Source organism: Nonomuraea sp. NPDC047897, assembly GCF_043204415.1.
In the GTDB taxonomy this organism is placed as follows: Bacteria; Actinomycetota; Actinomycetes; order Streptosporangiales; family Streptosporangiaceae; genus Nonomuraea.
The window spans coordinates 278,648-331,000 of record NZ_JBIDCC010000003.1 but is presented as its reverse complement, the minus strand read 5'-3'; the positions used below and the strand labels follow the sequence as shown (position 1 = coordinate 331,000).

Here is a 52,353-nt window from a genome sequence, read left to right as displayed (position 1 = left end):
GGTAGGCGCTGTTGCCCAGCCCTTCGTCGACCAGCGTTGTCAGATGGTCGTCGGCGAATCCCACGGCGCTCTCCAAAGATCGGTGCTACGGGGCGGCACGTGCCGGCGCGCCCCCACATGGACTACAATATTCCATGGAACTATGGAGGATGTTATGGCGGGTACTCCCACACAGGCCAAAGCGCAGCTCTACGACGCGTTCGCGGCCAGCGGCAAGGCGTTGGCCAGCGGCAAACGGCTGGAACTGCTCGACCTGCTCGCCCAGGGCGAACGCACCGTCGAGGCCCTGGCCAAAGCCGCCGGGCTGAACCTGACCACCGCCTCGTCCCACCTGCAGACGCTCAAGCAGGCCGGGTTCGTCACCACCCGCCGCGAGGGAGTGCGCATCCACTACCGGCTCGCCGGCGAAGACGTCGCCCGGCTGTTCGCGCTGCTGCGCAAGGTCGCCGAGAACCACCAGGCCGCCGTCCCCCCGGCGCGGGACGCCTACCTCGGCCAGGACGGCGCGGTGGAAGTCACCCGCGAGCAGTTGCGCGCCCGCGTCGAGGCGGGAGACGTCGTGGTGCTCGACGTCCGCCCGGTGGAGGAATACCTGGCCGGCCACATCCCCGGGGCCGTCTCCATCCCCGTCGCCGAACTGGCCGACCGGATCGACGAGCTGCCCGCCGACGCCGAGATCGTCGTGTACTGCCGCGGCGAATACTGCGTGCTCGCCTACGACGCGGTCCGCGCCCTGACGGCGCGCGGCCGCCATGCCGTCCGGCTGGCCGACGGCATGCTCGAATGGCGGCTGGCCGACCTGCCCGTCGCCGCAGCGGCGACCGCGACATGACCGCCCCCCCAGCACCCGGCGGCCCGGCAGGAGGACGCGCCGGCTTGCCGGTCGTGCTGGACGGCGGCGAGCGCCGCTGCGTACACCTGTTGCTCGAGCTGAGCCGTCTGGTGGCCGGCCTGGCGCCCGGCAGCGTGGTGCATCTGATCGCCACCGACCCGGCCGCGCCGCTCGATCTGCCCGCCTGGTGCCACTTGACCGGCCACCCCTACCTTGGCCCGGTGCCCGGCCGCCACCAGCCCACCTACGCCCTGCAGGTCAGCGGCGAGGCCCGTCCCGTGGACCCGGACTCCCCCTGGCGACCCGGCTGAGGGCGCCGCTCCGGCGTCAGCTCCAGGTGAGCCGCCCGGCCAGCAGCGCCTGCTGGGCGGGATTGACGGTCAGCTCCAGCGCCCGCTTGTCACACGCCCGCGCCTGCTCGGCCTCGCCCAGCTCGCGCAGCAGCTCGGCGCGGGTGGCGTGCCAGAGCGCGTAGCCGGCCAGGTCGTGTCCGAGAGCGTCGACCTCGGCCAGCGCCGTCGCGGCGCCGTGTACGTGGCGCACGGCGACAGCCCGGTGCAGCCGGGTGACCGGTGAGGGGGCGACGTGCGCCAGCATGTCGTAGAGCACCAGGATCTGCACCCAGTCGGTCTGCTCGAACGAGGTCGCCTCAGCGTGGCAGGCCGCGATCGCCGCCTGCAACTGGTACGGCCCCGGCCGCCGATGCGCATGGGCCGTGCGGGTCAGCAGGGCGATCGCCTGCTCGATCGCGTGCTGGTCCCAGCGGGAGCGGTCCTGGTCGGGCAGGAGCACCAGCCGGCCCTCCTCGTCGAAGCGGGCGGCGCCGCGCGCCCGGTGCAGCCGGATCAACGCCAGCAGTCCGGCCACCTCCGGCTCTCGCGGCGCCAGACCAGCCAGCAGGGCGGCCAGCCATTCGGCGTCGTCGACCAGATCGCGCGCCTGGGCCCGTTCGGGTGTGCTGGACAGGTAGCCCTCGTTGAACAGCAGGTAGACGACTGCCAGCACCGAGCGCAGCCGCTCCGGCAACTCGTCGGCGGCGGGGACACGGTAGGGGATGCCGGCCTGGGCGATCTTCTTCTTCGCCCGGGTGATGCGCTGGGCCACCGTGCTCTCGGGCACCACGAACGCCGCGGCGATCTGCCCGGTCGACAGGCCGCACACCACCCGGAGCGTCAGCGCGATCCGCGCCGCCGGGGCCAGCGCCGGGTGGCAGCAGGTGAAGATCAGCCGTAGCCGGTCGTCGGCCACCTGCGGCTCAGGCCGGCGCAGCCGTGCCAGCTTGGCCCGGTGGTTCGACTCACGCCGCAGCACGTCCAGGCCCCGCCTGCGCGCCACGGTGTACAGCCACGCCTGCGGCCGCTCCGGGATGCCCTCGACCGGCCAGCGGCGCAGCGCGGTCTCCACCGCGTCCTGCACCAGGTCCTCGGCGGCGGAGAAGTCGCCCAGCAGCGTGATCAGGCTCGCCGCCAGCCGGCCCGCGTGCTCGCGCACCACCCGGGCCAGCACCCGCCCGCTGTCGCCGTCGAGGTCGTCGCCGGCGGCACGGCCGGGCCGCCCGCCGACGGGATCGGCGGCGGGCGGTTGCTGGTCCGCGGGCCGGCCTGCCGGGCTGGTCACGAGACGGGACGGATCTCCACGATCGGGCACGCCGGCCACGAGCGGGCCAGCTTCAGCGCCTCATCCAGATCGGTCACCTCGACCTCGGCGTACCCACTCACCACCTCCTTGCCCTCCACGAACGGGCCGTCGGTGACCACCGGTTCGGCGCCGTCGAGGCGCAACGTGGTGGCGGTGTGCACCGGCGCCAGATGCGTGTGGTGAGTGATCACCTCGGCGTTCTCGGCGAACCACCGGCCCACCGCCTCATAGGCCTGGCGCTGCTCCAGCTCGCCCATCGCCTTCAGCTCTTGCGCGAACTGCTCGGTCTCGATAAACATCAGCACATACTTCACGCTCTGCTTCCTCCCGTCAGCCGATGATGTACCCAGGCAGCCTTCACCAGCACGACGATCGGGGCAGGCCCTGATACGACACTCGCCGGCGTGGACTTTCAACCGCCTCCCCCACCCGTTGTCGAGGAGTCACGGCTCGGGGTCACCGAATCCGGTAGGCCCGGATGACCGTCTGCTCCACCGAGTTGCCCGCCCGGTCCACCGCCCGGGCGCGCAGCGACACGAACCCGTCGCCGGCCGGGTGGCGCAGAACGGCCGCCGCTCCGCGGATCTCGGCCCTGGTCCAGGTGGCGCCGTCGTCGTAGGAGGCGTCCACCGACAGGCGCCTGACGGGACGGGCGGCGCTGCCCGCCAGCGGTTGAACGGTCACCGGCACCGTGAAGCGCCGCCCGGACGGGGCGGAGTTCTCGGCGTCGAGGGCCGGGCTGAAGCGGACGACCGACACGGGCAGCCGCGCGGGCGTGTCACCCGCGACGTGCCCGGACCGGAACGTCCACACGCTGGACACCCGTGTGGACAGCGTCGCGGGTGCACCGCGTTCGCTGTCGACGACGAGACGGTAGGCGGCCTCCCCCGCGGGCACGGTGAAGCTCGTCCGGAGCTCCTGCTGCTCGCCCACGAGGGCGCCGTCACGGTAGAGGGCGGTTCGCTGCGTGGCCCGGGTGGAGGAGCCGAGCGACCCTCTGCCGTCGCCGTACATGAGCAGGTCGGTCGAGATGACGTCGCCGATGCGGCTGACGCCGTCGAAGTCCTTCTCGTGCGCCGGGGGCAGGGCGGGTGAGAAGACGCCGCGGTTCCACAGCTCCGTGTACGCCCGGCCGGGCCGGTAGGCCGTGCGGGGCGATTGGAACCGGTTGAGCCGGCCGTCGGAGCCGTACTCGAACAGGTGGCGCTGCCAGCGGATGCCGTCGTCGGTGTTGACGTACTCGACCTGCTCGAACGGCGTGCCGAACGTGGTGAGCCACAGGAAGGAGAAGCCGATGCCGTCGCGCGGCCAGGCGCCGCCGGCCGCGCGGGCCTCGGCCTCGGGCAGGTGGCGGGCGTAGTGGGTTCGGACGGCGGCCAGGTCGCGCTGCGCCACGCGCCGCTCGAATCCGTTGACCATGCCCCCGGAGCGGAACCAGGCCAGGCGGTAGGCGTACGGGCTGCCGTCCCGGGCGGCGGCCCACACCCCGGCGACCTTGGTGCGCACGCCCGGGTAGGTCCGGGCGGGGCCGAGCTGGGCGGTGAACGTCCCCTCATAGGAGCCGCCGAGCCAGCCCCAGAACCGTGGCGTCCCGCCGGCCGTCCGGTACTGGTAGACGATCTCGGCCTGCTCCTCCACCTGGGTGAGGCCCAAGCCAACGGGTTGCGCGGGTGGAGCCGCCAGCCGTCCACGTAACGGTCAGTCGCGCTCGCCTGGTGAGATTGATAGCAGCGCGCGACCCTTCTTGATGGACACCAGACTCACCTCCACCGGGGTGCGGGAGCGGAAGGCGAAACTGGAACTTCCCCCTTCGCCGAGGCTCTGCTGCGCCACCTTGAAAACATTTGAAGAAACTGGTTTTATGGAGTCATCGGTTGGAGCGCCTCCTGCTCCGCCTTTTTCCCGACGAGGAGCATCATGAAGCTGACCCAGGCCGCCGCCGCGACATTCGGTCTCAACGAGGAGTCGTGGAAGCGCCACGCGAACGCGTGGAGCGTGTGGACCCGCATGGCGGGCGTGCTGCCGATCCTGGCGCCGATCTACTTCCGCGAGGAGCTCGGCTGGTGGTCACTGGCCCCGATCGCCGCCGGGGTGATCTGGATGTGGATCAACCCGCACGCCTTCAAGCCCGTCTATGAGCCGCGCCGCTGGGCGGAGAAAGGCATCTACGGCGAGAAGATGTACGCCGCCGACCACTCCCTGGCCGCCGAGGCACACCGCCCGGCGATCCGCTGGCTGATCGCCCTGGCCGCCGTCGGGCTCGGGATCATGGTGTACGGCCTCGTCACGATCGAGGCCTGGCCGGCGGTGTTCGGCCTGACACTGATCTTCATCTCCCAGCTGTGGCAGATCGACCGCTTCGTCGCCATCTACGAAGAGGGCCTGCGCCGCGCCTCCCCCGACAGCAACTGACCCTGCCCGTGGCCGGCGACCGCGTCCCGGCCACGGGAGCCCTCGAACCCCTTGAAGGTGAGAAGACCCGTCATGCACACCCCCGGAACGGCGCATCCGCGCCGCTGGTGGATCCTGGGAGCGCTCTGCCTGAGCCTGCTCGTCCTGGTGATCGACAACACCATCCTCAACCTCGCCATCCCCTCCCTCATGCGCGAACTCGGCGCGTCCCCGCAGGACATCCAATGGATCATCAGCGCGTACACGCTGGCCTTCGCCGGGCTGCTGCTGACCGCCGGCGGGCTGTCGGACCGCTACGGCCGCAGGCGCATGCTGACCGCCGGCCTGACGGTGTTCGCGGCCGCCTTGCTGCTGGCCACCTACGCCGGGACGCCGGAGATCCTGATCGCCGGGCGGGCGCTGATGGGCGTCGGCGCCGCGCTGGTCATGCCCGCCACCATGTCCATCCTCATCACCGTGTTCGACGAGACCGAGCGGCGCAAGGCCATCGCCGCCTGGAGTACCGTGTCCCTGGCCGGTGTGCTGGCCGGGCCCTCGTTGGGCGGCTTCCTGCTGGATCACTTCTGGTGGGGGTCGGTGTTCCTGATCAACGTGCCCGTCGCCGTCGTCGCGATCGCCGCCGCGATGCTGCTGATGCCGGAGTCCACCGGCGCAGCCGGGCGCAGCGACGTTGTCGGCGCGCTGCTGTGCACCACCGGGATGGCCGCCGTGGTGTACGCCGTCACCGCCGCTCCCGAGCACGGCTGGGACAGCCCCGTCACCGCCGGAGTCCTGGCATTCGGGTTGGTGGTCATGGCCTGCTTCGTGGCCTGGGAGTTGCGCACGGCCACGCCGATGCTCCCGCTGCGAATCTTCCGCGACCGCACCTTCACCGGCGGCACGCTGGCGGTGATGCTGCTCGCGTTCGCCGCGGCCGGCATGATGCTCGCACTCACCCAGTACATCCAGCTCGTCGCCGGCTACGGCGTGCTTCAGGCCGGGATGGCGTTGCTGCCGTTCGCCGCCTCCTCCGCCGCGTTCAACCTGACCGGCGCCACGCTCGGCCGCCGCTTCAGCAACCGGGCCATGGTCACCACCGGCATGCTCGTCACCGCCGCAGGATTCCTCCTGCTAGCCACGCTGACCCCGGCCGACGGCTACCCGTTGCTGGCCGTCGCTCTGACAGTGCTGGGCATGGGCGCTGGGCTGGCCACCCCCGCGGCGGTCACCGCACTGATGAGCGCGATCCCGCCGAAGGACGCCGGCGCCGGGTCGGCAATGAACAGCACCATCTCCCAGGCCGGCAGCGCGCTGGGCATCGCCGTGCTGGGCAGCGCCCTGACCGCCGGCTACCAGTCCCGGCTCCCCGGCGGACTGCCCGCCGCCGTCCAGGAGTCCCTGGCCGGTGCCCTGGCCACCGGCCAGCAGGCGATCATGGGCGTGGCACGGCAGGCGTTCGCCGGTTCCATGTCGTTCGTCATGCTCGCCGGCGCCGTGCTCGCGGCCGCCGCCGCCGTGGTGGCCTTCTCCCTGCTCCGCCCCCGCCGCGCCACACCGGCCGAGCCCGCCACCGAGCCCGCCACCGTGCGCGCTGCCGAGGACCAGCGAACATCAGCGAACAACTAACTCTCGACGCCGCCGACGGCACCATCCCGCAGAAGCAGGGAGGGAGCGGGCTCGCCGTTCGGCCTCCGCTCCCGTGAAACCATATGCACCCGACGTTCAGATGAAAGAAGGCCTACCATGCCGCCCGCGTTCTCCGCCGAGGAAAAGGCCCGAATCACCGGCATCCTGCTGGAGACCGGGCAGCGCCTGTTCACCAGCCAGGGCCTGCGCAAGACCTCGCTCGAAGAACTGATGGCCCCCACCGGAGTGGCCAAGAGCAGCTTCTATGTGTTCTTCGATTCCAAGGAAGCCCTGTATCTGGAGCTGATGCTGCGCCAGACCGGCGAGGTGAAACGCCGGGTCATCGACGACGGACTGCTCAGCACCACGGACACCCGCGAAGGGCTGCGCCGCTTCCTGCGTGCCACGCTCGCTGAGTTGTCGGCCAACCCGCTGTGGCGGCGTCTGATGACCCATCCCGAGGAAATGCAGGCCGTGGCCCGCAAACTGGATCCCACCCGGGTCACCGTCATGACCGACAACCCGGTGACGGCGCTGAGCGAGTTCGTCGCGGTCAGGAAGGCCGAAGGAGAACTGATCGCCGCCGATCCGATCGTGATCATCGGTGTGCTGCAGTGCGTGCTGCTGGTGCCGATGTTCGCCGACCGGCTGGGCGAGCCCGCCGTGCGGGAGAAGGTTCTCGACCTGCTGATCGACATCGTCACCGCGGGCCTCACTCCCGCGAAGGAATGACCATCACATGATCACCGCATTGATCACCATGGCCATCGAGCGCGACGGGTGATCAAGCGGCCAACTCGACGTCGGCGAAGCCCACCTCCTTCAGCAGGGGATCGAACGGATCCGGCCGATGACGTAGCTCGTCGGTGGCGTACGCGCCGAAGCGGCTGATGTGGGCTCGCAGGTAGGGGGCGATCTGGCCGAGCTGGTCGGCGGTGATCTGCCGGCCCTCGGCAATCGGCCGCCGCGCGACGTCGGAAATGTCCAGGGCGTTATGGAAGACGACCAGGTTGGCCAGCAGGGTGTTGATTGATCAGCTTCTCTGGCTCTTCTGGGTCGTTGTCGGCCGGCACCCCGCCGAAGCCGAGCCACTTGGAGAACCCGTTGTAGAACTCGACCTTGTTGGTCGCTGCGGTGACCCGCGCCCGCAACGCCGGATCGGCCAGATACCGCAGCAGGGCGACGGTACGTACGCTGCGCCCCACCTCACGGAAGGCCTTGTAGATGCGGTTCTTGTGGGAGTTGGAGCGCAGCCGCCGGAGCGGCGCGGAGTCGAGCGGCTTGCCGTGGCTTTCCGTTCGAATGTGTCTCGCCGAAGGGTTTTCGCAGGTAACGGCGTATGCGGCCGGGTGGCTGCCCCGGACGCGGGTGATCAGTCAGGGAGTTGCGAAGCGCGCGGCGATCGTTCGGGCTGCTTCGTCGACCGCTCGCGACTGCTCTTCCTCGGTGATCGACCACGTACCGTGCGTGAGGCGCGGCCAGAAGATCGCGGACGCGATCATGCCGAGGAACTGTGCGGATGCCAGATCCGGATCATCGATGTCGGCGCTTCCTGCGGCGTGTGCCTCCCGGAGATAGCGCCCCAGCGCCTGCAGCACGGGCAGCGTGCCGAAGTCGAAGGTGCGCTCGCGCAGTTCGGGGAAGTGGTGCGATTCGGCGATCACGGTTCGCATCAGGGCGACCATGCGAGGACGAGTCAACAGTTCCGAATACGCGCGACCCAGCACCACCAAGCCCGCGTAGAGGTCGCCGGTCGGGATCTCGACCGGTTCCGGAGCCGGCGATCCGCCTGCCGCGAGCACCGTTGCCTCGAAGAGCTCGGCCTTGGTCGGAAACTGCTTGAAGAGCGTCGCCTTGGACACCCCTGCGCGCTCGGCGACACGTGCCAGTGGCGTGCGGTCGTACCCGTACTCCAGGAAGAGCTGCGCGGCGGCGCCGAGGATCGCCTCGCGATTGGTCGCGGCCACCGCACGGTGGTACGAGGAGCGTCCACGTGTCATCCGTTCAGTATCTCATCGAGGCGAGTTCCTTGACTCACCATCACGAACACGATTAGGTTAATAGAGGCGAGTCAATCGACTCACCTCTTGGAGCTAGGAACGGCTTATGGCTACCGTGATCGTTCACGCGACCATCACTCTTGACGGGTTCATGGCAAAGGAGGACGGCGGGGTCGACTGGATGTTCGGCCGACCCTCCGCTCCCGAGGATGACGCAGTCGTCGAGACGGTGATGAGCCGGATCGGCGCGGTGGTCGGCGCGGTGGTCGGCGGCGCGAACAAGACCCAGACCATCGAGGACGGCGAGATGCCGTATGGCGGCATGCTGAAGGTCCCGGTCTACCTGATGACCCACAGCGCCCATGAGCCGATCGAGCGCGACGGCACCACGTACAACTTCGTCGTCGACGACATCAACGAGGCCGTCAGGCTGGCCACGCAAGCGGCCGGGGACGGCTGGGTCAGCCTGCTCGGAGGAACCATCTCACGACAGTGCCTGCGGCTCGGTCTCGTCGACGAGCTCCACCTGGACGTTGCGCCGGTCCTGCTCGGCGACGGCATCTCGCTGTTCGCAGACCTCGGGCGGCACATCGAGCTTGAGCGCCTCGATACATCAGCCTTCGCGAGTGAGGCTCATCTTCGCTACCGAGTCCTCCCTTAATCAGGGTCGCGGGTCCTCCGAGCACTGAAGCCCAGCCGAGTCGCGCCCGTCTTGTTCCCCACCAGTTCCCCGCCGCCGTCCAGCAGCGTCCACGCCGCGATCATCAGCTTCGGCAGCGGAGGGCCCCTCGGGAGGGGGCCCGGCGAAGCGGTGCCGCCGAGTGCGGGATCGACGGACGTGCGCGTTTCTCCTAGGCCAGAAGGCATATCAACGGTTGATGGATATAGCCTATGCTGGCCAACATAGAAATGAGGAGGTTGCGCATGCGCTGGGTGACCTATGCGACAGACAGCGGGGACCGCGCCGGAGTGATCGACGGCGAGGACCGCATCCACCCCGCCGCACCGGGCGCCAGCCTGATCGAGCTCGTCGGCCGGGGCGCGGAAGGGCTGCGGGCGGCGGGAGAGGCGGCCCTGGCGTCGGCGGCGCGGACCGTTCCGCTGGCCGAGGCCAGGCTGCGCGCGCCGATCCCCCGCCCGCCCTCGATCCGCGACTGCCTGTGCTTCCTGGACCACATGCGCAACTGCCAGCAGGTGACCGGTCAGCCGCGCACGCTCAAGGACGCCTGGTACGAGATCCCGGCCTTCTACTTCGCCTGCCCCTCGACGATCGTCGGCCCGCACGACGAGGTGACGATCTCGCCCGGCAGCACCTGGTTCGACTTCGAGCTGGAGATCGCCGCGGTCATCGGCCGGGGCGGCCGGGATCTGACGCCGGAGCAGGCGGAGGAGCACATCGCCGGCTACACCGTCTACAACGACTGGTCGGCCCGGGACCTGCAGCTGCGCGAGACGCCGCTCGCGATCGGCCAGGGCAAGGGCAAGGACGGCGCCACCACGCTCGGCCCGTTCCTGGTCACCCCGGACGAGCTCGACCCCTACCGCCACGACGGTCGGCTCGCCCTGCGGGCCGAGGCCAAGGTCAACGGAACGACCATCGGCTCGGGCCGCACCGACGCCATGGACTGGACCTTCGGCGAGGTCATCTCCTACGCCTCGCGCGGCGTGGATCTGATGCCCGGCGACGTGTTCGGCTCGGGCACGGTGCCCGGCTGCTGCCTGATCGAGCACCTGTCGCCGGCCGATCCCGCCGCCTTCCCCGGCTGGTTGCGTGACGGCGACGTCGTCGAGCTGACGGTCGAGGGGCTGGGCCGTACCCGGCAGACCGTCCGCGCGTCCGCCGCGCCGTATCCGCTGGCACCCCGGCACAACCGTGACAGGCGGCCGCCACGCCCGCGCGTCAACCGCGCCCCGTCGAGGCTGCCCTACACGCGCGCGCTGCACGAGGTCGGCGCCGGCGTGTGGGCCTGGCTGCTGCCCGACGGCGGGTACGGCCGGAGCAACGCGGGACTGATCAGCGGCGAGGGCGCGTCCCTCCTGGTCGACACCCTGTTCGACCTGCCGCTGACGGCCGAGATGCTCGACGCCGTGCGCGGCATCACCGATCGGCACCCGCTGACCCACGCCGTCATCACCCACTCGGACGGCGACCACACCCATGGCAACCAACTGCTGGACGAGCGCGTCCAGCTCATCGCCGCCGAGGCCACCTGCACCGACATGCGGCACGAGATGCCGCCGGAGATGCTGACCGCCACCCAGGTGCTGGACCTCGGCCCGGCGACCCCCTACTTCCGCGAACGCTTCGGCGGCTTCGACTTCAGCGGCATCCGCCTGCGGTTGCCCGACCGCACCTACCGCGGGGAGCTGACCCTCGACATCGGCGGCCGCGAGGTGCGGGTGACGAACCTCGGCCCCGCGCACACCGGTGCCGACTCGGTCGTGCACGTGCCGGACGCGGGCGTGCTCTTCGCGGGCGACCTGCTGTTCGTCGGCTGCACGCCGATCGTGTGGAGCGGCCCGATCGGCAACTGGATCGCCGCCTGCGACCGGATGATCGCCACCGGCGCCGGCACGATCGTCCCCGGCCACGGCCCGGTCACCGACCCGGACGGGATCCGGGCGGTGCGCGGCTACCTCACCCACGTGGTCGAGCAGGCTGACGCCGCCCACGCCGCCGGCCTGCCCTTCGCCGAGGCGGTCAAGCGGGTCGAGCTCGGCGAGTACGCCACCTGGCTGGACGCCGAACGGGTCGTGGCCAACATCCACCGCCGCTACCGCGAGCTCGACCCCGTCAACACACCTGAGCTGAACCAACTCACCCTGCTGACCCTGATGGCCGAATGGGACGCAGGAAGGGACCACACGTGAGGCACCAGGACACCCACCCCCCACAGCCAAGGAGACGAACGTGAACCCGACCGGCGCCAGGCGCGCGACGCTGACCACGTGGGGCGGCTGGAGCTGCGTCGCGATCGGCCTCGGACACAGCGCCATCACCGCCACGATGACCTGGCAGTACTGGGCGGGCTGGCTCGCCGGGACGCTCCACGGAGGGCTGGGATCACCGGGGATGCTGGAGTCCAAGCTGGCCTTCTGGGCCATGCCCGGCAGCTTCACGATCCCGCTGATCCTGCTCGGCCTGCTGTCCGTGGGACGTGCCCGCGAGGGCCGCCCGCTCCCCTCCTACGTCGGGTGGGGTCTGCTGGCGTGGGCCGGCTTCGGCGCCTACGTGATCTTCCCGGCGTTCGGCTTCTTCCTGGCACTCGTCCCGGCGACGCTCTTCCTGCTCGACGGGCGCCGGGCCCGCCGGCCCGCCGCCTCAGCTCCCTGAGGACGCCCCGCGCCTGGTGCGGCCGGTCACCGACCCTGGGCGAGCCGGACCGGGTCACCGGTTTCCGTCCGGCTCGTCCGGTTCGCGGCGCGTGCGGTGAAGGTGCCGCCCGCGCAGATGACGCGAATTCGAACAGCACGTACCGCGCCGAGTCGAGCATCGACCCGCCGCCCAGGTCGACCAGAACCCCCGCCACCGCCGTGCCGAAGGCGATCGACAGGCTCGTCACGGTGGCGATCCCCGCCGCCGCCCGCCGTCCCCCCTCCGGATCGCGCGTGCTGGACATCGCGGCCACCGACAGGTGCGGGTAGGCCAGCCCGATGCCCGCACCCGCCACCACCAGCACCGGCACCCAACCGGCGACCAGCCAGCCCGGCGCGTCCTCCCGCTGCAGCAGTCCTTGGACGACGAGGCCGAGGGCGAGCAGCGCCGGGCCGAGCGTGCGCAGCCGGCGTACCGCACGTTCTCCCGACACCGACGAGGTGCCGATCTGGGTGACCGACCAGCCGAGTGAGGTGGCCGCGGCGAGGAACCCCGCCGCGAGCGGCGGCAGGCCGCCCAGCCGCTGGCCGAACAGCGGCAGGAACGACTCGACGGCGACACCGAAGGACAGCAGCCCGAGCGTCAGGTACCCACTTCAAGGACGAGCCGCTCCGGTAGGTCGTGCGCGGGAAGATCCGCAGCGGGCTCCGCCGCTCGTGGGCGGCGCAAGCGGCCAGCAGCAGCAACGCGACCGCGATGCCGGCGACCTTCGGCAGCGTGCCCGGCAGCACACCCGCCACGCTCACCGCCCCGGCGGCGGCCGTGACGAGCAGCAGGGACCTGGCCGGGACCGGCGGTCGGGTGCCGCCGCCGCGCTCACCCTGGTCACCGCGGTCACCGCCGTCATCGCGCGGAAGCATGCGCGGCACGATCGCCCCGCACACCGCCGAGATCACCGCCATCACCGCGAACGCCAGCCGCCACGAGCCCACCTGCGCGAACAGGCCGCCGACCGCCGGACCGGCGAAGTTGCCGACGCCGTACATCGCCGACATCAGCGCGGCGCCGCGCGTCCAGAACCGGGGCGGCAGCGCCGACCGGACGACGGCGAACCCCAGCCCCGACAGCAGTCCGGCGCCGAGCCCCTGGACGCCGCGGGCGGCCAGCAGCACCGCCATCGCCGGACTCACCGCGCAGAGCAGCGAGCCGGCCGTGAAGGTGGCGAAGCCGAGCAGGTAGGCGCCGACGTTCCCCCACCGGGCCAGGAGCCGGCCCGTGAGCGCCGTGGCGACCACCATGGCGACGAGGTAGACCGTCATGTTTCAGGCGTAGAAGCTGGCGCCGCCCAGGTCGGCAACCGCGGACGGCAGCAGGCTGGCTGCCAGGTAGATGTTGATCGCGCGGGCCCTGCCGGCCCGTACGCCCCCCGCTGACGGCGCGGGGGGCCGCGCTCATCGCGGCAGCCGGCGTTCGGCGCGCAGGCTGGTGAGTGTGACGGTGACCAGCACCGCGATGATCACGCCGAGCGAGGCGAGCGTGGGGATCTCCGGCACCCAGGCCCACAGCCCGTGCGCCCAGTGCAGGATCAGCTTGACGCCGATGAACGCCAGGATGACGGCCAGGCCGTGGTTGAGGTGCCGCATCCTGGCCAGCGCCCCCTTCAGCACGAAGTAGAGCGCGCGCAGCCCCAGCAGCGCGAAGGCGTTGGTGGCGAAGACGAGGAACGGGTCCTCGGTCACCCCGTACACGGCGGGCACCGAGTCGACGGCGAAGACGATGTCGGTGGCGAACACCGCCACGGTGGCCAGCGCCAGCGGCGTGACGGCCAACCGGCCGCCCTCCCGCACCACCAGCCGGAAACCCCGGTAGTCGGGGGTCACCGGGACGAAGCGGCGCAGCAGCCGGACGCTGCGCATGGAGTCGATGTCGACCTCCTGCTCGCCGCCCTTCACCGCCTCCCTCAGCACCTTGCCCGCCGTCACGATGAGGACGGCCCCGAACAGCAGGAAAGCCCACGTCCCGCTCTGCAGCGCCGCCGCCCCGAGCGCGATGAACACCACCCGGAGCACGAGCGCCCCGATGATCCCGTACAGCAGCACCCGCTGCGCCAGCTCGGCCGGCACCGCGAACGCCGCCAGCAGCAGCATGAACACGAAGAGGTTGTCCACCGACAGCGATTTCTCCACCACGTAACCGGTGAAGAACTCCACCGCCGCCGTGCCGCCGAACGCCCCCCACAGGTACGCGCCGAATCCCACCGGCAGCACCAGGTAGAACACCGACCACGCCACCGCCTCGCGCATGTGCACCTCGTGCGGGCGCCGGGTCAGCACGATGTCGATCGCCAGCAGCAGGAGCAGGGCGGCGACGGTGACCGACCACAGGCCGGCCGATGCGATGCTGTCCGGACCGGACGCAGCCAGAACTGTCCCCAGGGACATGAAACCTCCTCGAACGCGTTCAGCCGTTCGAGGTCTCCTTCACCCGGGGGTAACGGGCGGCCGTCCGGGGACGCTCGGTACGTCCGTACTGACCGGAGCGGCACTTGGGAAGTACTCCCCTCGCCACGCCCAGAGTAGGGCAAGCCACGCGGACACTCCACCTCCGTGCCGGCCAGGACGACGAAGCCGCCGTGCCGGCCGTCGCCTCCGGGGCGGCCGCCGTCGCCGGGGTGACGATCGCCAACGGCGCCGACAACGTCTCCGTCTACACCCCGGTGTTCCGCGCCCTGGGGGTGGCGCCCACGATGCTCACCATCGGCGTGTTCGCCGCGGGGGTCGCCCTGTGGTGCCTGGCCGGCTCCTGGCTCGGCTCCCATCCGAAGATCATTCAGGTCGTCGAACGCTCCGGCCGATGGCTCGTCCCCGTCGTCCTCGTCGTCATCGGCAGCCTGATCGTCATCGAGTCCGGACTCTTCTGATCAGCTTCGCGACGCCGCGCTCATGGGGGCGGCGGTGGGCGGGTGGCGACGCTGTCGGCTTTCCGGCCCAGTCACGCAGGCGGGGCACCGGCGGGGCGTCCGGAGCCGACCGGCCGACCACTGTAGGTGGTGACTAGGTGACAGGGGGTGCGTGTGTTATGTACAGTGCGTACGGTGACAATTACGGACAGGCCAACCACCATCCATTTTGTCGGCAGTTATCCGGCCAACTCCGCGCGTGAGGCGCTGCGCGACATGTTGACCGACGAGACGAAGAGCAACCTCTACGCCCTGACCGACGGCGAGACCGACCGGAAGGACTGGGTCGTCGACCAGATCGAGTCCTATCGCCGGAACCCGGCCTTCGTCCTGGTCGAGGACGGGGACTGGTCGGACTACACCCGCTGCCCCGCCTTCGCGGTCGCGCCGGGGCGCGAGCTTTTGCCGGAGGACATCGGACTCCGGTATCACGAGTGGGCCGACGCGTCCTGGGAGACGTTCGACGCCGCCCGCCGTGCCGCGGGCCGGCCGGACCTGAGGTACCAGGTCGGCATTCCGACCGGCTTCGACATGGCGCTGTTCACGCTCGGCCCCGAACGCGGCATGCGTGAGGACGCGATCGAAGCCTTCGTCCGCGCGACCGTCGAGCAGATCGAAGCCATCCACGGGGCGCCGTACGGCGGGGACGTCGTCTACCAGCTGGAGACGCCTGCCGGCCTGAGCCTCGCGCTGGCCGTGGACGATCCGGCCTACCGTCGCGGCCTGGCGATGCGGCTCGTCGACCTGGTGGCACGCGCGCCGGAGGGATCACGTTTCGGCATCCACCTGTGCGTCGGCGACCTCGGCAACGAGGCGCGCACCCAGCCGGCGACGCGGCGGGCCTCGGTCGAGTTCGCGAACGCGGTGGCGGAGAACTGGCCGGCCGGCCGCCACCTCGACTTCGTGCACGAACCGATCGCGGCGGGGAGGTCCGTCCCCCGCCGCGACGAGGCCATGTACGCGGACCTCGGCGACCTGCGGTTGCCGTCAGGCACGCGCTACATCGCCGGCATGGTCCACGAAGCGCAACGCATGGAGGACCAGCAGGCCGTTCTCGCGCTGGTGCGCAGGCACCTGCCGGAGGGTCAGTCGCTCGGCGTCGCCGCGGCCTGCGGCCTTGGCCGCCGGTCACGAGAGGCGGCACGGGACGTCGTCCGGCGGATGACGCGGCTGACTCGGTAGCGGGCGGGGCGAGCCGGGAGGCGTGTGCGGTGACGTCGGTCGAGCGGACCGCCTACCGGGTGTTTGCTGAGCTTCGATGAGTGCCAGCCCCTGCTGGCCGCCTTCTGCGAGCAGGCGGGCTTGCCGGCCAGCGCGACCAAGCTGGCGGCGGAGATCGAGGCGCGAATGCCCGAGCGCACACTGATCGAGATCGTTTCGCGCACCGCGTACTGGCTGGGCTGGCATCGCCGCTTCGGGCCGGTTTCCGGCCACGACAGCAAGCTGACCAAGCCGCAGGAACGCCATGTGCTGACCACGTTCGCGTGCGGGTCGAACATGTGCGGGTCGAACATGGGTCCGGACGAGGCCGCCCGGCACATCGAGGGTATCACCGCGCACGAGATCTCCCTGGCTGAGGAACCGGCACCCGCCCGGTCGATCCAGGCCACCCCGGAGAAGCCGGTCTCATCAGCAATCTTGTCGATATCCCCCTGCAAGATGGGCGCAGACTAGCCCAGAACCACACAAATGCCGAACCGATTTATGGGTGCCGCGGGTCTCTCCAGCCAGTCGCCGTCTCACCTGCGCAGTTGCGTGTTGAGCCGGGCGGCCCGCCGCGTGAGGTGGTCGCGTTCGGCGAGGCTGGGCGCCGATCGGGCGGCCTCGGCGTACAGCCGTACTGCGGTCACCGGGTCACCGCCACGCTCGTGCAGGTACGCCGCGACGGCGGCGAAGCGAGGCAGCGCGGGATCGAGCCCGTCCAAGGCGGCCAGGCCCGCCCGCGGGCCGTCGGCCTCGCCGACCGCGACGGCCCGGTTGAGGCGGGCCGTCGGGCTGCTGGTGAGACGCACCAGCTCGTCGTACCACTTGACGATCTGGACCCAGTCAGTCTCCTCGGTCGTCTGGGCGTCGGCGTACAGCGCGGCGATGGCCCGCCTGGGCCTGGAACTCGCCCAGGCGGTCGCGGGCCAGGGTCGCCTGGAGCACGTCGACGCCCTTGGTGATCAGGCGGGTGTTCCATAGGCTGCGGTCCGGCTGGGCGAGAGGAACGAGGCTGCCGTCGGGGCCGGTCCGCGCCCGGCGCCGCGCGTGGTGGAGCAACATGAGCGCGAGCAGGCCCGCGACCTCCTCGTGGTGGGTCTTGGCCGCCAGCTGGCGAGTGAGCCGGATCGCCTCGCCGGCCAGGTCGACGTCGCCGGAGTAGCCCTCGTTGAAGACCAGGTAGAGCACGCGGAGCACGGTGGCGAGATCACCCGATTGGTTGAGCCGAACGTCGGAGACCGCGCGTTTGGCCCTGCTGATCCGCTGGGCCATGGTCGCCTCCGGGACGGGGTAGGCCTGCGCGATCTGACGCGTGGTCAGGCCACCGACTGCCCGCAGCGTGAGCGCGACGGCCGAAGCCGGGGTCAGGGAGGGGTGCGTGCACAGGAAGTACAGCTGGAGCGTGTCGTCCACCGCCTCGCCCGGGACGGGCTCCGGCTCACCCTCGGCCGTACCTCGCGGTGCCGGCGGGAGGTGTCGGCGCGGGCGGCGTCGAGGAACTTCCGCCAGGCCACGGTGATCAGCCAGGCCTGGGGGTCTCGCGGCGGGCCGTCCGCCCAAGCCCGCACCGCCTCGACCAAGGCCTCCTGCACGGCGTCCTCGGCCGCCTCGAAGTCAGCTCCGCGACGGACGAGAACACCGATCACCGCGGGCACCAGCTCCCGCAGCAGCGACTCCTTCACTCGGTCACCGTGGGCCGCTCGCCGTAGAACGGGCGCACCTCGAGCCACTCGTGGATCGGCTTCCCGCCCGCGCCCGGAGCCGCGGACAGCTCGCCGGCCAGCTCGATCGCGCGCTCGTAGGTCTCGACGTCGATCACCATCCAGCCGGCGATCAGGTCCTTGGTCTCGGCGAACCGTCCGTCGGTGAGCGGCGGCCGCCCCTCGCCGTCGTAGCGGACGAACATGCCCTCCGGCGAGAGCGCCTGGCTGTCGACGAACTCGCCGGTGCCTTCGAGGCGAGCGGCGAAGTCACGCATGTACTGGAGGTGGGCTGAGATCTCCTCCGGCGTCCACTTGTCCATCGGCACGTCGTTGATCGCCGACGGCGCGCCGCGGTAGTGCTTGAGCAGCAGGTACTTGGCCATCAGAGCCTCCCGAGGGGACCGGCGGCTTCAGCCGTCGGGGGAATCGGGAGCGGGAGGGCCGTCAAGGCCCGGGCGTGCCGTGACCTGCCGGGTCTGCGCATCACGGGTCTCCTTCCGGTTTTGGTCGGTGGCTGCCGGTACCGTGGTCGCGTCGTTACTGAGCGTGGGAGGTGGGTGTGCGCAGGTCGTTCAAGTTCCTGCTGCGTCCCACCAGCAGGCAGGCCGCCGCGCTGGCCGCTTGCCTGGAGGATCACCGGCAGTTGTACAACGCCGCGTTGGAGCACCGGCGGACCGCCTACGCCAAGGCGGGTGTCGCGGTTCGGTACGGCGATCAGTCGGCGGAGTTGAAGCACATCCGCGCCGACGATCGGGAGGGTCAGGGCCGGTGGTCGTTCTCTTCGCAGCAGGCCACGCTGCGCCGGCTGGACAAGGCGTTCCGGGCGTTCTTCGACCGGGTCGAAGCCGGGCGCGCGCCGGGGTTCCCGCGTTTCAAGGGGCGGGGCTGGTTCGACACGGTGCAGTGGCCGAAGGACGGCGACGGCTGCCGGTGGGATTCCCAACCCGAGCATCCGGCCGCCACGTTCGTGCGCCTGCAGGGCGTCGGCCACGTCCGGGTGCACCAGCACCGGGCCGTGAAGGGCCGGGTGAAGACAATCAGCGTCAAGCGCGAGGGCTCGCGCTGGTACGTGGTGCTGTCGTGCGATGACGTGCCCGCGCAGCCGCTGCCCGCCACGGGTGTGGTCGCGGGGATCGACATGGGCGTCGCCTCGCTGGTCACCACCAGCGGCGGCGAGCATCTGGCCAACCCGCGTCACCTCGCCGCGACCGCCGATCGTCTCGCGACGGCGCAGCGCGACCTCGCCCGCAAGAAGCGGGGCTCCAAGCGTCGTCGCAAGGCCGTGGCCCGGGTGGCGGCGCTGCACGCCAAGGTGCGGCGGCAGCGCCTCGACCACGCGCACAAGGCCGCGCTCGCCCTGGTCGGCGGCTACGACGTGATCGTGCACGAGGACCTGCGGATCACCCACATGACCCGTTCGGCGTCCGGCACGATCGACGCGCCCGGCCGTAACGTCGCCGCCAAGTCCGGGCTCAACCGGAGCATCCTGGACGCGGGTTGGGGGGTGTTCCTGACGATCCTCGCGCACAAGGCTGAAAGCGCCGGTCGAGAGCTGATCGCAGTCGATCCCCGCAACACCTCCCGCACCTGCGCCCGCTGCGGGCACGTGGCGAAGGACAACCGTCTCACCCAGGCCGCGTTCGCCTGCACGGCGTGCGGGCACACCGCGCACGCCGACGTGAACGCGGCGACCAACATCCTCAGGGCAGGGCTTGCCCTTCGCCAGGCTGCCCAAGCGGCTTAGCGAGAAGCCGCTCCCTTCAGGGAGCGGAGGAGTCACGGTGATTCTCCTTACGGGGTGGGGTCGATCTTGCGCCGGCTCAGCCGAGTTCCTCGGCCAGTGCGACGACGATCCCCTCGGGGCCGCGGAGGTAACAGAGCCGGTAGCTGTCTTCGTACTGCACCACCTCACCGACGAGTTCGGCGCCGTGGGCGCGCACGCGGTCGATGACGTCGTCGATGTCGTCGACCGCGAACATGATCCGGCGAATGCCCAGCGTGTTCGCCGGAGCATCCTCCGGCACGCCGCTGATCGCCTCCGGCAGGTGGTACTTCATCAGCTCGACCCGGCCGCGCCCGCCCGGGCATCGCAGCATCGCCACGTCGACCCGTTGGTCGTCGAACCCGACGATCCGCGCCGCCCAAGCACCCTCGATCAGCATCTTTCCCTCCAGCTCCATGCCGAGCTCGATGAAGAACGCGACCACCGCGTCGAGGTCGTCGACGACTATGCCGATGTTGTCCATGCGCTTGATCGTCATGCTGGATCTCCTTCGTCTGTACGGCCACGGCGACCGCCTCTGCCGCCTGGGACGGAGCCGCTTGACCGTTCTCGACATCCTCTCCGCCATCAGAGTCTCCCGAGGGGACCGGCGGCTTTAGCCGCCGGGGGAATCGGGAGCGGGAGGGCCACCAGGGCCCGAGCGTGCCCTGACCCGCCAGGTCTGCGCATCACAGGTCTCCTTCCGGGTTTTGTCGGTGCCTGCCGGTACCGTGGTCGCGTCGTTACCGAGCGTGGGAGGTGGGTGTGCGCAGGTCGTTCAAGTTCCTGCTGCGCCCCACCAGCAGGCAGGCCGCCGCGCTCGCCGCTTGCCTGGAGGATCACCGGCAGCTGTACAACGCGGCGTTGGAGCACCGGCGCACCGCCTACGCCAAGGCGGGTGTCACGATCCGCTACGGAGATCAGTCGGCTGAGTTGAAGCACATCCGCGCCGACGATCTGGATGGGCAGGGCCGCTGGTCGGCGGGCTCGCAGCAGCAGACTCTTCGCCGTCTGGACAAGGCGTTCGCCGCGTTCTTCCGCCGGATCAAGAAGGGGGCGAAGCCCGGCTACCCGCGGTTCAAGGGCCGGGGCTGGTTCGACACGGTCGAGTGGCCCGCGGCCAGGAACGGCGCGACCTGGGACTCCCAGCCGCATGATCCGGTGACACGGGTCTACCTTCTCGGCATCGGGCATGTGCGGGTGCACCGGCACCGGGCCGTGAAGGGCCGGGTGAAGACGATCGGCGTCAAGCGTGAAGGCCGCCGCTGGTACGTGGTGCTGTCGTGCGACGAGGTGCCCGCGCAGCTCCTGCCCGCCACGGGCGTGGTCGTCGGGATCGACCTGGGTGTCGCCTCGCTGGTCACGACCAGCGACGGCCACCACATCGACAACCGGCGGCACCTGGCCGCCTGCGCCGGCCGTCTCGCATCGGCCCAGCGCGATCTCGCCCGGACCAAGCGCGGGTCCAAGCGCCGCCGTAAGGCCGTGGCCCGGGTGGCGGCGCTGCACGCCAAGGTCCGCCGCCAGCGGGTGGACCGCGCGCACAAGGCCGCCTTGGCGCTGGTCGGCGGCTGCGACGTGATCGTGCACGAGGACCTGCGGATCGCGAACATGACCCGTTCGGCGTCCGGCACGATCGAGGCGCCCGGCCGTAACGTCGCCGCCAAGTCCGGGCTCAACCGAAGCATCCTGGACGCGGGTTGGGGGGTGTTCCTGACGATCCTCGCGCACAAGGCTGAAAGCGCCGGTCGAGAGCTGATCGCAGTCGATCCCCGCAACACCTCCCGCACCTGCTCGCGATGCGGGCACTGCGCCAAGGACAACCGCCTCACCCAAGCCGCGTTCGCCTGCACGGCGTGCGGGCACACCGCGCACGCCGACGTGAACGCGGCGATCAACATCCTGAGGGCAGGGCTTGCCCTTCGCCAGGCCACGCAAGCGGCTTAGCGAGAAGCCGCTCCCTTCAGGGAGCGGAGGAGTCACCTTCTTCGAGAATCTCGCCTCGTCTTATGCGGTCCTGCGGGCGAAGTCGGGGGCGTGCTCGGGACGCGGACCGTAGGCGATCAGTTTGGAGGGGAGCTTCTTGAAGGCGGGCAGGTGCCGTGCCAGGAAGACCAGCGGTCTGGGAGGGCGGGTGCCTTTGCCGGCGACCATCCCGTCGCCCCACTCCGCGGTGATCGGGATTTCCGCCTGGGAGGCGACCAGGATGGCCGACGGTGGCCACCGCTTCCTCCTTGCCACGGATAACAGGACCGCTTCACGTCACGGACGGAAGATGCCACCGCAGGTCGCGCTCTCTGATAGCACAGATATCAGAGCATTATCCGTGGCAGCACACGACCTCGACCAGCGTGAACGTCTGCCGCTCAACCTTTCAAGATCATCTCAATGTGGGTTTGGGCTCATGTAGGCCGACCCCAGGTGGCCGCACTCCACTACTCCGTGGTACTGTATAGTGGTACTCGGTACTACCGAGTACCACTGGCGCCGAAGAGGACCCGCGATGGACGACCTGACAGAGATGCTGAAGGGCACGCTCGAAGGCTGCGTGCTGGAGATCATCGGCAGCGAGGAGACCTACGGGTACGCCATCACCCGTCGGCTGAACGAACTCGGCTTCGCCGACGTCGTCGAGGGGACCGTCTACACCATCCTGTTGCGACTGGAGAAGAACGGGCTGGTCCAGGCGACGAAACGACCGTCCGGACTGGGTCCGCCGCGGAAGTTCTACACGCTCAACGACGCGGGGCGAAAAGAACTCGCAACGTTCTGGGCCAAATGGGAGTACATCACCTCACGGATCGACAAGCTCAAGGAGGGCGGGAGATGAACTTCTGGGAGACCGTGACCGGCAGCGATCTCACCAGGGAATGGAAGGCCTTCGAAGCCCGGGCCGAGGCGTTGCCGGCCGAGTACCGGGCGGCATGGGAAGAGATCAAGGGCCATCTTTCTCTCTACTCGGACTTCACCGGTCGAAACCTGACGCCGATTCTCGACAACGCTCTTGGGCTGCTCGAAGAGACGGCGGCCGACGGGCAGAGCATCCACGACGTGCTGGGTGACGACATCGCGGGCTTCTGTACGGCGCTGGCCGGCGGAGCAGGGGCCCGGAACCATCGTGACCGGTGGCGCGAACAGTTGAACAGGAACGTCGCACGGAAACTGGGCCGGCTGGGAGACTGACATGGGCATCCGGGACATCATCGAAGGCAAGCAGCAGTGGCGGGCGCACATGGCGCGGGTCAAGGCGCTCCCGCCCGACTACCAGGTCGTCTACAAGGAGATCCAGAGATACCTCTTCAAGGTCGGACCGATCGACCTGCTCGACGGGCGCCTGCTTCCAGGGATCCTCGACTTCTTCGAGGAAGGAGTCGCGGCCGACAGGAAAGTCCTGGAACTCATCGGCGACGACGTCGCCGCCTTCTGCGACGACCTGATCAAGGACTCTCGCACGTACGCGGACATCTACCAGGAGTCCATTGGCCGCAGAACCGGCACGGCCGAGAACTAGCGCGGCGAATTCGAGCGTCGAGTAGTCGAGCGACGGGTTCTGGTCGGCGGTCTCCCAGGACGGCGTCGTCTCGTACAGCCGTCGTCCCCGCAGGTGACTCCTCCGCTCCCTGAAGGGAGCGGCTTCTCGCTAAGCCGCTTGGGCAGCCTGGCGAAGGGCAAGCCCTGCCCTCAGGATGTTGGTCGCCGCGTTCACGTCGGCGTGCGCGGTGTGCCCGCACGCCGTGCAGGCGAACTCGGCCTGGGTGAGACGGTTGTCCTTCGCCACGTGCCCGCAGCGGGCGCAGGTGCGGGAGGTGTTGCGGGGATCGACTGCGATCAGCTCTCGACCGGCGCTTTCAGCCTTGTGCGCGAGGATCGTCAGGAACACCCCCCAACCCGCATCGAGAATCGAACGGTTGAGCCCGGCCTTGGCGGCGACGTTGCGGCCGGGGGCGTCGATCGTGCCGGACGCCGAACGGGTCATGTGGGTGATCCGCAGGTCCTCGTGCACGATCACGTCGTAGCCGCCGACCAGGGCCAAGGCGGCCTTGTGCGCGTGGTCGAGCCGCTGCCGCCGGACCTTGGCGTGCAGCGCGGCGACCCGGGCCACCGCCTTACGCCGACGCTTGGACCCGCGCTTGGTCCTGGCGAGATCGCGCTGGGCCGATGCGAGACGGCCGGCGCAGGCGGCCAGGTGCCGCTGGTTGTCGATGTGGTGGCCGTCGCTGGTCGTGACCAGCGAGGCGACACCCAGGTCGATCCCGGCGACCACGCCCGTGGCGGGCAGCGGCTGCGCGGGCACGTCGTCGCACGACAGCACCACGTACCAGCGGCGGCCTTCACGCTTGACGCCGATCGTCTTCACCCGGCCCTTCACGGCCCGGTGCTGGTGCACCCGGACGTGGCCGACGCCCTGAAGGCGCACGAACGTGGCGGCCGGATGCTCGGGCTGGGAATCCCACCGGCAACCGTCGCCGTCCTTCGGCCACTGCACCGTGTCGAACCAGCCCCGCCCCTTGAAACGCGGGAACCCCGGCGTGCGCCCGGCTTCGACCCGGTCGAAGAACGCCCGGAACGCCCTGTCCAGCCGTCGCAGCGTGGCCTGCTGGGAAGAGAACGACCACCGGCCCTGACCCTCTCCATCGTCGGCGCGGATGTGCTTCAACTCCGCCGGCTGATCGCCGTAGCGGACACTCACCCCGGCCCTGGCGTAGGCGGTGCGCCGGTGCTCCAACGCGGCGTTGTACAGGGTTCGGTGATCCTCCAGGCAAGCGGCGAGCGCGGCGGCCTGCCTGCTGGTGGGGCGCAGCAGGAACTTGAACGACCTGCGCACACCCACCTCCCACGCTCAGTAACGACGCGACCACGGTACCGGCAGGCACCGACAAAACCCGGAAGGAGACCCGTGATGCGCAGACCCGGCAGGTCAGGGCACGCTCGGGCCTTGACGGCCCTCCCGCTCCCGATTCCCCCGGCGGCTGAAGCCGCCGGTCCCCTCGGGAGGCTTTGATGGACGCCGCCCCCGCCTGCCTCGTCGGTGGCGAGCCCTCTCGGTGGTGGCCGCGCTTGAAAAAATATATTGACCGGTCTATTTTTGCGGCATGGGACAGAAGGGCGCCGAGACGCGGGACCGGCTGTTGGACGCCACGCAGGAGCTGATCGAGACCGGCGGATACCTCGGAGCCGGGCTCAACCAGGTGGTCGCGGCCAGCGGCGCCCCGCGCGGTTCCCTCTACTTCCACTTCCCCGATGGCAAGGACCAACTGGTCGGCGAGTCCGTACGGCGGGCCGGCCGGGCGATCGGCGGCGCGATGGAGGACCTGGCCGGCTCCAGTTCGTCCGCGGCGGAGTTCGTCGAGGGCGTGCTGCGGCACCTCGGGGACCGGCTGGAGGAGTCGGGCTGGCGCAAGGGGTGTCCGGTGGCCACGGTGGCGCTGGAGATGGCGGCCACCAGTGAGCCGTTGCAGCAGGCCTGTTCGGAGGTCTACACCCGGTGGGAGGCGGCCCTGCGCGCCCGGCTGGGGGGCCGCCCCGATGCCGACGATCTCGCCGTGACGATCCTGGCCCTGATCGAGGGCGCCCTCCTGCTGGCCAGGACGCACCGCGACAGGGAGCCACTGGACCGGGTCGCCCGCCAGATCGCCGCCTTGCTGCGTTGACACCGGGATGGAGGGGCCCGCCGCGTCCGGCGGGCCCTTTTCTCTCACCACAAAATATGTAGACCGATCTATTATGGAGGATCCATGGACGCGACTGTCTTCGGCGCGACCGGTTTCATCGGCCGGGCCCTGGTCGCCGAGCTGCTCGGCCGGGGGCAACGGGTGGTGGCAGCTGTGCGGAACGACACCCTCACCCCGTGGCTGGAGTCCCAGGGCATCGCCACCGGCGGGCTGACCGTCGTCACCGCCGACATCACCCAGCCGCTCACCCGGGCCGACCTGCCCGGTGTGCGCGACGTCTACAACGCCGCCGCCCGTTTCGCGTTCGGCCTCAGCGTGCCGGAGGCCCGGGCGGCCAACGTGACAGGGGCGCTCAACGTGCTCGACTGGGCCGCCACACTCCCCCGGCTGCGCCGGGTCGTGCACATCAGCGGCTACCGGGTGAGCGGGTCCGATGGGCCACCGGACTACGCCCGGCTGGGCGCCTACGAGGCGTCGAAGGTCGAGGCCGACCGGGCGGTACGCGCCAGGGCCGCCGAACTGGGACTCCCCTTGACCGTCGCCAACCCCAGCACCGTGATCGGGCCCGGCCAGTACATCGGCCTGGCCGCCCTGGTCGAGGACCTGTGGAACGGGCGGCTGCCCGCGCTCCCGGGAGGACCCGACGTGTTCCTGCCGATCGTCACCATCGACTACTTCGCTCGCTTCCTGGCCGAGATCCCCACCGCGCCCGCCGGTGAGCACTACTGGGTGCTCGACGACTCCACTCCCCCTCTGCCCGACCTGATCGGCACGATCGCCGGTCACCTGGGCGTGCGGGCCCCACGCCGCACCGTCCCCGTCGGTCTCGTCCGGCGCCTGCCGCGCAGGCTCACCGGCGCCGACCCCGAGACGCTGTCGTTCCTGTCGTCGGACCGCTACCCGACGGCCTCCGCCCGCGCCCTCGCCGCGGCCGCCGGCCTGGAGATGCCACCGGCCGCCGACGCGCTACGCGGATGGGCCGACGACCTGGTGGCCACCCGCTTCGGCGCCGCCACCCCCTGGCTGCGACCGTACGGCTTCGACACCGTGGCGGGCGGCCGGACCTGGGTCGCCGGAGAGCGGCACGCTCCGGCCCACGTGCTGCTGCACGGGCTGCCCATGAACGCCGACCTCTGGGCGCCGGTCGCCGCGCGCCTCCCCGGCCCGGTCCTGGCCCCCGACCTGCCCGGTCTGGGCCGCTCGGCCCCCACCGGCCGGGACGTCGACGGGTGGCTGGCCGACCTGCTAGGCCCGGTGCGGACCCGCCCCACGCTGGTCGCGCACTCGCTGGCCTGCGGACCCGCGCTCCGGTACGCCGCCGCGCATCCCGAGCGGGTCGGCCGGCTGGTCCTCCTGTCGCCGGCGTTCCTGCAGGTTCCCGGCTCGTGGCTGACCCGCTCGCCCCTGGCCGTCCCGATGCTGCGCCGCATGTCCGCCGCCCGGCTGGCCGGAACGCTCGGCCTCCCGGAGGGGCCGGAGGTGGCGAGCGCCGCAGCCGACCTGCGCCGTCCGGGGGCGGCGCGCCGGGTGGTCACCGCGATGCGTGCGGCGTTCGCCGACCGGGAGCGGGCGCGGGCGCTGCTGGAGCGGGTGAGCGTCCCCGTCCAGATCGTCGTGGGCTCGGCCGACCCCCTGGTCGTGGCCGCCGGCCACCCGGTGACGGAGATCGCCGGGGCCGGGCACTACCCGCAGCTCACTCATCCGGCCCAGGTCGCCGGCCTCGTCGCCGGATGACGCCGTCAGGACTGCCCGAGAGGGCCGGGGAGGACGCTACGGGCGCGCGGCTCGGGGACGAGCAGGACGGGCCGGTCGGTGTGGCGGGTCACGTAGGTGGCCACCGAGTCGCCCAGCAGCCGCGCGGTCAGCCCGGCCCGCCCCACCCCGAGGACGATCATGAGGGCGTGGTGTTCGTCGGCCAGATCGAGCAGTTCCCGGGCCGCGTTGCCGCGCCGAGCCACCCACGTCCACGGCAGACGATGCTCGGCGAGCAGCGCGTGAACCTGATCTCGCTCGTGGGCCAGGGCGGCCCGGGCATGGGCTTCCCAGTCGGCGACGTCGGCATCGGGGTCGATCGGATAGTCCTCCACGTCGAGCACGTGCACCACCAGGAGCCGCGCGTCCAGCCGGGTGGCCAGATCGGCGGCCGCCACCACCGCCGCCTGCGCGGCCGGATGCCGGTCATAGCCCGCTACCAGCCACGTCGCGAAGTCTTCCGGTGCCGGCTCGGGCGGACGCGGGCTCTGATCGTGGTGCTCGCTCATCATGACCCTCGTGACGGGTCGGCGCTGGAACGCCGCCGCGGCCCCGGAAACCGGGTTCCACCTCGCAGTATATCGCTGGAGGACAGGCCAGGACTCTGGCGCGCAGCCGCTGCCCGGCTGTCCCGGCCGCCTTCCCGCTCAGAGGCCGGCGTCACGCCAAGACGCTACGGGTGAGTACGGTCGCGGACCCGGCATGGACCGGATGCCCGCCCACTGATCCTAGGGTGTAGACCGTGGTGAGTTCCGGAAGTCCCGCGTCGGGGAAACTGCGCATCTCGCGCGCAAACGCACGGTTCCAGCAGTGGCAGGCACTGCTGGGGAACCGGTCCAAGCGGCAGCGGGCCGGGGAGTTCCTGGTCCAGGGGGTGCGCCCGATCAGCCTGGCGGTCGAGCTCGGCTGGCCGGTGCGCGCGTTGATCCATGACGCCGAGCGGCCGCTGTCGCACTGGGCGACCCGGATGCTGGACGTGGCGGGCGGCGAGCGGGTGGCGATGGCCCCCGAGCTGTTGCGGGAGCTGGGCGGCAAGGACGAGGACGTGCCCGAGCTGGTGGCGGTGCTCGAACTGCCGGGCGATGAGCTGTCCCGGATCACGGTGCGGTCGTCCTTTCTAGGCATGGTGTTCGACCGGCCGAACAACCCGGGCAACATCGGGACGATGGCGCGATCGCTGGACGCGTTCGGCGGCGCCGGCCTGATCGTCACCGGGCACGCCGCTGATCCCTACGACCCCAGATCGGTGCGGGCCTCCACGGGTTCGCTGCTGGCCCTGCCCGTGGTCCGGACCCATTCCCATCGGGAGGTGCTGGCGTGGGTGACCGAACTCCGCGCCGGGGGCCTGCCGCTGACGGTGGTCGGCACCGACGAGAACGGCACCGCCGACATCGCCGACCTGGACCTGACCGGCCCCACCCTGCTGGTCATCGGGAACGAGACCGCCGGGCTGAGCGCCGGATGGCGGGAGAGCTGCGACATGATGGCGCGCATCCCGATCGTCGGCTCTGCCAGCTCCCTGAACGCCGCCAACGCCGCGACCGTGGTGTTGTACGAAGCCGCTCGCCAGCGCGGCCGCGGGACGAGCGGGCCCCGATGACCTGCGTGCGCGTACGGGTGCGGGCCACGCAGCCGCGTGAGCTGGGGCTGACGCGACCGTCGGCATCGAGTGTCGTTGCGAATGCCTTGTCGGGCGACGCGGCGGCTCAGAAGCGGGTCGCGCGTTCGAGGAGGCTCGCCAGAGCGGCAGGTTCCTGAACGGCCGAGACCGGCGGGGCTCCGTCGATGACGAGTGCAGGCACGCCTCGGATTCCCCTCTGGGCGGCGCGGCGTTCGTCGTCTCGGACTTCAGCGGTGAACGCGTCGCCGGTCAAGAGTTCACCTACCTGGGCTTGATCAAGTCCGGCCTCGACGCCGAGCGCTTGGAGAACCTCCGGGTCGGCGATGTTGCGGGCTTGGGTGTGGTAGCCGTGAAGGAGACGTTCCAGAACGGCGTCGGCCAGGCCGCGAGTGGCGGCCAGGTGGATCAGGCGGTGCGCGTCGAGGGAGTTGACGGGCCGGGCCTGGTGCAGGTTGAGTTCGAGTCCCTCGGCCGCGCCGAGCGCCTGGATGTGGGCCACCCGGGCACGCGCCCGGGCCGGGTCGCTCTGGTAGGTGGCGATCACCTGCGCCGCCGTCAGGCCGGGGACCGGGCCTCCGTCCGGATCGAGTTCGAAACTGCGCCAGACGACGTGCACGTCGTTGCGGCCCTTCAGGGCGGTGGCCAGTCGTCTCTTGCCGATGTAGCACCAGGGGCACAGGACGTCGAAGTAGACCTCGACTTGCATGATTCTCGGTCCTTTCAGTCGAACGCCGGGGTGGGCGTCGTGGCCTGCTCATGCCGGCTCGGTGGCTGTGGCGGGGTTGCGCGCCGCAGGGTCAGGGTCAGGAGGGCGAGCGCCATGAGCAGGGGGATCGTGATGAGCGCGTGCACGTGAAGGCTGTGGGTGAACGCGTCCCGGGCGGCCTGGGCCAACGGGATGCCGAGGCTGTCGGGGAGTCGCTGGGCGGCCCGGAGTGCGGCGGGCAACGTCTCGCCGGCGGCCTCGGCGACCTTGGCGGGGACGCCGTCGGGTGCATGGCCGATCATGTAGCTGCCGTAGACGCCGGTGGCGATGCTGCCGAGGACGGCGATGCCGAGCGCGCCGCCGAGCTCGGCGCCGGTCTCGGAGATCGCTGAGGCTGCTCCGGCGCGTTCGGGTGGTGCCGCACCGAGGACCAGGTTGGTTCCCAGCGCCATGAACGGCGTCAGCCCGGCGAAGAGGATGACGGAGCCGGACACCAGGATGACGGGGTTGCTGTCCACCCGGGTGAGCAGGAGAGAACCGATGACGGCGAACGCGGCTCCGGCGCCCATGAAGACGACTGGGCGGATTCGGCCGGCGAGGCTGGAGACCACCAGGGCCACGACGGTCCCGGTGACCGCGGTGGGCAGTTGCCACAGGCCGGCCTCCAACGGAGACAAGCCGAGCACCAGTTGCAGGTATTGCGAGGTGAGCAGGCTGGTCCCGAACAGCACGACGCCGACCAGCACCATGCCTGCGACGGAGACGGCGAAGGCGGGGATCCGGAACAGTCCCAGGTCCAGGAGCGGGTCGGACAGCCGCCGCTGGCGGCGTACGAACACCACGCCGATCATCAGGCCCGCGACCAGGACACCGGCGGACGGCAGGGCAGGACCGTGGACGGCGAGATCCTTGATGCCGAACACGATGGTCAGAGGAGTCAGCAGCGACAGGACCACGCTGACCGCGTCGAGCCGCCCCGAAGCCGAAGCGCGGGATTCAGGGATCAGGAAGGGGCCGGTGACCAGCAGCAGAGCCATGGTGGGAACGGCGAGCAGGAACACGGCCCCCCACCAGAAGTACTGCAGCAGCACACCGCCGACCAGCGGGCCGAGCGCGCCACCGCCCATGAAAGCCATCATCCAGATCGTGATGGCCAGGGTGCGCTGCCGGACGTCGAGGAACAGGGCGCGGATCAGGGCCAGTGAGGACGGCGCCAGGGCGGCGGCGGCGACTCCCTGGACCGCCCGCGCTGCGATGAGCATGCCGGCGCTGGGCGCGTATGCGGCGATGACGGATGCGCAGGTGAAGGCGACGGCGCCGGCCAGCAGCATCCGGCGGTGCCCGAGACGGTCGCCGAGCGTACCCGTCGTGACCAGTGATCCGGCGACCATGAAGCCGTAGATGTCGGTGATCCACAGCAGTTGGGGGCCGTCGGGCTCCAGATCGGCGCTCAGGCTCGGCAGCGCCAGGTAGAGCACGGACATGTTCATCATGACCAGCACGGCGGGGACACCCAGGACCACCAGGGCGGTCCATTCCCGGGCTCCGGCCCTGTCAGGAGGCTTGTGGGTCATGTGAGTCCTGATCTCAGCCGCGGACATGGCCGGCGGGGACGAGCAGGGTCTTGCCGGTGGTGGTCCGGGACTCGATCGCTCGGTGCGCGGCGGCTGCCGCCTCAAGCGGGAGGGTCTGGCCGATGACCGGCCGCAGCTTCCCGTCGGCCGCGAGGTTCAGCGCGTCGACGATGAGCGCGCGGGTCTGGGCGGGGTCCGGTGCGGTGGTGAGGCCGATGACGCCGATGGAGCGTGCCCGGAGTTCGTCCTGGTCGAGTTCGGTGTCGGCGCCGCTGGCCATTCCGTAGGTGCTCACGCGTCCGCCTTCGCGCAGGGCTCCGACCGCCTCGGTGCCGATCCGGCCGCCGACCCCGTCGAAGACGAGATCGAGTCCGGCGCCGCCGGTCGCCTCGGCCACCCGATCCAGCCAGTCAGGCCGGGAGTAGTCGACATAGGCGGCCGCGCCCAGCGAGGTGACCAGCCCGGCCTTGCCGACGCCTCGGGCGGCGCCGATCACGTGGGCATCCGCGGCGGCGGCGAGTTGCACCAGCAGGCTGCCTACGCCCCCTCCCGCGGCCTCGACGAGGACCCGCTGCGACGGCTTGATCTCCGCCTGCCGGTACAGCAGCAGCGCCGTACGCCCATCGGCCAGCAGCGCGACCGCGTCCTTGAGCTCCACACCCGGGGGTACCGGGACCGCGTCGCGCGCCCGAGCGAGCGCCAGCTCCGCGTAGCCGCCCTCGCCGCCGGTGGTGGTGACCACAACTGTTCCCGTGAGGGCCGGGTCCACGTCTGCTCCGACGGCGACGATGCGGCCGCCCACGCCGTTGCCCGGAATGCGGGGCAGCGCGGGCCTGCCGAACGGCCCGGCGCCCGAGCGCACCTGCGTCTCGACGAACGTGATGCTCGCGTAGGCCACCGCGACGAGCACCTGCCCCGGCCCCGGCACGGGATCGTCGACCTGCCGTATCCGCAGGACCTCCGGCCCTCCGAACTCCTCCATCACCACGGCCCGCATGACACTCCTCCAAACGGATTGATTCGCTTCGTTTGGAAGGAGGCTATAACGGAGTGAATCGCTTCGCAAAGCGGCTAAAGTGAGCGCATGGCCCGCAGAGCTCCCCGGCACGCAGAAGCCGAACGCAACGACCAGGCCCTCCTGGAGGCCGCCAAGAAGGTCCTGGCTGTGGACGGAGCACATGCGTCGGTGGCGACGATCGCCGCACGCGCCGGAGTCGGCGTCGCCAGCCTCTACCGCCGCTACCGGTCCAAGGACGAGCTCTTCCAGCATCTGTGCGCGCTCTCCCTCGACCAGTGGATCCAGGCCGCTGAACGCGGCCTGCAGCACGACGACCCGTGGGAAGGGCTCGCTCACTACATCAGCGCCTGCATCCAGTTCAGCGGCGGCTCCCTCGGGCCGCTGGCCGGTACGATCGCCGTCACCGACGAGATGGCGGCCAAGTTCACCAGATCCGATGAGCTGATGCGGGACCTGGTGGCCCGCGCGCACGCTGCCGGAGTGCTCAGACCGGACGCCACGGCCATGGACATCTCGCTCCTGATCGAACAGCTCGGCAAGTCTCCCCTGATCGAACAGCTCGACCGGCAGGGCCACACCGACCTGACCGACGCGGCCCACAACGCCCGAAAGCGCACGATCGCCATCGCTCTCGACGGCCTGCGCCCCGGCCACCCGCAACTGCCCGGGACCGCACCCACTCCCACCCTCCTCGCCGGACGCTGGGAGCACGTCCCCGCAGACTCGACGAGGTCGCCAGGAGACGCCATCCTCGACCACGACGGCAACCCGCCGGCCCCACAAGGCGACGAGCGGCACCTTGCTGGTCAGACCTGAGTAGATCGTCGAGCCGCCGGAGCCGCGTGACCCTCGCAGACGGTCAAGACCTCATCCTGCTCCATGCCTGCACCGAGTGAACCCCTGGACGCCGGGGCAGCGCCTCTGAGCGGTGCCGAAGACTGCTCACCGGCCGCGACCTCACGTCAGCATGGGGGATTCGATGGAGATGCCTGTTGTCAACGCATGCGAAGCGGAAGCGTGCGCCTACAACACCGACCGCAACTGCCACGCACTGGCCATCACCGTAGGTGACGCCCGTAATGCTCACTGCGACACCTTCTTCAGCGCTCCCACCAAGGGAGGCGATCCCACGGCCGTAGGCCATGTCGGCGCCTGCAAGATCTCCGATTGCCGACACAACGCCCAGTTCGAATGCCAGGCTCCGGGCATCACGGTCGGATACGTGGAGAACGCGGCGGACTGCCTCACCTATGCGCCCGCCTGAGCGGCCGCTCGCGGGCAGCACTCCCGGGGCAGAGGCGGGCTGCGGACGAAGGTCGTCACCCGGCGGGTGGTGAGACTCAGCTGCTCGCGGGGCCGGCCCCTCCATCCGGGTCGCGTTCCTGCGAGATGCGGCGCTGCACCTCGTCCCAGGCAAGGGGCAACCGGTCGGCGGGCACCTCCCAGAAGAGGAATGTGGAATCCCGCATCACGGCACGTTTGCGACGCATGGTCGTCTTATGCGGCTCACTGGCGGCGTAGGAGTACACGGCGGCCTTGTCGGTCCAGGCGGATACGGTCCAGAAGGTGCGCTTGAGCAGCTCGGCCTTCAAGGAGACGCCCAGCGCGCCTGGCGCTCGACAGGCCTGGCGCAGCAACCTCATGGAGGCCATCAGGAATCCTGGCACCTGGCGCAGCGATCTGACCTCCAACCGGGAGGCCATGATCAGCGCTTCAGGCGCGACAGGGGTGTCGACTTTGATCCAGGGCACGGTGGGCATAGGTGGCCTCTCAAGGGTGAGGTATGGCGAGATCATGGGGGCAGGCGCAGGCCGTCCGCCTCACGTCAAGGTGGGTCCGTGATGGTCCAGGCCGCCCCGGCCTGGCGGTGAGGGTGGCTGCGGCCCACGTTAGGGAGATCGGAAGGCCTGCGGAATGGCCTTCAGTCTTCGCCGTATGTCCCAGCGTCTCGCTCTGCGGCCTTCTCGGGTCAGCGAGCGGCTCGCCCAGCCCGGCAGGTGAGCAGGCACGTCATGGCCTCAGTCCTTCGGGGAACCCGGTCCAGCGCAGGTCGGGCGGGAGGTGGCTCATGTCGTTGAACATCACGATCGTGGGCGGCAGGCCGTCGCGGTAGTGGATGACCGTCAGCGCGGTGTTACCGCTGTTCAGCCCGAGCCACCGGGACGGCGGCGCGTCCAGGGCGTGCCGCACCAGCCACGCGATCTGGTAGGCGTGCGTCACCAGGACCTCGTGCGTGTCGGGCCGGGTCCCGTCCGCGGTCGCCCCCGGGGCCTTGGCGAACCGGGCGACCAGGGCTTCGGCGAGTCTCTGGCCCGAGGCCGCCTCGGTGTCGTCGTAGCCGTCGAAGAAACCGGCCCAGGCCGGGGGTGTTTCCGCCGCGGCGGGCACGTAGGGGACGTGGTCGGCGAGTTCGGTGGCCTCGGTCACGGGCGCGTTCGGCAGATGCCGGGCGAGTGCGTGCGCGCTCGCCACGGCGCGCGGCAGCGGGGAGTGCCACACGGCGTCGACCGGTACGTGGGCGAGCCGTTCGCCCAGCAGGTCCGCCTGCCGGCGCCCGATGCCGGTGAGCTCTCCGAACGCGTCGGCCGCGCCGTGGCGTGCCAGGTAGAGGTGTCGTGTCGCCATGAGGGTGAGTGACACGGTGTCCGCACGGGCCCGCGTCGCCTCTCCTTTCGAACCGTGGATGGGTGAGGCTCGGCCGGGGACGGACCAGTCACGCGTCTCCGGCTGTGACCGTGCCGGTGGTGCCGTCGATCGTGATGACCGCGTCGTCGTGGAGGGTGCCGGTCACGTTCGGGATGCCGAGGACGGCGGGGATGCGGTGCTCGCGCGCGACGATGGCGGCGTGGGAGAGCACGCCTCCGGTTTCGGTGACGACGCCGGCGGCGATGCGCAGCAGGGGCGTCCAGGCGGGGTCGGTGAAGGGGCAGACGAGGATGTCACCCGGGCGTACGCGGGCGAAGTCGCGGGGTCCGCGGACGATCCTCGCGGTGCCGGTCACGGTCCCGTGACTGCCTGGTGTGCCGGTGAGCGCGGCAGCCGGCATACCGCCGGTGCCGGGAGGCGGGGCGGGTGGCAAAGCGGGTGGCGAGGTGGGTGGCGGGGTGGGTGGCAAGGCGGCGGTGACCGGCCGTGCTTGCAGGATCCAGGTGCGGCCGTCGGCGGTCGCCCACTCGATGTCCTGCGGCCCGCCGAGGAGGGCGGCGATGTCCCTGCCCAGCTCCGCCAGGTGGGTGGCGGTCGCGTCGTCGATCGCCGGTCGGCTCCGGGTGGGAGCGGGCACGTCGCGGCTGACGAGCCGCGTGCCGCGCCGGTCGAGGCGGGTTCGTTTGTCGGCGACGGTGCGCGCGACCGAGCCGTCGTCGGCGACGAGGTAGGCGTCAGGGGTGACCCTGCCCTCGACGATGCTGGGGCCGAGGCCCCAGGACGCCTCGATCCGGGTGGCGTCGCCCGGGTCGGCGGGTGTGAACATGACCCCGGACGCCTCGGCGTCCAGGTGCCGCTGGACGATGACGGCCATCATGGGGTCGGCGGGCGGCCGGGCGTCGCGGCCGGCGGCACGCCGGTATTCGATGGCACGAGGCGAGAACAGCGACGCCCAGCAGGCGCGCACGGCATCGGCGACCTCGCCGGCGCCGCGGACGGCGAGGAAGCTCTCGTGCTGACCGGCGGCCGACGCCTGGCCGGTGTCCTCGTCCGCTGCCGATGATCTCACTGCCACCGGCGGATCGCCGAGCTGGTCGAGGGCGCGCCCCAGCGCGTCGGTCACGGTGGTGTGGACGGGGCGGGCCCCGATCATCTGCCGCGCCGCCGCGTGATCGGCCGGCTCGCCGGGGACCGGCCCGAGGTCGAGGTCGCGGACGGCCGCGAGGTACGCGGCGAACGGCACGACGAAACCGTCCGGGACCGGCAGACCCGCGCGGAGCAACGCGCCGAGCGCGCCGGCCTTGCCTCCGCAGGTTTCGGGGACGGCCTCCTGGAGGGGTACTATCATCCCTCGCCCTTCAACAAATTATTGACAACAATTTGTTGATTGTGCATCATCGGTCGCATGTCACGCAAGGACGACGTCGCTCACACCGACCACCTGGAGGCCCGCCGTGAACGGGAAGCGCGCGAGCGGCTGCTGAGCCTGGGCGCGGACGCGATCGGCGGCCGCCCGTGGCGGCCCTCGCCCGCCCCGCCGTCCGCGATCGACCTCGCGCACTTCGCCGCCTGGCGCTGGGCCGACCTCGCCCCGGAGGACATCCTGAGCGCGCTCACCCTGCTGCCCGCCGCCCGCGCCGAGGTCGAAGGACTCGAAGCCGCCCTGCTGTTCACAGCCCGGAGCGCGGGACTGACCTGGGCCCAGATGGCGCAGGCGATGGGGTTCAACTCCCCGCAGGCGTGCCAGCAGCACTACACCCGGCTGGCAGCACGTCAGGACGCCGGCTCGTGAGGCGCGACTCTCCGCCCGACCTCCTGGCCCTGCACGCCGTGCGCATCACCGGGTTCGCGGACACCCCGGTGCTCGCCCATCGGTTCGGGCTCGACGCGGCCACGACGGAGGAGGCGCTGCTCGACGCCGAGGCGCGTGGCTGGGTCGAGCACACCGCCTTCGCCGGCAGCGGAGGCTGGTCGCTGACCGAAGCGGGCCGGGCCGAGAACGAGCGCCGGCTCGCGGCCGAGCTCGCCCACGTCGGCGGCGCCGAGGAGATCCGTGACGTCTACCGCGAGTTCCTGCCGCTGAACGCCGTCCTGCTCCGGGCCTGCACCGACTGGCAGCTCCGGCCCACCGCCGGCGATCGGCTCGCCGTCAACGACCACTCCGACCCCGCCTGGGACGCCAGAATCCTGGACGAACTCGCCGGCATCGACCGTACGCTCGCGCCACTCGTGGACCGGCTCGGCAGCGTCCTGACCCGGTTGCGCGGATACGACACCCGCTTCACCGCGGCCCTGGCGCGCGCCCGGGCCGGGGAGCGCGCCTGGGTCGACCGGACCGACGTCGACTCCTGCCACCGGGTGTGGTTCGAGCTCCACGAGGACCTCATCGCCACGCTCGGCCTCGACCGGCACGCACGGCCCTGACCCGGCGGCGCGCCTCACCCGTGGCCGGAGACGCACGCCGGGGAGCCCGTCCACCTCACCGGGCGAGGATGCTGATACCGATCATCCGGGCGCCCGTCTCCGTACGCGGCTGGTGCGTGCTTCCCGGCGCGAACACCACGTAACTTCCCGGCCCGAGACGCGTCCCCCGGTCGATGAACTCCCCCGACACCACGTAATAGCGTTCCTCTCCGTCGTGCACGTCCACCTCCGGCCACTCGGCTCCCGGGGCGAAGTCGTACATCCACCCCCGTGCCCACTCCGTGGCCGGCAGCGCCCGCCGTACGATCCCGGGAACGACCTCCACCGGCTCGACCTCGTCCACCTGCAGCATCTGAACGTCTCGCGTCATGCCGCCATCGTCATGGCAGCCGCCCCTCCGGGCCAGCATCTCGACGGCCACCTACCGACGTCTTCCTGCCACGACCGGAAAGTCCGACCAGTACGGCAAACCCCTTTTGCCGAGATGGCAAACTGGTCGGCATGGAAGACGACCAAGGCCAAGCCCTCGACGCGGTCGGTCCCCGGCTCCGAGCCCTGCGCCGGCAGCGGGAGGCCACCCTGACCAGCCTGTCGGCGGAGACGGGCATCTCGGTGAGCACCCTGTCCCGGCTGGAGTCCGGCGCCCGCCGGCCGACCCTCGAACTCCTGCTCCCCCTCGCCCGCGCCCACGGCGTCACCCTCGACGAGCTCGTCGGCGCCCCGCCCACCGGCGACCCCCGCGTCCACCTGCGCCCGATCACTCGCAACGGCATGACCCTGCTGCCCCTGACCCGCCGCGCCGGCGGCATCCAGGCCTACAAGCTGATCATCCCGGCCGGCGGCCACCGCTCCGAGCCCGACCCGAAGACCCACGAGGGCTACGAATGGCTGTACGTGCTCAACGGGCGGCTCCGGCTCCTCCTCGGCGAGCACGACATGGTGCTCGCCGCCGGTGAGGCGGCCGAGTTCGACACCCGGGTGCCCCACTGGTTCGGCTCCCCCGGCGACGAGCCGGTCGAGTTCCTCAGCCTCTTCGGCGCGCAGGGCGAACGCGCGCACCTGCGCGCGCGCCCCAGGTCGCCCGCCGCGTGACGACCGAGCGTCGGGAACCTCGCCGAGGCGAGGGCGAAGGCCGTGCGCGAGGCCAACGGCCGGGACCCTGTCGAGGTGCTCGACGACGTTCACGCGCACTCGCCGTGGCTTCGGGAGGCCCTGGCCGTCACAGCTCGCCGCGGTACCAGGCGTCGGCCTCGTCCTCCAGCGCGCCCAGATCGGGCCGCGGTGGCCGCGCCTGGTCGATCGCGACGGCGCCGAGCAGCGCCTTGACGTCGCCGTAGAACGCCGGCTCCGGCGTGACGCGGAAGGGCCGCAGGTTCAGCAGCACGCTGCCGGCGCCGGTGCGGTGCAGGCGCACGTGCACGGGCGCCCGGCCGGGATGCGTGCTCAGTGGCAAGCCTCCACCGAGGCTTGAGGCTTTCTCGCCATCGGCCCAGCCCTGTTCGCGACAGGCGGCGGAAAGCCTCCGGGATCAGTTCAACGACAGCCTTGAAGTCATGAGTTCTGACGACCACGAACAGCCTGGCGGCCCGAAGCCCGCCGACAAGACGTTCGTCCAGCCGCTGCGCAGGGATCCGGTCGGCGCGCCGCCCGCGTGGCGGGAGTTGCTGGGCCGGGAGCATCTCGGCGCGGCCATCGTGCTGGCCGGCGGGGTGCTTGTCGGCGCGATCAACATCTACCTGGCGGCGAGCCTGCTGCCGACCGCGGTGTCCGAGCTCGGCGGCGAGAGTTTCTACGCCTGGAACATGACCGTCTACCTCGTCGCCATGGTGATCGCGACGATGCTCACCGGCCGGTTCCTGTCCCGGTGGGGCAACGTCGGCGCCTACCTCTTCGGCTTTGCCACGTTCACCGTGGGCTCGCTGGTCTGCGCGGTGAGCGCGTCGATGGCGGTGCTCCTGGTCTCCCGGGGCGTTCAGGGCTTGGGGGCCGGGTTGCTGTCCGGGCTGGGGTTCGCTGTCATCAGGTCGGCGCTGCCGGCCCAACTCTGGACGCGCGGCGCCGCGCTGATGTCGGCGATGTACGGCGTCGGCAACTTCGCCGGTCCGGCGATCGGTGGCCTGTTCGCCCAGTTCGGCTCATGGCGGCTGGCGTTCGCGGCGATGGCGGTGATCGGGGCGGTGTGCGGCGCGATGGTGCCTCGCGTGCTTCCGCGTAGCGAACGCAGCAGTGGCCGGGTGCCGATCCCGGTCGTGTCGCTGTTGCTGCTGACGACTGCTGCCGGGGCGGTGAGCGTGGCGGGCGTCGTGGCCGGCACGTCGGCCAAGGCCGCCGGTATCGGGGTGGCGCTGCTGCTGGCGGCGGGGTTCGTCGTCCATGAGCGGCGCAGCGAGTTGCGGGTTTTCCCGCGTACGACGTACCAGAGGGGGTCGTCGTTGAAGTGGGTCTACCTGACGCTGGGGCTGCTGTCCTTCGGCGTCGCCGTCGAGTCGTTCCTGCCGCTGTTCGGCCAGCGGCTGGCCGGGCTGCCGCCCCTGGTGGCGGGGTTCTTCGCCGCGGCCATCTCGCTCGGCTGGTCGGTGACCCAGATCGGCAGTTCCTCGGTGAGCGGGGACCGCGCGGTGCGCCGGCTCCGCGTGCTTGGGCCGGCGCTGCTTGCTCTCGGCCTGCTCGTTCAGGGGCTGCTGCAGCGTGAGAACACGCCGATCTTGCTGGTGATCGTCTGGGTGCCGGTGCTGTTCGCCGCAGGGGCGGGGATCGGCCTCGCCTACCCGCACCTGTCAGTGGCCGCGATGTCCAGCACGCCCGACCCCGAGGAGGGCGGACGGGCGGCGGCGGGGATCGCCACCGTGACGAGCCTGTCGATCGCGTTCGGCACGGCGGTGGCCGGGGCCCTGGTCAACATGGGCGGCGCCTCGATGCTCGACGCGGCACGTCACGTGCTGTTCGGGATCGCGATCGTGTGCGGACTCGGCGCCCTCACCGCCTATGCCGCGAACCGCACGAGCCGTGACGGTCAGAATCCGTTCCCCTCAGGCCCATGACCGGCTGCCCGGCTCGGAACCGCACGCACATACGCCCGACTGCCCGCACCCCTTCGACGCAGGGAGATGCCATGACCGACGCCCTGTCGGAGCCCAACCTGTTCCCGATGGCCCGTGCCGCGCACTGCCCGTACGATCCGGCACCCGAGCTGGGCCGCCGCATGGCGGAAGCGCCGATCTCGCGCGTGCGGCTGTGGGACGGCAGCACCCCGTGACTCCTCCGCTCCCCACAAAGGGCAGGGGCGTCACGGATCGAGCAGTGAGGACGGTTGTCACGGGGGCCACGGCGCTCCCTCATTGCGGCGAGGGGCCTGGTTGGCTGTGTCGGTGCCGTGCGACACCGAATGCCGATCGGCTTGGACATTGCCTGAGATCCGCGGCGGGGCGTGTCGGCGTGTTTCGCCACCGGGTGCGTGACGTTCTGGTTCTCAGGGCTGTGTGACGGGCTGGTTTGCGATCGCTGCGGCTGCGCAGGCGGCGAGGTCCTCGCGTAGCCGGTGCTGCCGCTCCTGCGACAACGGCGCGAAGATCTGCCGTTCGACGGCGCGCACGGCGACACTGGCCTCGCGCAGCGTCGATTGTCCGGCTGGGGTGAGCTGGGTTGGCAGTGCACGCCCGTGAGCGGCGTGAGCAGGCCGGGCGAGCAGGCCCCGCTCTTGTAGCCGGCGAAGGACGACGTTCATCGACTGGCGTGTGACGAAGGCACGGCGGGCGAGTTCGGAGTTGGACAGTCCCGGATGCTGGCCGAGCAGTTCGAGGCATGCGTATTGGGCAACGGTGAGACCCAGTGGGCGCAGCACTTCATCCATCGCGGTGTGCAGTGAGGCTTGCACCTGCTTGAGAACGTAGCCCACTGACTGGTCAAGGTCGCCAACAGCCTCTTCTTGCGTCATGTCAGGAGTATGACATAGTTGTATGTCAGAAGCACTGACATACAGAAGGGATAGGCTATGAGTGGGCAGGTCACCTACTTTGAGCTGCCGAGCAGGGACATCGAAGCAACCCAGCGGTTCTGGGGTTCGCTGTTCGCTTGGACGTTCTATGAGGGCAACTTCCCGGGTTACTCGATGATCCAGGGGCCCGAGCCCATGGGCGGAGCGCCGCACGACGATTCGTCACGACACCCGCGCATCTTCTTCGCCGTCGACGACATCACCACCGCCGTCGCTCGGGTGCGCGAACTCGGTGGCACGGCAGAAGATCCGGTCACCATCCCGTCTGGTGCCTACGCTCACTGCAAGGATGATCAGGGCGTGGAGTTCAGCCTGTCCCAGCAGGCCGGACGTCAGGATTGAAGCGCACCGAGAGCATCGGGTAAGGGCCGACGGGGTCCGGTCACCTCAGGCCGCTACTTCCGCTGGCGCTGGCCGCCTTCGCGGTCGGCACCGACGCGTTCGTGATGGCCGGTCTCCTGCCGGCCATCGCCGCTGACCTTCAGGTAGGTCTGCCGGCCGCCGGCCAGCTGGTGACCGTGTTCGCGTTGACGTTGGCTGTCGCGGCGCCGGTACTGAGTTGGCTGTTGAGTCCACTGGATCGTCGCAAGGCCTTGCAGTTGGCGCTGATTGTGTTCGTCGTCGGCAACGTCGTGACCGCGCTCAGCCCGACCTACCTGCTGGCGTGGCTGGCCCGGATTCTCACCGCGGTCGGGGCGGCCACCATCACGGCCACCGCGTCGAGCGCGGTTGTCGCGATCACGCCTGCCGAACGGCGGGGGCGTGCCATGGCGCTGGTCATCGGTGGGCTGACCTTGTCAACCGCGCTGGGCATGCCTCTCGGCAACTTGATCGGCAGCGTCGACTGGCGCCTCACGCTCTGGGCCGTCGCGGCCCTGGGCGTCGTTGCCGCGATCGGCATCTCGGTGGCGTTGCCCAAGGTTGCGTTTCCGGCGACAAGCCTGACGGCCCGCCTGGCACCGCTGCGCCAGCCCAAGGTGCTTACCATTCTGGCCGTGACCCTGCTGGTGATGGCCGGACACTATGCCGTCTACACCTACATCGGAGCCGTGACTGCGAGCGCCACGAACGGATCCTTTCCCCAGGCCATCACCATGATCCTGTTCGTCTGGGGCGTCGGGATCCTGGTCGGCAACTTCCTCGCCGGCCATCTCGCCGACAACCTTCCGGGACGCGCGCTCGCGCTCGCAGCACTAGCCGGCGGCACTGTGCTGCTCGCGATCAGCCCACTCGCAGTCAGCCACCTGGTTGTCGCGTGCGTATGGGCCGCGATCCGGGGCACCACCGACGGGATGGTCTCCGTCGTGCAGCAACATCGGCTGGTTATCCTCGCACCCGCCTCGGCACCGGTTCTCCTTGGCCTCAACTCCTCCGCGATCTACCTCGGAGTCGCGGTGGGTGGTGGACTTGGCGGTCTGGCTCAAGACTGGCTGCCGGTCACCATGCTCGGCGTTCCCGCTGCCGTCCTGGCACTGCTCGCCACCACCATCACCCTCGCCGAAGGGAGAATCGACACGGTGCAGACCGCAGTCAGGGCAGTCGAGAACCGCCGCTGACGCAGCAAACGGGCTATCCATAACGCCGATGGATGCGTTGCGCGAGGGCTGGTGTTCCGGTTGAGGATCTCCTTACGGAACACCAGCTCGCCCTCCACCCTTCACGCCCGTCTCCCCCACGAGATCACCGCGCTCGTGATGCTCGCACTCCCGAAAGCCGTAGTTGAGCACACCGAGTTGAGAACGCATGCCGCCCTACGTGTCCGCGAGCCCGTTCGGGGACCCCCTTCATGTACGCGATAATCGCCTCTTACCACGGACATGAGCGATCATGGCCGTCCGCCGAGCAGGCGATCCGCCTGGTCGGCGGTTGCGCGACTTCGGCACGCTACCCGGTACATCGCCCAAACCAGCCCGGCGACCACCGCCCGGCGGCCGGCATGAGCGCTGCGCCGAAGGTCACCGCCCTTCACGGTGGAGACGTCAGCCTCGCCGCGGCCGCCGACGCCTTCCTGTCCACGCCGCGCACGGCCAACCCCAACACACACCGCGCCTACGCCTCGGCCATCGACCGCGTCATCGCCCTGCTCGGCCTCTCGCCGACGTCACCGACACCGAGATCGGCACCGCGCTCACCAAGCTGTGGGGATCGAGCGCGCCGGCGACCTGGAACCGCAACCGCGCCGCCGTCACCTCCTGGCTGCTCGGGTGCCAGGCCAAGAAGCACTGGACCGCCGCGCCCCCGTCCGGCCCAAGGGCGGCGCCACCGAACGGGTGTACTGGGACAGTGGCACCGCCCACCTGCTGCCTCGCCTGCTCCGGCCGGCTGACGGTACCTCACGTACCCACGGCCCGTTGTTCCTGTCCGAACGGCGCCCCGTCCCGACCGGCCGCCGCCGAGGCGTTCGGCCTCCACCTCGACACCTCGGGCCCCGACTTCGGCTACGAGCACTTCGTCGAGGAGATCAGCTCCGGGCGGCGGGTCAGCTCCGGGCGGCGGGTCAGCTTCGTCGGCGAGCGGACGCGCGTGCCCTGGCGCCCGGGCACCGTCCAGCTCCCGCTCACCGACCGCGCCCCCGTCTACCCGTGGTCCCTGCTGTGCCACCGCCAGACCAGGCAGGGCGGTCCCAGGCGGCCGGCAGGATGGTTGATCGGCGTCCCACCATGCCCTCCGCGGAGTCCGTCGGCTGCGAGTGAAGACGCCCGTCGGAGCCGCGAGAAGACCGATTGTCTACACGCGGATAATGGTCTGCTCCAGGGGTTTCCTGGTCAGGTCGGGTACCTCGGCGTCCGCGGCCGCGAAGCCCACGGGGAAGAGGATGTACGGGCGTTCGTTGGTGGGGCGCGCGCAGATCTCCGTGAGGAAGGCCATCGGGTTCGGCGTGTGGGTGAGCGTGGACAGGCCCATCGCGTGCAGGGCGGCGATGAAAAGGCCGCAGGCGATGCCGACGCTCTCGTTGACGTAGTAGTGCTTGGCTTTGGTGCCGTCGGGGCGCAGGCCGTACTTCTCGGCGAAGCACACGACCAGCCAGGGCGCCACCTCGAGGAAGCCCTTGTCGGAGTTGGTCTCCAGCGGGGCCAGCGCCTCGCGCCACTCGGGCGGCAGCCGGCCGCCCTCGTAGTTCTGCCGCTCCTCGACCTCGGCGGCCTCCCTGATGCGCTTCTTGGCCGCCGGGTCGCCGACCACGGCGAACTTCCACGGCTGCTGGTGGGCGCCGGACGGCGCAGTGTTCGCCGCCCTGATCGCCAGTTCGACGCACTCCAGCGGGACGGGTTCGGCGCTGAAGTGGCGGACGCTGCGCCTGCGGTCGAGGAAGGCGTGGAAGTCGCGGCCGCGAGCGACCATCTCCGCGGGTGCGTAACGCACGGGCCGGTATGGCCTGAACGGATGCGTGTGCTCCATAGCTCCCGAAGTCTCGGCACTCCTTGGCCTTTTGACAACAGGCTTGCCCAATGAGTGACAATCTGACAGCGATATCAGGCTTCAGGAGTGAATATGGCACGACGTTCCGGGCTCGACGAGCTCGATCTCCGCATCCTCCGGCTGCTCACCGAGCGCCCCCGAAGCGGGCTGCTGGAGATCGCCCGGCTGCTGTACGTCGCCAGGGGCACCGTCCAGTCCAGGCTCGACCGCATGGCCGCCGACGGCGTGATCATCGGTTACGGGCCCGAGCTCGCCCCCGCCGCCCTCGGCTACCCCGTGCAGGCCTTCACCACCCTGGAGGTCCAGCAGACCTCCCGCGAGCACATCTCCCGCGCGCTGGCGGCCATCCCCGAACTGCTGGAGGCCCACATCGTGACCGGTCCCGGCGACGTGTGGTGCCGTATCGCCGGCCGCGACCACGAGCACATCCAGGAAGTGATCGACCACATGCTGACGATCGACGGTGTACGGCGCAGCACCACCGTCATCACGCTGTCCACCGTCGTACCACAGCGGGTGCTCCCCCTGGCTACGGAGGCCGCCAGGTAACTACCGGGCACGCGCACGGCCGCCGCGCAATGGCCGCGCCGCTCAAGCCCTCGGGCCGCGATCTCGCCTGACGGCAGCTCCGGCCGCGAATCGCGAGCACACGAGGAGATCGCGCCAGGAACAGGGATCAGATCGTCCGGGATCGGGCCTAGCCTGAACCTCCTGACCGAGTTCCGTCCTCGGCGGAACACGCTGACGAAGGAGAACTGATCGTGGATATCGTGCTCATCGCCGGCCTGTGGCTCGACGGATCCGCGTGGGACGACGTCGTGCCCGCCCTGCAGGCGCTCGGCCACCGCCCCCTACCGGTCACCCTGCCCGGTCAGGGTGACGGATCCACCTCGGCCACCCTCGACGACCAGGTGGCAGCCGTGCTCGCCGCCGTGGACTCGACGTCAGGAAAGCCCATGGTGGTGGGGCATTCCGCCGCTTGCACCCTGGCCTGGCTGGCCGCCGACGCGTTCCCGGAGCGGGTCGCCAAGGTCGCGCTCGTCGGCGGCTTCCCGGCCGCCGACGGACAGCCCTACGCCGACTTCTTCGAGCCGAAGGACGGCGTCATGCCCTTCCCCGGCTGGGCCCCGTTCGAAGGACCGGACTCGGCCGACCTCAGTGAGCAGGCCAGGAGCGACTTCGCGTCCGCGGCGATCCCCGTGCCGGCGGGGGTGACGAAGGGCGTGGTACGCCTGACGGACGAGCGGCGGTTCGACGTCCCCGTCCTCGTCGTGTGCCCCGAGTTCACCCCCGCCCAGGCTCAGGAGTGGATAGCCGCCGGTGAGACGCCCGAGCTGGCCAAGGCCAAACACCTCGACCTTGTGGACATCGACTCGGGCCACTGGCCCATGATCACAAAGCCTGCCGAGCTCGCCCGGCTCCTGGCCGACGCCGCCTCCGGGGGCCTGACACAGCTCCCGGCCTCAGTCCACGCCGCGAGCAAGGCTGGCGTGCGGGATCTCCCCCGGGCCCTCGGTGCTCGCGCGGCCACCCGGACGATGTCGCTGCCGACGCCTTCCTGCCGGGTGAGACCCTGGCCGGGAGGCGCTCGCCTCCATTCACTGCCGGGCATTCACCGTCAGGCGTCGAGGGGACGCCAGGCGGGGCCTGAGCCGTCCCGCCTGACCTGGCCGAACACCGCGTCGGCGAAGTGGATCCCGAAGCCGATCGTGTCGGGCTCCGCCAGCTCGGCGACGAGCCGGCGACGGTGCTCGGCAGCCTGGACCGGGTCGTGGTCGACGGCCGCGGACCATTCGGGGTGGTCTACCTGGACCGGTGAGTGCAGGGCGTCGCCGAAGGCGATCAGCCGTCGGCCGCCGGAGGCGATGACGTACTCGGCGTGTCCGGGCGTGTGGCCGGCGGTGATCCGGATCCGCACGCCGGGGAAGATCTCCTGCCCGTCCGTCACCGTACGGACGCGCGGGGCCAGCACGTCCACGGGTACGCCGTGCGCCTCCAGCAGGTCGCGCCGGTCCCATTCCGGCTCGGCCACCAGGTGGTCGGCGTGGGCGAGAGCGGGCAGGTCACCGCCCGGGGCGGGATGCCAGGCCCAGCCGAGGTGGTCGGGGTGAAGGTGGGTGAAGGCCACCGCCTCGATCTCTTCCGGCCTGCGGCCGAGCTGGGCCAGGCTGTCCAGGAACACGCCGCCGTGGATGGCGCCGCGCGGGGTTCCCGGGTCCGGCGGCAGCGACTCCGGCCCGAATCCCGCGTCGATCAACAGCGCGCGGTCGCCGTGCTCCACCAGCAGGCCGCCGATGCTCGCCACCAGGTGGTCGGAGGAGTCCAGGTACTGCGGGCGGGCGGCCCAGAACTCGTCGGTGGTGGCCGGGAGCCAACCGCGCGGCGGGAGCCGCACGTCCCCGTCCGGCACGTAGGACACCTTCGTGTCGCCGAGGCGCAGCGAGCGGATCCCCGCCGGCCGCCGCAGCCGCTCGTCCTGGTCGATCGCGATGTTCACCATGTCTGCTCTCTCCTTCTGCGTCAGACATGCCGTCACGGTAAACATCAAGCTCGAACTATGCAAGCTAAAAATATTCTTGCTTGAATAGACTTGCTACAATGGCACGCATGACGCATCCCGAGCCGCACGCCATCGCCGAGCGAGAGCTGTGCGGCCTGGTGAACGGGCTGGCCCAGCGGATCACCGATCACGTGCGCGAACGCGCCGTCACCCTGGGCCTCACCGCGGCGCAGGCGACCGCCCTCCGGGAGATGACCGGGCCGATGACCATGCGCGACCTCGCCGAACGCATGAGCTGCGAGCCCTCCAACGCCACCTTCATCGTCGACAAGCTCGAGAAGCAGGGACTCATCGAGCGCCGCGCACACCCCACCGACCGACGCGCCAAGCAACTCGTCCTCACCGGCGAGGGCAGCGCGCTCCGCGACCGGCTCCTCGACCTCCTCATCCAGAACTCACCGCTGGCCGGCCTCAGCACCGACCAGCAGCGCGTCCTGCAGAGCCTGCTCGAACAGGCCCTGACCCGCCCCCGGGCCGGCGACCCACGATCACCGGCGCGCGGCTGAGCACTCCGCTCGCCATCCCCGTCCCCCGCACCGAGAGTTCGCGGCGGGGTCACACGCGCAGCAGGGCCTTGATGGCGCGGCGCTCGTCCATGGCCTGGTAGGCCTCGGCGGCCTGCTCCAGCGGCAGCGCGAGGTCGAACACCTTGCCGGGGTCGATCTTCCGGTCCCAGATCAGCTCGATCAGCTCGGGCAGGAACCGGCGCACCGGGGCCGGGCCGCCGAACAGGCTGACCTGGGCGAAGAAGAGCTCCTCCCCGCTGAGCGCGACGTCGTGGTTGACGCCCACGAAGCCGACGTGACCGCCGGGACGCGCCGAGCGGATGGCCTGCTGCATCGACTCCTGGGTGCCGACCGCCTCGACGATCGAATGGGCACCCAGCCCGCCGGTCAGGTCCTTGACCCGGGCCACACCGTCGTCCCCACGCTCGGTCACGACGTCGGTGGCGCCGAACTCCCGCGCGAGCTTCTGGCGCGGTTCGTGGCGGCTCATGGCGATGATCCGTTCGGCGCCGAGCTGCTTGGCGGCCAGCACCGCCAGCAAGCCGACCGCGCCGTCGCCGACGACCGCGACCGTCCTGCCCGGGCCGGCCTGGGCGGCCACCGCGCCGAACCAGCCGGTGCCCAGCACGTCGGAGGCGGCCAGGAGGCTGGGGATCAGCTCCGCTTCGGGGATGTCCGGAGTGGCCACGAGCGTCCCGTCGGCGTGCGGGATCCGGGCCCGTTCCGCCTGGGTGCCCACCTCGTTCATGAAGACGCGATGGACGCAGGAGGAGGGGTAGCCGGAGCGGCAGATCTCGCAGGTGCCGTCGGAGGCGACGAACGACCCGACGACGAACTGGCCGGGCTTGACGTTCCGGACCTCGCTGCCGACCTCCTCGACGATCCCGACGTACTCGTGCCCCATCGGCGTCGGCCGGCCGACGGGGTCGACGCCGCGGAAGGGCCACAGGTCAGAGCCGCAGACACAGGCCGCCGACAGCCGGATGACGGCATCCGTCGGGGCGGTGATCTCCGAGTCGGCGACCTCCTCCACCCGGACATCGCCGGGGGCGTGCAGCACCACACCACGCATGTCGTTCACTCCCTTGAGCGTGTCGTCCGGCACCTGGCTGGTTACCTGTCCAAAAAAACGCTGGTCAGACAAGGAGTGGCACCAGCTCCGGGCAGTGGCGGCTGACGTGGGAGATCGCCGAGGGCTACGGCGGCAACGACCATCCGGCCGGGTGCGAGATCCTCAGAAGCCCGGCGATGACCTGACGGTGCCGCCCGGCTCGCGCTCCATGCCTCATCGCGGCATCGGGATCAGCCGGACTCCGCGAGCAGATGTACGACACCGGCCGGGTTCTTGATCCAGTGGGTTCGGGACTCCTGGTTCTCCAGGGGCTCCACTTCGTCACACGGGTGGATACCGATGTCGGCCAGTTTGCTCGCCGCCGCGTCCAGGTCATCGGTGTGGAGCTGCAGCCACAGGTCGGGCTGGCTGTAGTTGTCGACGCAGTCGAGCCACAGCGTGTTGGGACCGAACCGCACCGAATGAGTTCTCGAGACGGTCGGAGCGTAGGAGACGTCGTCCTCCTCGACGGCGAAGCCCAAGGTGTCGCGGTAGAAGGCCACGGTGGCCTCGTACTGTGCCTTGGGGATCTTCATGGCGATGTTCAGACCGGCCGTGAATTCAGGCTCGCTCATGGTCGCGTGACTCCTTGGTTCGTGTCCGTGGCTGGTTCGGGTCAGCGGCATCCAGCGCGCGTTCCAGCCCGGCCAGCCGGTCATCCCACCTGTTGGCGAGCCTGGCCAGCCACACCTGGGCTGTGCGGACGGCGGCCGGTTCCAGCCGGTAGGGCTGGCGGCGGCCGGCCGGTTCGCCGGGGCGGATCAGCCCCGCTTCGGCGAGCTGGCCGAGATGCTTGGCGACCGCCTGGCGGCTGATCGGCAACCGCCGGGCCAGGTCGGTGACGGTTGCGGGCCCGGCGCGGGCGAGTTCCTCCAGCAGTGCCCGCCGCGTGGGGTCGATCAGCGCCGTGAACACCGCGACGGCCTGCCCATCTGCATCAGGCGGCCGCATCGAGGTAGCTCTCCAGGTGGCCGAGCTCCATGTCCCATCCCTGGCTGTTGGCCTTGTGGGCGGCCTGGGCCGTGTCGTCGTCGGCCCGGGTGAAGCCGTTCTCCACGAGCCGCAGCCGGGTGCCGTCCGGTACCTGCTCCAGGGTGAAGTCCACCAGCGTCTGAGGTGCGTCATCCCCCGGCAGGCCCGCGATGCCCCACCTGAACGCGAAACGGCGTGGTGGGTCGACCACCGCGATCGTGGCGACGGACTCCTCGTCGAGGTCGTCCCACCGGAAGTACGCTCGCCCGCCAGGCCGCAGATCTATCTCCGCTACCGAGCCGAACCACCGCGAGAGCCCTTCCGCGGTGGTCAGCGCGGCCCACACCCGGTCGATGGGGTGCCGCAGCGTCACCACGCGTTCGATCGCGTCCACCACCATGCCCACCCTTTCTCGCAACCTGTAGGTTGCCATCTATCGGCAACCTACAGGTTGCGATTATCGCCCGCAAGCCCCGGCCCGGAGAGCGCCCTCCTTCGCATCCGCGCCTGAACAGCTGCCCGAAGGGGTCGTTCCGGCCGGAGACCGAGCCGCCGCGTCCGGGCAGGCCGGTGAGGATCTCGTTGGTCTCGGCCATGGGGCCGAACTTGGTCAGGGTGGACACCGACCCACTTCCAACCACCCGCAGCGGCGAGGGCTGCGTGGTTCCAGACGCCAGGACTCCTTCAGGAAGCGCACCTTTTGAGATCATCAATACCAACCGGCAAGGAACTCAACACGGAAGCGGTGTCATGGCCAGCCCCCTACGCGACGGCGACGCACCTCAAATGGGCCCCTATCGGCTGCACGCACGGCTCGGCGGGGGCGGGATGGGCCAGGTGTTCCTGGGCCGTTCGCCGGGCGGGCGGCTGGTGGCCGTCAAGGTGGTACGCCCCGAACTGGCCGACGACGCGGACTTCCGGCGCCGCTTCGCTTCCGAGGTGGAGGCCGCCCGCAAGGTCGGCGGGTTCTACACCGCCCAGGTCGTGGACGCCGACACCGACGCCGCCCAGCCGTGGCTGGCCACCGCCTACATCCCCGGCCTCTCCCTGCACCAGGCCGTCGACGAGCACGGGCCGCTCCCGCTGGAGTCGGTCGCGGTGCTGGGGTCCGGCCTGGCCGAAGGGCTCGCCGCCGTGCACGCCTGCGAGGTGGTGCACCGCGACCTCAAACCCGCCAACGTCATCCTCGCCGAGGACGGGCCCCGCCTGATCGACTTCGGCATCGCCCGCGCCCTGGACGCCACCAGCCACACCCAGACCTCCACCGTGCTGGGCACCGCCGCGTTCATGTCCCCCGAACAGGCCATGGCCCAGGAGATCGGGCCGCCCTCGGACGTGTTCTCGCTCGGCTGCGTGCTCGCCTTCGCCTCAACCGGCCGCAGCCCGTTCGGAACGGGGCCCGTCCACGCGGTCGTCTTCCGCGTGGTGCACGCCGACCCCGACCTGCACGGCGTGCCCGCCCCGCTGGCCGCACTGGTGACGGCCTGCCTGGCCAAGGACCCCGCCGCCCGGCCCAGCCTGGAGCAGGTGCTGACCCACCTCACCGCGCTCGCTTCGCCCGACCAGGGACGGTGGCTGCCTGAGGCGCTCACCCAGGTCATCACCGAGCACCGGACCCTGGCGCTGACCGCCCTTCACGACCCAGCCACCGCGACCGACGGTGGCGGCCCCCGCACGACGGCGCCACCACCGCCCGGCCACGCGGGTCAGGCGCGGGCATCCCAGCCCCTGTTGGTCAACGAACGCCGCCATCTGCGCGGCGGCGAGCCCCTGCACCCTGCCACCGGCTACCAGATCGCCGCCTATGTGCTGCTGGCCCTCTTCACCTTGGTCTCCGTGAGCACAGCGGTCTACCAGCTCGATGTCGCCGACGACGCAGGACGGTGGTACGAGCTGGATACCTACGACGAGATCGAGACGGTCAGCACAATCATGTGGGTGGCCCAGGTCGTCTCCGGCCTGGGCTTGACGGCGTGCTGGCTGCTCTGGTTCCTCCGGGTACGAGTCGTCGCCGAACGGCTCGCGCCCGGCCGGCTGCGCTACCGCCCCTCCATGGCCGTGTACGGCTGGTTCATCCCGATCGGCAACCTGTGGCTGCCCAAGCAGATCGCCGACGACATCTGGCACGCCTCCAGCCCCCCTGGACGCAGCGGCACGACAGCCCCGGCCGGTCTCCTGCACACATGGTGGGCCCTGTGGCTGGTCACTTTCCTGAGCTGGCCCCTCTTCTGGATCGAGTGGACGACACTCCTCACCACACAGTACGAACGCCGGACGGACGACGACACGCTTGGCCAGATGTACGAGTTCACGCCAGGCGCCTGGGCCAACCTGGCCCTGCACCTGCTGGTCGTGCCGACGGCGATCGTCACCGCCTGGCTTGTGCGGCGGCTCGGCTCCATGCAGGCGGCCAAGCTCAACAGCTGACCACCGAGCGCCGGCACGGCAGAAGGTTGTCCTGGTCGCCGCGCCGCCGTGATCGCTCAGGTACGTGACATTGGATCATTCACGTACATGGAGCCTTCCGTGAGAAGGGAATCACCGGGCTTCCGCTTTGCTGGTTAATCGAATATCGTCGATGGACGATGAATGAGAACACGGGGCCCTTGCCGCGCGCGGAGGCCGAAGAGTACGCGAGCTGGTTCAAGGCCCTGGCCGACGCCACCCGCATCCAGATCGTGTCGCTGCTGGCCCGGCGGCGCGCGCCGATGAGCGTGGGCGAGATCGTGACCGCGTCCGGGGTGGGCCAGTCCACCGTCTCGCACCACCTGAAGATCCTGGCCGAGGTGCGGTTCGTCCTGGTCGAGAAGCAGGGCACCTCCAGCCTGTACCGGATCAACGAGAACTGCGTGCGCTGCTTCCCGACCGCCGCCGACGTGGTCATGGGCAACCCCGTACCAGCCGCACCCACCTGCGAATGAAGGAGCCTGGTCATGGCGCACGATGA

62 protein-coding genes and 2 pseudogenes (2 of these 64 only partly in view) are annotated in these 52,353 nt (G+C 70.6%); 34 read left to right on the top strand and 30 right to left on the bottom strand.

What is annotated here, in order from left to right; all coding sequences use genetic code 11:
* Positions 1–64, bottom strand: partial view of a rhodanese-like domain-containing protein gene (locus tag ACGF0J_RS08525; protein WP_393143373.1) — the 5' end (the start) only. The gene continues 1,316 nt to the left of window position 1, outside the view; only the first 64 of its 1,380 coding nucleotides appear in the window; its start codon is at positions 62–64; the stop codon falls past the left edge of the window.
* 90 nt (positions 65–154) lie between these two features.
* Here ACGF0J_RS08525 and ACGF0J_RS08520 point away from each other — a divergent pair, with 90 nt between their 5' ends.
* Positions 155–832: an ArsR/SmtB family transcription factor gene (locus ACGF0J_RS08520; protein WP_393143371.1), complete on the top strand. Its 678-nt coding sequence runs from the start codon at positions 155–157 to the stop codon at positions 830–832.
* Between the two features lie 53 nt (positions 833–885).
* The gene (locus ACGF0J_RS08515; RefSeq protein WP_393143912.1) at positions 886–1,143 is read left to right on the top strand and encodes a sulfurtransferase TusA family protein; all 258 of its coding nucleotides are present in this window, start codon (positions 886–888) and stop codon (positions 1,141–1,143) included.
* Positions 1,144–1,159: 16 nt separating this feature from the next.
* Here the strand turns inward: ACGF0J_RS08515 and ACGF0J_RS08510 are convergent, their stop codons facing one another.
* The 3 genes from ACGF0J_RS08510 to ACGF0J_RS08500 form a co-directional block, all read right to left on the bottom strand.
* Entirely contained in the window at positions 1,160–2,449 is a 1,290-nt protein-coding gene (locus ACGF0J_RS08510; RefSeq protein ID WP_393143369.1) for an RNA polymerase sigma factor, read from the bottom strand.
* Positions 2,446–2,784, bottom strand: a complete 339-nt coding sequence (locus ACGF0J_RS08505; RefSeq protein WP_393143367.1) for a YciI family protein — start codon at positions 2,782–2,784, stop codon at positions 2,446–2,448. Before ACGF0J_RS08505 ends, ACGF0J_RS08510 begins: the two co-directional genes overlap by 4 nt.
* Before the next feature lie 142 nt (positions 2,785–2,926).
* Positions 2,927–4,123 carry a hypothetical protein gene (locus tag ACGF0J_RS08500; protein WP_393143365.1) on the bottom strand — a complete coding sequence of 399 codons (1,197 nt, stop codon included), beginning with the start codon at positions 4,121–4,123 and terminating at the stop codon, positions 2,927–2,929.
* Between the two features lie 264 nt (positions 4,124–4,387).
* Here ACGF0J_RS08500 and ACGF0J_RS08495 point away from each other — a divergent pair, with 264 nt between their 5' ends.
* From ACGF0J_RS08495 to ACGF0J_RS08485, 3 genes are all read left to right on the top strand, one after another.
* The gene (locus ACGF0J_RS08495; protein ID WP_393143363.1) at positions 4,388–4,882 is read left to right on the top strand and encodes a DUF6653 family protein; all 495 of its coding nucleotides are present in this window, start codon (positions 4,388–4,390) and stop codon (positions 4,880–4,882) included.
* A 72-nt stretch (positions 4,883–4,954) separates the two neighbouring features.
* Positions 4,955–6,487, top strand: a complete 1,533-nt coding sequence (locus ACGF0J_RS08490) for an MFS transporter (protein ID WP_393143361.1) — start codon at positions 4,955–4,957, stop codon at positions 6,485–6,487.
* A 117-nt stretch (positions 6,488–6,604) separates the two neighbouring features.
* Positions 6,605–7,219 carry a TetR/AcrR family transcriptional regulator gene (locus tag ACGF0J_RS08485; RefSeq protein ID WP_393143359.1) on the top strand — a complete coding sequence of 205 codons (615 nt, stop codon included), beginning with the start codon at positions 6,605–6,607 and terminating at the stop codon, positions 7,217–7,219.
* 52 nt (positions 7,220–7,271) lie between these two features.
* On the opposite strand, the gene ACGF0J_RS08480 is transcribed toward ACGF0J_RS08485, so the two are convergent.
* The 3 genes from ACGF0J_RS08480 to ACGF0J_RS08470 form a co-directional block, all read right to left on the bottom strand.
* Positions 7,272–7,469 (bottom strand): hypothetical protein, encoded by a 198-nt coding sequence (locus tag ACGF0J_RS08480; RefSeq protein ID WP_393143910.1) that lies wholly within the window; start codon positions 7,467–7,469, stop codon positions 7,272–7,274.
* Positions 7,470–7,479: 10 nt separating this feature from the next.
* Entirely contained in the window at positions 7,480–7,713 is a 234-nt protein-coding gene (locus ACGF0J_RS08475; protein WP_393143908.1) for a Tn3 family transposase, read from the bottom strand.
* 150 nt (positions 7,714–7,863) lie between these two features.
* Positions 7,864–8,454, bottom strand: a complete 591-nt coding sequence (locus tag ACGF0J_RS08470; protein ID WP_393143357.1) for a TetR/AcrR family transcriptional regulator — start codon at positions 8,452–8,454, stop codon at positions 7,864–7,866.
* 139 nt (positions 8,455–8,593) lie between these two features.
* Between ACGF0J_RS08470 and ACGF0J_RS08465 the strand changes: the two genes are divergently transcribed.
* The 3 genes from ACGF0J_RS08465 to ACGF0J_RS08455 all read left to right on the top strand — a co-directional run bounded on the left by ACGF0J_RS08465 (position 8,594) and on the right by ACGF0J_RS08455 (position 11,821).
* Positions 8,594–9,148 (top strand): dihydrofolate reductase family protein, encoded by a 555-nt coding sequence (locus ACGF0J_RS08465; RefSeq protein WP_393143354.1) that lies wholly within the window; start codon positions 8,594–8,596, stop codon positions 9,146–9,148.
* A gap of 263 nt (positions 9,149–9,411) precedes the next feature.
* The gene (locus ACGF0J_RS08460) at positions 9,412–11,358 is read left to right on the top strand and encodes a fumarylacetoacetate hydrolase family protein (protein ID WP_393143352.1); all 1,947 of its coding nucleotides are present in this window, start codon (positions 9,412–9,414) and stop codon (positions 11,356–11,358) included.
* A gap of 40 nt (positions 11,359–11,398) precedes the next feature.
* Complete coding sequence (locus ACGF0J_RS08455; RefSeq protein WP_393143350.1) at positions 11,399–11,821, top strand: DUF6463 family protein; 423 nt, start codon at positions 11,399–11,401, stop codon at positions 11,819–11,821.
* A 26-nt stretch (positions 11,822–11,847) separates the two neighbouring features.
* Here the strand turns inward: ACGF0J_RS08455 and ACGF0J_RS08450 are convergent, their stop codons facing one another.
* Together ACGF0J_RS08450 and ACGF0J_RS08445 are read right to left on the bottom strand one after the other, a co-directional pair.
* Positions 11,848–13,101 carry an MFS transporter gene (locus ACGF0J_RS08450; protein WP_393143906.1) on the bottom strand — a complete coding sequence of 418 codons (1,254 nt, stop codon included), beginning with the start codon at positions 13,099–13,101 and terminating at the stop codon, positions 11,848–11,850.
* A 153-nt stretch (positions 13,102–13,254) separates the two neighbouring features.
* Positions 13,255–14,244, bottom strand: coding sequence for a TerC/Alx family metal homeostasis membrane protein (locus tag ACGF0J_RS08445; protein ID WP_393143348.1), 990 nt, complete (start codon positions 14,242–14,244; stop codon positions 13,255–13,257).
* Positions 14,245–14,435: 191 nt separating this feature from the next.
* Between ACGF0J_RS08445 and ACGF0J_RS08440 the strand changes: the two genes are divergently transcribed.
* From ACGF0J_RS08440 to ACGF0J_RS08430, 3 genes are all read left to right on the top strand, one after another.
* Positions 14,436–14,723 carry a cadmium resistance transporter gene (locus tag ACGF0J_RS08440; RefSeq protein WP_393143346.1) on the top strand — a complete coding sequence of 96 codons (288 nt, stop codon included), beginning with the start codon at positions 14,436–14,438 and terminating at the stop codon, positions 14,721–14,723.
* A gap of 147 nt (positions 14,724–14,870) precedes the next feature.
* On the top strand, positions 14,871–15,944 hold the full coding sequence (locus tag ACGF0J_RS08435; protein ID WP_393143344.1) for a hypothetical protein: 1,074 nt from the start codon (positions 14,871–14,873) through the stop codon (positions 15,942–15,944).
* Positions 15,945–16,007: 63 nt separating this feature from the next.
* Complete coding sequence (locus tag ACGF0J_RS08430; protein ID WP_393143342.1) at positions 16,008–16,436, top strand: Tn3 family transposase; 429 nt, start codon at positions 16,008–16,010, stop codon at positions 16,434–16,436.
* A 65-nt stretch (positions 16,437–16,501) separates the two neighbouring features.
* Here ACGF0J_RS08430 and ACGF0J_RS08425 read toward each other — a convergent pair.
* Both ACGF0J_RS08425 and ACGF0J_RS08420 read right to left on the bottom strand, forming a co-directional pair.
* Positions 16,502–17,647 (bottom strand): annotated as a pseudogene (locus ACGF0J_RS08425) (RNA polymerase sigma factor).
* Positions 17,644–18,051 carry a YciI family protein gene (locus ACGF0J_RS08420; protein ID WP_393143340.1) on the bottom strand — a complete coding sequence of 136 codons (408 nt, stop codon included), beginning with the start codon at positions 18,049–18,051 and terminating at the stop codon, positions 17,644–17,646. The pseudogene ACGF0J_RS08425 and the gene ACGF0J_RS08420 overlap by 4 nt, the downstream one beginning before the upstream one ends.
* 176 nt (positions 18,052–18,227) lie before the next feature.
* Here ACGF0J_RS08420 and ACGF0J_RS08415 point away from each other — a divergent pair, with 176 nt between their 5' ends.
* Positions 18,228–19,412, top strand: a complete 1,185-nt coding sequence (locus ACGF0J_RS08415) for an RNA-guided endonuclease InsQ/TnpB family protein (protein ID WP_393143338.1) — start codon at positions 18,228–18,230, stop codon at positions 19,410–19,412.
* A 76-nt stretch (positions 19,413–19,488) separates the two neighbouring features.
* On the opposite strand, the gene ACGF0J_RS08410 is transcribed toward ACGF0J_RS08415, so the two are convergent.
* Positions 19,489–19,914 (bottom strand): VOC family protein, encoded by a 426-nt coding sequence (locus ACGF0J_RS08410; protein ID WP_393143336.1) that lies wholly within the window; start codon positions 19,912–19,914, stop codon positions 19,489–19,491.
* A gap of 281 nt (positions 19,915–20,195) precedes the next feature.
* Between ACGF0J_RS08410 and ACGF0J_RS08405 the strand changes: the two genes are divergently transcribed.
* The gene (locus tag ACGF0J_RS08405) at positions 20,196–21,377 is read left to right on the top strand and encodes an RNA-guided endonuclease InsQ/TnpB family protein (protein WP_393143334.1); all 1,182 of its coding nucleotides are present in this window, start codon (positions 20,196–20,198) and stop codon (positions 21,375–21,377) included.
* Between the two features lie 60 nt (positions 21,378–21,437).
* Here ACGF0J_RS08405 and ACGF0J_RS08400 read toward each other — a convergent pair whose 3' ends face one another.
* Positions 21,438–21,671, bottom strand: a complete 234-nt coding sequence (locus tag ACGF0J_RS08400) for a hypothetical protein (protein ID WP_393143332.1) — start codon at positions 21,669–21,671, stop codon at positions 21,438–21,440.
* A 262-nt stretch (positions 21,672–21,933) separates the two neighbouring features.
* Here ACGF0J_RS08400 and ACGF0J_RS08395 point away from each other — a divergent pair, with 262 nt between their 5' ends.
* Genes ACGF0J_RS08395 through ACGF0J_RS08385 form a run of 3 tightly spaced genes read left to right on the top strand, consistent with a single transcriptional unit; the run spans position 21,934 to position 22,941 of the window.
* Complete coding sequence (locus ACGF0J_RS08395) at positions 21,934–22,260, top strand: PadR family transcriptional regulator (protein WP_393143330.1); 327 nt, start codon at positions 21,934–21,936, stop codon at positions 22,258–22,260.
* Positions 22,257–22,613: a DUF1048 domain-containing protein gene (locus tag ACGF0J_RS08390; RefSeq protein ID WP_393143328.1), complete on the top strand. Its 357-nt coding sequence runs from the start codon at positions 22,257–22,259 to the stop codon at positions 22,611–22,613. Before ACGF0J_RS08395 ends, ACGF0J_RS08390 begins: the two co-directional genes overlap by 4 nt.
* 1 nt (position 22,614) lies before the next feature.
* Positions 22,615–22,941, top strand: a complete 327-nt coding sequence (locus tag ACGF0J_RS08385; protein WP_393143326.1) for a DUF1048 domain-containing protein — start codon at positions 22,615–22,617, stop codon at positions 22,939–22,941.
* A gap of 129 nt (positions 22,942–23,070) precedes the next feature.
* Here ACGF0J_RS08385 and ACGF0J_RS08380 read toward each other — a convergent pair whose 3' ends face one another.
* Entirely contained in the window at positions 23,071–24,255 is a 1,185-nt protein-coding gene (locus tag ACGF0J_RS08380; RefSeq protein WP_393143324.1) for an RNA-guided endonuclease InsQ/TnpB family protein, read from the bottom strand.
* Positions 24,256–24,523: 268 nt separating this feature from the next.
* Here ACGF0J_RS08380 and ACGF0J_RS08375 point away from each other — a divergent pair, with 268 nt between their 5' ends.
* Complete coding sequence (locus ACGF0J_RS08375) at positions 24,524–25,081, top strand: TetR/AcrR family transcriptional regulator (RefSeq protein WP_393143322.1); 558 nt, start codon at positions 24,524–24,526, stop codon at positions 25,079–25,081.
* Between the two features lie 84 nt (positions 25,082–25,165).
* Positions 25,166–26,836 (top strand): alpha/beta fold hydrolase, encoded by a 1,671-nt coding sequence (locus ACGF0J_RS08370; RefSeq protein WP_393143320.1) that lies wholly within the window; start codon positions 25,166–25,168, stop codon positions 26,834–26,836.
* Positions 26,837–26,841: 5 nt separating this feature from the next.
* Here the strand turns inward: ACGF0J_RS08370 and ACGF0J_RS08365 are convergent, their stop codons facing one another.
* Positions 26,842–27,363, bottom strand: coding sequence for a universal stress protein (locus tag ACGF0J_RS08365; protein WP_393143318.1), 522 nt, complete (start codon positions 27,361–27,363; stop codon positions 26,842–26,844).
* A gap of 233 nt (positions 27,364–27,596) precedes the next feature.
* On the opposite strand from ACGF0J_RS08365, the gene ACGF0J_RS08360 reads away from it, so the two are divergent.
* Positions 27,597–28,454, top strand: a complete 858-nt coding sequence (locus ACGF0J_RS08360; protein WP_393143316.1) for a TrmH family RNA methyltransferase — start codon at positions 27,597–27,599, stop codon at positions 28,452–28,454.
* Between the two features lie 106 nt (positions 28,455–28,560).
* Here the strand turns inward: ACGF0J_RS08360 and ACGF0J_RS08355 are convergent, their stop codons facing one another.
* From ACGF0J_RS08355 to ACGF0J_RS08345, 3 genes are read right to left on the bottom strand one after another with little or no spacing between them, the layout of a single operon-like run.
* Positions 28,561–29,181: a DsbA family oxidoreductase gene (locus tag ACGF0J_RS08355; RefSeq protein ID WP_393143314.1), complete on the bottom strand. Its 621-nt coding sequence runs from the start codon at positions 29,179–29,181 to the stop codon at positions 28,561–28,563.
* A gap of 14 nt (positions 29,182–29,195) precedes the next feature.
* Positions 29,196–30,755: an MFS transporter gene (locus tag ACGF0J_RS08350; RefSeq protein ID WP_393143312.1), complete on the bottom strand. Its 1,560-nt coding sequence runs from the start codon at positions 30,753–30,755 to the stop codon at positions 29,196–29,198.
* 13 nt (positions 30,756–30,768) lie between these two features.
* Complete coding sequence (locus ACGF0J_RS08345; RefSeq protein ID WP_393143310.1) at positions 30,769–31,752, bottom strand: zinc-binding dehydrogenase; 984 nt, start codon at positions 31,750–31,752, stop codon at positions 30,769–30,771.
* A gap of 87 nt (positions 31,753–31,839) precedes the next feature.
* On the opposite strand from ACGF0J_RS08345, the gene ACGF0J_RS08340 reads away from it, so the two are divergent.
* Together ACGF0J_RS08340 and ACGF0J_RS08335 are read left to right on the top strand one after the other, a co-directional pair.
* Positions 31,840–32,589 (top strand): TetR/AcrR family transcriptional regulator, encoded by a 750-nt coding sequence (locus ACGF0J_RS08340; RefSeq protein ID WP_393143308.1) that lies wholly within the window; start codon positions 31,840–31,842, stop codon positions 32,587–32,589.
* Between the two features lie 163 nt (positions 32,590–32,752).
* Positions 32,753–33,037 carry a DUF1540 domain-containing protein gene (locus ACGF0J_RS08335; RefSeq protein WP_393143306.1) on the top strand — a complete coding sequence of 95 codons (285 nt, stop codon included), beginning with the start codon at positions 32,753–32,755 and terminating at the stop codon, positions 33,035–33,037.
* 76 nt (positions 33,038–33,113) lie between these two features.
* Here the strand turns inward: ACGF0J_RS08335 and ACGF0J_RS08330 are convergent, their stop codons facing one another.
* The 3 genes from ACGF0J_RS08330 to ACGF0J_RS08320 all read right to left on the bottom strand — a co-directional run bounded on the left by ACGF0J_RS08330 (position 33,114) and on the right by ACGF0J_RS08320 (position 35,767).
* A complete protein-coding gene (locus ACGF0J_RS08330; RefSeq protein ID WP_393143304.1) occupies positions 33,114–33,533 on the bottom strand; it encodes a hypothetical protein in 420 nt (139 codons plus the stop codon).
* Positions 33,534–33,783: 250 nt separating this feature from the next.
* Positions 33,784–34,398 (bottom strand): histidine phosphatase family protein, encoded by a 615-nt coding sequence (locus ACGF0J_RS08325; protein ID WP_393143302.1) that lies wholly within the window; start codon positions 34,396–34,398, stop codon positions 33,784–33,786.
* An 88-nt stretch (positions 34,399–34,486) separates the two neighbouring features.
* A complete protein-coding gene (locus ACGF0J_RS08320) occupies positions 34,487–35,767 on the bottom strand; it encodes a PEP/pyruvate-binding domain-containing protein (RefSeq protein ID WP_393143300.1) in 1,281 nt (426 codons plus the stop codon).
* Between the two features lie 57 nt (positions 35,768–35,824).
* Here ACGF0J_RS08320 and ACGF0J_RS08315 point away from each other — a divergent pair, with 57 nt between their 5' ends.
* The gene (locus ACGF0J_RS08315; RefSeq protein ID WP_393143298.1) at positions 35,825–36,211 is read left to right on the top strand and encodes a DNA-binding protein; all 387 of its coding nucleotides are present in this window, start codon (positions 35,825–35,827) and stop codon (positions 36,209–36,211) included.
* Positions 36,208–36,843, top strand: a complete 636-nt coding sequence (locus tag ACGF0J_RS08310; RefSeq protein WP_393143296.1) for a transcriptional regulator — start codon at positions 36,208–36,210, stop codon at positions 36,841–36,843. The genes ACGF0J_RS08315 and ACGF0J_RS08310 overlap by 4 nt, the downstream gene beginning before the upstream one ends.
* Positions 36,844–36,898: 55 nt before the next feature.
* Here ACGF0J_RS08310 and ACGF0J_RS08305 read toward each other — a convergent pair whose 3' ends face one another.
* Positions 36,899–37,213 carry a cupin domain-containing protein gene (locus tag ACGF0J_RS08305; RefSeq protein ID WP_393143294.1) on the bottom strand — a complete coding sequence of 105 codons (315 nt, stop codon included), beginning with the start codon at positions 37,211–37,213 and terminating at the stop codon, positions 36,899–36,901.
* Between the two features lie 131 nt (positions 37,214–37,344).
* On the opposite strand from ACGF0J_RS08305, the gene ACGF0J_RS08300 reads away from it, so the two are divergent.
* Positions 37,345–37,935: a helix-turn-helix domain-containing protein gene (locus tag ACGF0J_RS08300; RefSeq protein ID WP_393143292.1), complete on the top strand. Its 591-nt coding sequence runs from the start codon at positions 37,345–37,347 to the stop codon at positions 37,933–37,935.
* A gap of 127 nt (positions 37,936–38,062) precedes the next feature.
* Here ACGF0J_RS08300 and ACGF0J_RS08295 read toward each other — a convergent pair whose 3' ends face one another.
* Complete coding sequence (locus ACGF0J_RS08295; protein WP_393143290.1) at positions 38,063–38,296, bottom strand: hypothetical protein; 234 nt, start codon at positions 38,294–38,296, stop codon at positions 38,063–38,065.
* Between the two features lie 100 nt (positions 38,297–38,396).
* Here ACGF0J_RS08295 and ACGF0J_RS08290 point away from each other — a divergent pair, with 100 nt between their 5' ends.
* Together ACGF0J_RS08290 and ACGF0J_RS08285 are read left to right on the top strand one after the other, a co-directional pair.
* A complete protein-coding gene (locus ACGF0J_RS08290) occupies positions 38,397–39,884 on the top strand; it encodes an MFS transporter (protein ID WP_393143288.1) in 1,488 nt (495 codons plus the stop codon).
* Between the two features lie 71 nt (positions 39,885–39,955).
* On the top strand, positions 39,956–40,099 hold the full coding sequence (locus ACGF0J_RS08285) for a hypothetical protein (RefSeq protein ID WP_393143286.1): 144 nt from the start codon (positions 39,956–39,958) through the stop codon (positions 40,097–40,099).
* 213 nt (positions 40,100–40,312) lie between these two features.
* On the opposite strand, the gene ACGF0J_RS08280 is transcribed toward ACGF0J_RS08285, so the two are convergent.
* Entirely contained in the window at positions 40,313–40,777 is a 465-nt protein-coding gene (locus ACGF0J_RS08280; RefSeq protein WP_393143284.1) for a MarR family winged helix-turn-helix transcriptional regulator, read from the bottom strand.
* 57 nt (positions 40,778–40,834) lie between these two features.
* Between ACGF0J_RS08280 and ACGF0J_RS08275 the strand changes: the two genes are divergently transcribed.
* Complete coding sequence (locus tag ACGF0J_RS08275; protein ID WP_393143282.1) at positions 40,835–41,179, top strand: VOC family protein; 345 nt, start codon at positions 40,835–40,837, stop codon at positions 41,177–41,179.
* Positions 41,180–41,241: 62 nt separating this feature from the next.
* Entirely contained in the window at positions 41,242–42,393 is a 1,152-nt protein-coding gene (locus tag ACGF0J_RS08270; protein ID WP_393143904.1) for an MFS transporter, read from the top strand.
* A 1,171-nt stretch (positions 42,394–43,564) separates the two neighbouring features.
* On the opposite strand, the gene ACGF0J_RS08265 is transcribed toward ACGF0J_RS08270, so the two are convergent.
* Entirely contained in the window at positions 43,565–44,200 is a 636-nt protein-coding gene (locus ACGF0J_RS08265; protein ID WP_393143280.1) for a nitroreductase family protein, read from the bottom strand.
* A gap of 129 nt (positions 44,201–44,329) precedes the next feature.
* Between ACGF0J_RS08265 and ACGF0J_RS08260 the strand changes: the two genes are divergently transcribed.
* Positions 44,330–44,806, top strand: a complete 477-nt coding sequence (locus ACGF0J_RS08260; RefSeq protein ID WP_393143277.1) for an Lrp/AsnC family transcriptional regulator — start codon at positions 44,330–44,332, stop codon at positions 44,804–44,806.
* A gap of 212 nt (positions 44,807–45,018) precedes the next feature.
* Positions 45,019–45,663, top strand: a pseudogene (locus ACGF0J_RS08255) (alpha/beta fold hydrolase); the annotation flags it as partial.
* A gap of 212 nt (positions 45,664–45,875) precedes the next feature.
* On the opposite strand, the gene ACGF0J_RS08250 reads toward ACGF0J_RS08255, so the two are convergent.
* The gene (locus ACGF0J_RS08250) at positions 45,876–46,757 is read right to left on the bottom strand and encodes an MBL fold metallo-hydrolase (protein WP_393143275.1); all 882 of its coding nucleotides are present in this window, start codon (positions 46,755–46,757) and stop codon (positions 45,876–45,878) included.
* Positions 46,758–46,864: 107 nt separating this feature from the next.
* Between ACGF0J_RS08250 and ACGF0J_RS08245 the strand changes: the two genes are divergently transcribed.
* Positions 46,865–47,323: a MarR family winged helix-turn-helix transcriptional regulator gene (locus ACGF0J_RS08245; RefSeq protein WP_393143273.1), complete on the top strand. Its 459-nt coding sequence runs from the start codon at positions 46,865–46,867 to the stop codon at positions 47,321–47,323.
* Between the two features lie 49 nt (positions 47,324–47,372).
* Here the strand turns inward: ACGF0J_RS08245 and ACGF0J_RS08240 are convergent, their stop codons facing one another.
* The 4 genes from ACGF0J_RS08240 to ACGF0J_RS08225 form a co-directional block, all read right to left on the bottom strand.
* Positions 47,373–48,395: a zinc-dependent alcohol dehydrogenase family protein gene (locus tag ACGF0J_RS08240; protein ID WP_393143271.1), complete on the bottom strand. Its 1,023-nt coding sequence runs from the start codon at positions 48,393–48,395 to the stop codon at positions 47,373–47,375.
* A gap of 230 nt (positions 48,396–48,625) precedes the next feature.
* A complete protein-coding gene (locus ACGF0J_RS08235) occupies positions 48,626–49,009 on the bottom strand; it encodes a VOC family protein (RefSeq protein WP_393143269.1) in 384 nt (127 codons plus the stop codon).
* Positions 48,996–49,385, bottom strand: coding sequence for an ArsR/SmtB family transcription factor (locus ACGF0J_RS08230; protein ID WP_393143267.1), 390 nt, complete (start codon positions 49,383–49,385; stop codon positions 48,996–48,998). Before ACGF0J_RS08230 ends, ACGF0J_RS08235 begins: the two co-directional genes overlap by 14 nt.
* Entirely contained in the window at positions 49,372–49,839 is a 468-nt protein-coding gene (locus ACGF0J_RS08225) for an SRPBCC domain-containing protein (RefSeq protein ID WP_393143265.1), read from the bottom strand. The genes ACGF0J_RS08230 and ACGF0J_RS08225 overlap by 14 nt, the downstream gene beginning before the upstream one ends.
* Before the next feature lie 317 nt (positions 49,840–50,156).
* Between ACGF0J_RS08225 and ACGF0J_RS08220 the strand changes: the two genes are divergently transcribed.
* The 3 genes from ACGF0J_RS08220 to ACGF0J_RS08210 form a co-directional block, all read left to right on the top strand.
* Complete coding sequence (locus ACGF0J_RS08220; protein WP_393143261.1) at positions 50,157–51,833, top strand: protein kinase; 1,677 nt, start codon at positions 50,157–50,159, stop codon at positions 51,831–51,833.
* Positions 51,834–51,991: 158 nt separating this feature from the next.
* On the top strand, positions 51,992–52,327 hold the full coding sequence (locus ACGF0J_RS08215; RefSeq protein WP_393143259.1) for an ArsR/SmtB family transcription factor: 336 nt from the start codon (positions 51,992–51,994) through the stop codon (positions 52,325–52,327).
* A gap of 12 nt (positions 52,328–52,339) precedes the next feature.
* Positions 52,340–52,353 carry the start of a GNAT family N-acetyltransferase gene (locus tag ACGF0J_RS08210; RefSeq protein ID WP_393143256.1) on the top strand. Its footprint extends 673 nt past the window's final position, so the window shows 14 of its 687 coding nt (coding positions 1–14); its start codon is at positions 52,340–52,342; the stop codon falls past the right edge of the window.

What these genes read in the sequence shown, in the direction of transcription:
- ACGF0J_RS08220 (WP_393143261.1), top strand. Translation starts at nt 50,157, where the DNA reads ATGGCCAGCCCCCTACGCGACGGCGACGCACCTCAAATGGGCCCCTAT.
- ACGF0J_RS08335 (WP_393143306.1), top strand. Translation starts at nt 32,753, where the DNA reads ATGGAGATGCCTGTTGTCAACGCATGCGAAGCGGAAGCGTGCGCCTAC.
- ACGF0J_RS08385 (WP_393143326.1), top strand. Translation starts at nt 22,615, where the DNA reads ATGGGCATCCGGGACATCATCGAAGGCAAGCAGCAGTGGCGGGCGCAC.
- ACGF0J_RS08345 (WP_393143310.1), bottom strand. Translation starts at nt 31,752, where the DNA reads ATGCGGGCCGTGGTGATGGAGGAGTTCGGAGGGCCGGAGGTCCTGCGG.
- ACGF0J_RS08250 (WP_393143275.1), bottom strand. Translation starts at nt 46,757, where the DNA reads ATGGTGAACATCGCGATCGACCAGGACGAGCGGCTGCGGCGGCCGGCG.
- ACGF0J_RS08325 (WP_393143302.1), bottom strand. Translation starts at nt 34,398, where the DNA reads ATGGCGACACGACACCTCTACCTGGCACGCCACGGCGCGGCCGACGCG.
- ACGF0J_RS08410 (WP_393143336.1), bottom strand. Translation starts at nt 19,914, where the DNA reads ATGGACAACATCGGCATAGTCGTCGACGACCTCGACGCGGTGGTCGCG.
- ACGF0J_RS08490 (WP_393143361.1), top strand. Translation starts at nt 4,955, where the DNA reads ATGCACACCCCCGGAACGGCGCATCCGCGCCGCTGGTGGATCCTGGGA.
- ACGF0J_RS08465 (WP_393143354.1), top strand. Translation starts at nt 8,594, where the DNA reads ATGGCTACCGTGATCGTTCACGCGACCATCACTCTTGACGGGTTCATG.
- ACGF0J_RS08330 (WP_393143304.1), bottom strand. Translation starts at nt 33,533, where the DNA reads ATGCCCACCGTGCCCTGGATCAAAGTCGACACCCCTGTCGCGCCTGAA.
- ACGF0J_RS08350 (WP_393143312.1), bottom strand. Translation starts at nt 30,755, where the DNA reads ATGACCCACAAGCCTCCTGACAGGGCCGGAGCCCGGGAATGGACCGCC.
- ACGF0J_RS08355 (WP_393143314.1), bottom strand. Translation starts at nt 29,181, where the DNA reads ATGCAAGTCGAGGTCTACTTCGACGTCCTGTGCCCCTGGTGCTACATC.
- ACGF0J_RS08395 (WP_393143330.1), top strand. Translation starts at nt 21,934, where the DNA reads ATGGACGACCTGACAGAGATGCTGAAGGGCACGCTCGAAGGCTGCGTG.
- ACGF0J_RS08340 (WP_393143308.1), top strand. Translation starts at nt 31,840, where the DNA reads ATGGCCCGCAGAGCTCCCCGGCACGCAGAAGCCGAACGCAACGACCAG.
- ACGF0J_RS08230 (WP_393143267.1), bottom strand. Translation starts at nt 49,385, where the DNA reads ATGCGGCCGCCTGATGCAGATGGGCAGGCCGTCGCGGTGTTCACGGCG.
- ACGF0J_RS08300 (WP_393143292.1), top strand. Translation starts at nt 37,345, where the DNA reads ATGGAAGACGACCAAGGCCAAGCCCTCGACGCGGTCGGTCCCCGGCTC.
- ACGF0J_RS08235 (WP_393143269.1), bottom strand. Translation starts at nt 49,009, where the DNA reads ATGAGCGAGCCTGAATTCACGGCCGGTCTGAACATCGCCATGAAGATC.
- ACGF0J_RS08365 (WP_393143318.1), bottom strand. Translation starts at nt 27,363, where the DNA reads ATGAGCGAGCACCACGATCAGAGCCCGCGTCCGCCCGAGCCGGCACCG.
- ACGF0J_RS08375 (WP_393143322.1), top strand. Translation starts at nt 24,524, where the DNA reads ATGGGACAGAAGGGCGCCGAGACGCGGGACCGGCTGTTGGACGCCACG.
- ACGF0J_RS08495 (WP_393143363.1), top strand. Translation starts at nt 4,388, where the DNA reads ATGAAGCTGACCCAGGCCGCCGCCGCGACATTCGGTCTCAACGAGGAG.
- ACGF0J_RS08275 (WP_393143282.1), top strand. Translation starts at nt 40,835, where the DNA reads ATGAGTGGGCAGGTCACCTACTTTGAGCTGCCGAGCAGGGACATCGAA.
- ACGF0J_RS08280 (WP_393143284.1), bottom strand. Translation starts at nt 40,777, where the DNA reads ATGACGCAAGAAGAGGCTGTTGGCGACCTTGACCAGTCAGTGGGCTAC.
- ACGF0J_RS08215 (WP_393143259.1), top strand. Translation starts at nt 51,992, where the DNA reads ATGAATGAGAACACGGGGCCCTTGCCGCGCGCGGAGGCCGAAGAGTAC.
- ACGF0J_RS08260 (WP_393143277.1), top strand. Translation starts at nt 44,330, where the DNA reads ATGGCACGACGTTCCGGGCTCGACGAGCTCGATCTCCGCATCCTCCGG.
- ACGF0J_RS08420 (WP_393143340.1), bottom strand. Translation starts at nt 18,051, where the DNA reads ATGGCCAAGTACCTGCTGCTCAAGCACTACCGCGGCGCGCCGTCGGCG.
- ACGF0J_RS08320 (WP_393143300.1), bottom strand. Translation starts at nt 35,767, where the DNA reads ATGATAGTACCCCTCCAGGAGGCCGTCCCCGAAACCTGCGGAGGCAAG.
- ACGF0J_RS08460 (WP_393143352.1), top strand. Translation starts at nt 9,412, where the DNA reads ATGCGCTGGGTGACCTATGCGACAGACAGCGGGGACCGCGCCGGAGTG.
- ACGF0J_RS08315 (WP_393143298.1), top strand. Translation starts at nt 35,825, where the DNA reads ATGTCACGCAAGGACGACGTCGCTCACACCGACCACCTGGAGGCCCGC.
- ACGF0J_RS08370 (WP_393143320.1), top strand. Translation starts at nt 25,166, where the DNA reads ATGGACGCGACTGTCTTCGGCGCGACCGGTTTCATCGGCCGGGCCCTG.
- ACGF0J_RS08390 (WP_393143328.1), top strand. Translation starts at nt 22,257, where the DNA reads ATGAACTTCTGGGAGACCGTGACCGGCAGCGATCTCACCAGGGAATGG.
- ACGF0J_RS08445 (WP_393143348.1), bottom strand. Translation starts at nt 14,244, where the DNA reads ATGTCCCTGGGGACAGTTCTGGCTGCGTCCGGTCCGGACAGCATCGCA.
- ACGF0J_RS08290 (WP_393143288.1), top strand. Translation starts at nt 38,397, where the DNA reads ATGAGTTCTGACGACCACGAACAGCCTGGCGGCCCGAAGCCCGCCGAC.
- ACGF0J_RS08245 (WP_393143273.1), top strand. Translation starts at nt 46,865, where the DNA reads ATGACGCATCCCGAGCCGCACGCCATCGCCGAGCGAGAGCTGTGCGGC.
- ACGF0J_RS08450 (WP_393143906.1), bottom strand. Translation starts at nt 13,101, where the DNA reads ATGGTGGTCGCCACGGCGCTCACGGGCCGGCTCCTGGCCCGGTGGGGG.
- ACGF0J_RS08520 (WP_393143371.1), top strand. Translation starts at nt 155, where the DNA reads ATGGCGGGTACTCCCACACAGGCCAAAGCGCAGCTCTACGACGCGTTC.
- ACGF0J_RS08240 (WP_393143271.1), bottom strand. Translation starts at nt 48,395, where the DNA reads ATGCGTGGTGTGGTGCTGCACGCCCCCGGCGATGTCCGGGTGGAGGAG.
- ACGF0J_RS08305 (WP_393143294.1), bottom strand. Translation starts at nt 37,213, where the DNA reads ATGACGCGAGACGTTCAGATGCTGCAGGTGGACGAGGTCGAGCCGGTG.
- ACGF0J_RS08225 (WP_393143265.1), bottom strand. Translation starts at nt 49,839, where the DNA reads ATGGCAACCTACAGGTTGCGAGAAAGGGTGGGCATGGTGGTGGACGCG.
- ACGF0J_RS08485 (WP_393143359.1), top strand. Translation starts at nt 6,605, where the DNA reads ATGCCGCCCGCGTTCTCCGCCGAGGAAAAGGCCCGAATCACCGGCATC.
- ACGF0J_RS08285 (WP_393143286.1), top strand. Translation starts at nt 39,956, where the DNA reads ATGACCGACGCCCTGTCGGAGCCCAACCTGTTCCCGATGGCCCGTGCC.